The sequence below is a fragment of the Burkholderia puraquae genome (genome assembly GCF_002099195.1).
Taxonomy (GTDB): domain Bacteria; phylum Pseudomonadota; class Gammaproteobacteria; order Burkholderiales; family Burkholderiaceae; genus Burkholderia; species Burkholderia puraquae.
Genome location: NZ_NBYX01000013.1, coordinates 56346 through 114016, shown reverse-complemented (window position 1 = coordinate 114016; position 57671 = coordinate 56346). Strand labels below are relative to the sequence as shown.

49 protein-coding genes (2 of these 49 cut by a window edge) are annotated in these 57671 nt (G+C 65.7%); 11 read left to right on the top strand and 38 right to left on the bottom strand.

The genetic code is table 11. From position 1 onward, the window contains the following. A protein-coding gene (locus B7G54_RS23825) for a pyridoxal phosphate-dependent aminotransferase (RefSeq protein WP_085041299.1) crosses the window boundary here: on the bottom strand, positions 1–190 show its 5' end (the start). It extends 965 nt beyond the left edge of the window; 190 of the gene's 1155 nt are visible here — the first part of the coding sequence; it begins with the start codon at positions 188–190; the stop codon falls past the left edge of the window. A 162-nt stretch (positions 191–352) separates the two neighbouring features. Then, the gene (locus tag B7G54_RS23820) at positions 353–1057 is read right to left on the bottom strand and encodes a TetR/AcrR family transcriptional regulator (RefSeq protein ID WP_085041298.1); all 705 of its coding nucleotides are present in this window, start codon (positions 1055–1057) and stop codon (positions 353–355) included. A 121-nt stretch (positions 1058–1178) separates the two neighbouring features. On the opposite strand from B7G54_RS23820, the gene B7G54_RS23815 reads away from it, so the two are divergent. The 4 genes from B7G54_RS23815 to B7G54_RS23805 all read left to right on the top strand — a co-directional run bounded on the left by B7G54_RS23815 (position 1179) and on the right by B7G54_RS23805 (position 5744). Beyond that, the gene (locus B7G54_RS23815; RefSeq protein WP_085041297.1) at positions 1179–2831 is read left to right on the top strand and encodes an acyl-CoA dehydrogenase family protein; all 1653 of its coding nucleotides are present in this window, start codon (positions 1179–1181) and stop codon (positions 2829–2831) included. Positions 2832–2890: 59 nt separating this feature from the next. Beyond that, on the top strand, positions 2891–4402 hold the full coding sequence (locus B7G54_RS23810) for a class I adenylate-forming enzyme family protein (protein ID WP_085041296.1): 1512 nt from the start codon (positions 2891–2893) through the stop codon (positions 4400–4402). Between the two features lie 458 nt (positions 4403–4860). Continuing rightward, the gene (locus tag B7G54_RS38730) at positions 4861–5340 is read left to right on the top strand and encodes a hypothetical protein (RefSeq protein ID WP_133059205.1); all 480 of its coding nucleotides are present in this window, start codon (positions 4861–4863) and stop codon (positions 5338–5340) included. Continuing rightward, positions 5337–5744 (top strand): hypothetical protein, encoded by a 408-nt coding sequence (locus B7G54_RS23805; protein ID WP_085041295.1) that lies wholly within the window; start codon positions 5337–5339, stop codon positions 5742–5744. The genes B7G54_RS38730 and B7G54_RS23805 overlap by 4 nt, the downstream gene beginning before the upstream one ends. Positions 5745–5964: 220 nt before the next feature. Here the strand turns inward: B7G54_RS23805 and B7G54_RS23800 are convergent, their stop codons facing one another. From B7G54_RS23800 to hemE, 4 genes are all read right to left on the bottom strand, one after another. Next, complete coding sequence (locus tag B7G54_RS23800) at positions 5965–7104, bottom strand: branched-chain amino acid ABC transporter substrate-binding protein (protein ID WP_085041294.1); 1140 nt, start codon at positions 7102–7104, stop codon at positions 5965–5967. Between the two features lie 84 nt (positions 7105–7188). Then, on the bottom strand, positions 7189–11121 hold the full coding sequence (gene putA / locus B7G54_RS23795; protein WP_085041293.1) for a trifunctional transcriptional regulator/proline dehydrogenase/L-glutamate gamma-semialdehyde dehydrogenase: 3933 nt from the start codon (positions 11119–11121) through the stop codon (positions 7189–7191). 438 nt (positions 11122–11559) lie between these two features. Next, positions 11560–13821: a primosomal protein N' gene (locus B7G54_RS23785; protein WP_085041292.1), complete on the bottom strand. Its 2262-nt coding sequence runs from the start codon at positions 13819–13821 to the stop codon at positions 11560–11562. A 454-nt stretch (positions 13822–14275) separates the two neighbouring features. Next, entirely contained in the window at positions 14276–15370 is a 1095-nt protein-coding gene (gene hemE, locus B7G54_RS23780) for a uroporphyrinogen decarboxylase (protein WP_279628083.1), read from the bottom strand. A gap of 149 nt (positions 15371–15519) precedes the next feature. Between hemE and B7G54_RS23775 the strand changes: the two genes are divergently transcribed. Further along, positions 15520–16320, top strand: coding sequence for a transporter substrate-binding domain-containing protein (locus B7G54_RS23775; protein ID WP_085041290.1), 801 nt, complete (start codon positions 15520–15522; stop codon positions 16318–16320). A gap of 722 nt (positions 16321–17042) precedes the next feature. Here the strand turns inward: B7G54_RS23775 and B7G54_RS23760 are convergent. The 25 genes from B7G54_RS23760 to B7G54_RS23635 all read right to left on the bottom strand — a co-directional run bounded on the left by B7G54_RS23760 (position 17043) and on the right by B7G54_RS23635 (position 46409). Beyond that, the gene (locus tag B7G54_RS23760) at positions 17043–18770 is read right to left on the bottom strand and encodes an AMP-binding protein (protein WP_085041288.1); all 1728 of its coding nucleotides are present in this window, start codon (positions 18768–18770) and stop codon (positions 17043–17045) included. Positions 18771–19022: 252 nt separating this feature from the next. After that, positions 19023–19448, bottom strand: a complete 426-nt coding sequence (locus B7G54_RS23755; RefSeq protein ID WP_006477288.1) for a F0F1 ATP synthase subunit epsilon — start codon at positions 19446–19448, stop codon at positions 19023–19025. Between the two features lie 243 nt (positions 19449–19691). Continuing rightward, complete coding sequence (atpD, locus tag B7G54_RS23750) at positions 19692–21086, bottom strand: F0F1 ATP synthase subunit beta (protein ID WP_011350527.1); 1395 nt, start codon at positions 21084–21086, stop codon at positions 19692–19694. Between the two features lie 66 nt (positions 21087–21152). Next, positions 21153–22028 carry a F0F1 ATP synthase subunit gamma gene (atpG, locus tag B7G54_RS23745; protein WP_085041287.1) on the bottom strand — a complete coding sequence of 292 codons (876 nt, stop codon included), beginning with the start codon at positions 22026–22028 and terminating at the stop codon, positions 21153–21155. A 69-nt stretch (positions 22029–22097) separates the two neighbouring features. Then, positions 22098–23639, bottom strand: a complete 1542-nt coding sequence (gene atpA / locus B7G54_RS23740) for a F0F1 ATP synthase subunit alpha (protein WP_021160444.1) — start codon at positions 23637–23639, stop codon at positions 22098–22100. Positions 23640–23683: 44 nt separating this feature from the next. Then, on the bottom strand, positions 23684–24223 hold the full coding sequence (locus B7G54_RS23735; protein WP_085041286.1) for a F0F1 ATP synthase subunit delta: 540 nt from the start codon (positions 24221–24223) through the stop codon (positions 23684–23686). 2 nt (positions 24224–24225) lie between these two features. Continuing rightward, positions 24226–24696: a F0F1 ATP synthase subunit B gene (locus B7G54_RS23730; protein WP_006751767.1), complete on the bottom strand. Its 471-nt coding sequence runs from the start codon at positions 24694–24696 to the stop codon at positions 24226–24228. A gap of 129 nt (positions 24697–24825) precedes the next feature. After that, the gene (gene atpE / locus B7G54_RS23725; RefSeq protein WP_021160442.1) at positions 24826–25098 is read right to left on the bottom strand and encodes a F0F1 ATP synthase subunit C; all 273 of its coding nucleotides are present in this window, start codon (positions 25096–25098) and stop codon (positions 24826–24828) included. 75 nt (positions 25099–25173) lie between these two features. Continuing rightward, positions 25174–26025 carry a F0F1 ATP synthase subunit A gene (atpB, locus tag B7G54_RS23720; RefSeq protein ID WP_085041285.1) on the bottom strand — a complete coding sequence of 284 codons (852 nt, stop codon included), beginning with the start codon at positions 26023–26025 and terminating at the stop codon, positions 25174–25176. A gap of 108 nt (positions 26026–26133) precedes the next feature. Beyond that, positions 26134–26658, bottom strand: a complete 525-nt coding sequence (locus B7G54_RS23715) for an ATP synthase subunit I (RefSeq protein WP_085041284.1) — start codon at positions 26656–26658, stop codon at positions 26134–26136. A gap of 568 nt (positions 26659–27226) precedes the next feature. After that, positions 27227–28357 (bottom strand): SLC13 family permease, encoded by a 1131-nt coding sequence (locus B7G54_RS23705; RefSeq protein WP_085041283.1) that lies wholly within the window; start codon positions 28355–28357, stop codon positions 27227–27229. A gap of 10 nt (positions 28358–28367) precedes the next feature. After that, a complete protein-coding gene (locus B7G54_RS23700; protein ID WP_041492996.1) occupies positions 28368–29261 on the bottom strand; it encodes a ParB/RepB/Spo0J family partition protein in 894 nt (297 codons plus the stop codon). 31 nt (positions 29262–29292) lie between these two features. After that, a complete protein-coding gene (locus tag B7G54_RS23695) occupies positions 29293–30072 on the bottom strand; it encodes a ParA family protein (protein WP_085041282.1) in 780 nt (259 codons plus the stop codon). 56 nt (positions 30073–30128) lie between these two features. Next, positions 30129–30815: a 16S rRNA (guanine(527)-N(7))-methyltransferase RsmG gene (gene rsmG, locus B7G54_RS23690; RefSeq protein ID WP_085041281.1), complete on the bottom strand. Its 687-nt coding sequence runs from the start codon at positions 30813–30815 to the stop codon at positions 30129–30131. Beyond that, positions 30812–32782, bottom strand: coding sequence for a tRNA uridine-5-carboxymethylaminomethyl(34) synthesis enzyme MnmG (gene mnmG, locus B7G54_RS23685; RefSeq protein WP_085041280.1), 1971 nt, complete (start codon positions 32780–32782; stop codon positions 30812–30814). The genes rsmG and mnmG overlap by 4 nt, the downstream gene beginning before the upstream one ends. A gap of 600 nt (positions 32783–33382) precedes the next feature. Next, positions 33383–34138 carry an ABC transporter ATP-binding protein gene (locus B7G54_RS23680; RefSeq protein WP_085041279.1) on the bottom strand — a complete coding sequence of 252 codons (756 nt, stop codon included), beginning with the start codon at positions 34136–34138 and terminating at the stop codon, positions 33383–33385. Beyond that, entirely contained in the window at positions 34138–35922 is a 1785-nt protein-coding gene (locus B7G54_RS23675) for a branched-chain amino acid ABC transporter ATP-binding protein/permease (RefSeq protein ID WP_085041278.1), read from the bottom strand. Before B7G54_RS23675 ends, B7G54_RS23680 begins: the two co-directional genes overlap by 1 nt. Before the next feature lie 4 nt (positions 35923–35926). Beyond that, complete coding sequence (locus B7G54_RS23670; protein ID WP_085041277.1) at positions 35927–36982, bottom strand: branched-chain amino acid ABC transporter permease; 1056 nt, start codon at positions 36980–36982, stop codon at positions 35927–35929. 209 nt (positions 36983–37191) lie between these two features. Continuing rightward, positions 37192–38349 (bottom strand): ABC transporter substrate-binding protein, encoded by a 1158-nt coding sequence (locus tag B7G54_RS23665; protein WP_085041276.1) that lies wholly within the window; start codon positions 38347–38349, stop codon positions 37192–37194. Between the two features lie 1119 nt (positions 38350–39468). Further along, positions 39469–40443, bottom strand: coding sequence for a branched-chain amino acid ABC transporter permease (locus tag B7G54_RS23660; RefSeq protein ID WP_085041400.1), 975 nt, complete (start codon positions 40441–40443; stop codon positions 39469–39471). Next, on the bottom strand, positions 40443–41327 hold the full coding sequence (locus tag B7G54_RS23655; protein WP_085041275.1) for a branched-chain amino acid ABC transporter permease: 885 nt from the start codon (positions 41325–41327) through the stop codon (positions 40443–40445). Before B7G54_RS23655 ends, B7G54_RS23660 begins: the two co-directional genes overlap by 1 nt. A gap of 128 nt (positions 41328–41455) precedes the next feature. Further along, complete coding sequence (locus B7G54_RS23650) at positions 41456–42655, bottom strand: ABC transporter substrate-binding protein (protein ID WP_085041274.1); 1200 nt, start codon at positions 42653–42655, stop codon at positions 41456–41458. A gap of 76 nt (positions 42656–42731) precedes the next feature. Then, the gene (locus B7G54_RS23645; protein WP_085041273.1) at positions 42732–43487 is read right to left on the bottom strand and encodes an ABC transporter ATP-binding protein; all 756 of its coding nucleotides are present in this window, start codon (positions 43485–43487) and stop codon (positions 42732–42734) included. Continuing rightward, positions 43484–44263, bottom strand: a complete 780-nt coding sequence (locus B7G54_RS23640; RefSeq protein WP_085041272.1) for an ABC transporter ATP-binding protein — start codon at positions 44261–44263, stop codon at positions 43484–43486. The genes B7G54_RS23645 and B7G54_RS23640 overlap by 4 nt, the downstream gene beginning before the upstream one ends. 460 nt (positions 44264–44723) lie before the next feature. Next, positions 44724–46409, bottom strand: a complete 1686-nt coding sequence (locus B7G54_RS23635) for a GMC family oxidoreductase (protein WP_085041271.1) — start codon at positions 46407–46409, stop codon at positions 44724–44726. Between the two features lie 507 nt (positions 46410–46916). Here B7G54_RS23635 and B7G54_RS23630 point away from each other — a divergent pair. After that, complete coding sequence (locus B7G54_RS23630) at positions 46917–47816, top strand: LysR family transcriptional regulator (protein ID WP_085041270.1); 900 nt, start codon at positions 46917–46919, stop codon at positions 47814–47816. Positions 47817–48043: 227 nt separating this feature from the next. Next, positions 48044–48577 carry a class IV adenylate cyclase gene (locus B7G54_RS23625; protein WP_085041269.1) on the top strand — a complete coding sequence of 178 codons (534 nt, stop codon included), beginning with the start codon at positions 48044–48046 and terminating at the stop codon, positions 48575–48577. A 67-nt stretch (positions 48578–48644) separates the two neighbouring features. Here B7G54_RS23625 and B7G54_RS23620 read toward each other — a convergent pair whose 3' ends face one another. Beyond that, positions 48645–49130 (bottom strand): Lrp/AsnC family transcriptional regulator, encoded by a 486-nt coding sequence (locus tag B7G54_RS23620; RefSeq protein ID WP_006408082.1) that lies wholly within the window; start codon positions 49128–49130, stop codon positions 48645–48647. A 139-nt stretch (positions 49131–49269) separates the two neighbouring features. On the opposite strand from B7G54_RS23620, the gene phhA reads away from it, so the two are divergent. Both phhA and B7G54_RS23610 read left to right on the top strand, forming a co-directional pair. Beyond that, the gene (phhA, locus tag B7G54_RS23615) at positions 49270–50163 is read left to right on the top strand and encodes a phenylalanine 4-monooxygenase (RefSeq protein WP_217483668.1); all 894 of its coding nucleotides are present in this window, start codon (positions 49270–49272) and stop codon (positions 50161–50163) included. A 136-nt stretch (positions 50164–50299) separates the two neighbouring features. Then, positions 50300–50608: a 4a-hydroxytetrahydrobiopterin dehydratase gene (locus tag B7G54_RS23610; protein ID WP_048247945.1), complete on the top strand. Its 309-nt coding sequence runs from the start codon at positions 50300–50302 to the stop codon at positions 50606–50608. A 92-nt stretch (positions 50609–50700) separates the two neighbouring features. Here B7G54_RS23610 and B7G54_RS23605 read toward each other — a convergent pair whose 3' ends face one another. Further along, positions 50701–50931 carry a DUF3717 domain-containing protein gene (locus B7G54_RS23605; RefSeq protein ID WP_039351485.1) on the bottom strand — a complete coding sequence of 77 codons (231 nt, stop codon included), beginning with the start codon at positions 50929–50931 and terminating at the stop codon, positions 50701–50703. A gap of 123 nt (positions 50932–51054) precedes the next feature. On the opposite strand from B7G54_RS23605, the gene B7G54_RS23600 reads away from it, so the two are divergent. Together B7G54_RS23600 and B7G54_RS23595 are read left to right on the top strand one after the other, a co-directional pair. Continuing rightward, positions 51055–51747, top strand: coding sequence for a response regulator (locus B7G54_RS23600; protein WP_006401494.1), 693 nt, complete (start codon positions 51055–51057; stop codon positions 51745–51747). A gap of 118 nt (positions 51748–51865) precedes the next feature. Then, complete coding sequence (locus B7G54_RS23595; RefSeq protein WP_085041267.1) at positions 51866–53350, top strand: sensor histidine kinase; 1485 nt, start codon at positions 51866–51868, stop codon at positions 53348–53350. Positions 53351–53477: 127 nt separating this feature from the next. Here the strand turns inward: B7G54_RS23595 and B7G54_RS23590 are convergent, their stop codons facing one another. The 5 genes from B7G54_RS23590 to B7G54_RS23570 all read right to left on the bottom strand — a co-directional run. Further along, positions 53478–54008, bottom strand: a complete 531-nt coding sequence (locus tag B7G54_RS23590) for an SET domain-containing protein (protein ID WP_085041266.1) — start codon at positions 54006–54008, stop codon at positions 53478–53480. A 180-nt stretch (positions 54009–54188) separates the two neighbouring features. Beyond that, a complete protein-coding gene (locus B7G54_RS23585; RefSeq protein ID WP_085041265.1) occupies positions 54189–55301 on the bottom strand; it encodes an NADH:flavin oxidoreductase/NADH oxidase in 1113 nt (370 codons plus the stop codon). 224 nt (positions 55302–55525) lie between these two features. Next, a complete protein-coding gene (locus tag B7G54_RS23580; RefSeq protein ID WP_085041399.1) occupies positions 55526–56236 on the bottom strand; it encodes a glutamine amidotransferase in 711 nt (236 codons plus the stop codon). Between the two features lie 28 nt (positions 56237–56264). After that, positions 56265–56903 carry a MarR family winged helix-turn-helix transcriptional regulator gene (locus B7G54_RS23575; protein WP_072442632.1) on the bottom strand — a complete coding sequence of 213 codons (639 nt, stop codon included), beginning with the start codon at positions 56901–56903 and terminating at the stop codon, positions 56265–56267. A gap of 508 nt (positions 56904–57411) precedes the next feature. After that, positions 57412–57671, bottom strand: partial view of a YbdK family carboxylate-amine ligase gene (locus B7G54_RS23570; protein WP_021160413.1) — the 3' portion only. It continues 856 nt past the right edge of the window; 260 of the gene's 1116 nt are visible here — the last part of the coding sequence; its start codon lies beyond the right edge, outside the window — the gene reads right to left on this strand; the stop codon is at positions 57412–57414.

Below are 57671 nucleotides of genomic sequence, written 5' to 3'. Positions count from 1 at the left end.
GCGCGTACTGGTTGTGCCCGTCGCGCATCGCGCGCGCAACGCCTTCGACGAGCGCCGGATCGGGTGCGAAATTCGGCGCCCCCTGCGACAGGTTCAACGCATCGTGCCGGGCAGCCAGTTGGCCGATCACCGTGAAGATCGTCGTCCCGACGTCGGGCAGTTTCGAACGGGGCGCGGTGGCGCTTCGCATGACTCCTCCTTCTGATGTCCTTCGGGCGGCCCCGCGCGACGCGCGCAGCCTGTATCTGTCGCAAGATTTAGCCCGAGCCAATATCGGCGGACAATCGAAAGTTCGTCATGGCTGCCATGCATTTTTCTCATGGCGCGTGAAGAGAGGCACGCAACGGCAAGGCTAGCCTGCCGGGGCGACATGCGAATCGGGCATTTCCCCAGGGCCGGCCGCCGCCAGATAGGCGAGCAGCACGGCCCGCAGTTCGTCGCGCAGCGCGGCGACGTCGAACGCAGGCCCGAGCGTCAGCAACGCCTGCGAGAGACCGCCGTAGCAGATCGTGTGCGCCATTCGCGCGAGCCCGTCGAGCCGGGCGGCGGGCGGCGGATCGGCCGCGTGCGCGAGCGCGTCGCGCCACAGCGCGACATACGCGTCGTAATGCCGGCGGTACGCTGCGAGCGGCGACACCTGCCGCTCCAGCGCGAAGAGCGCGCCCCACAGCGCCGCGTCGGCGCCGATCGCATCGACCTGCAGGTCGACGAGCGCAGCGGCGAGTTCGGCCCGCGGCACGCCGCGCAGCCGCGCGACGGTGTCGTGCAGCCGGCCGGCCAGCGCCAGCACGTGCCGGTGGATGCAGAGCGCCGCGAGGCTCTGCTTGTCGCCGAAATACTCGTAGAAGGTGCCGACGCTCACGCCCGCGACCGCCGCAATCTCGCGGATCGTCGCTTTCGCGTAGCCGCGTTCGAGCAAAAGCTGAACGAACGCCTGCTGCAGCGCGTCGGAACTCGCCTGCGCGCGCGACTGGCGCGGCCGGCGGCGCAATGCGGGTGCGGGTTGCGCCGCCGGCTGGCCGGGCAGCGCCGGAACCTGAACATGTCGCGGCGGCATATTTGCTACTCTGGAAATCAGCAGGGAATGCGTTTTACCGGGGGCCGGAACCGGCGCCGGGGCGCCATCCGTGCCGCATGGCGCCGGCCGCCCGCGAAGCATGAGACCGGAGACAACCTCGATGACCGAATCGACTCACGCCGTCACGAACCAGTTCGACGAACTGGTCGACTATAACCTCTTCGCGACGGACATCGCGCTGCGCGACGCGCTCACCCGCGCGGGTGCCGACTGGGCCGTGCCGCAGCTCGATGCATACGGCGCGCGGCTCGGCAGCGCCGACACCGCACGGCTCGCCGATGCCGCGAACCGCCACACACCGGAACTGAGCACCTTCGACCGGCGCGGCCGGCGCATCGACCGCGTCGACTTCCACCCGGCGTGGCACGCGCTGCTCGGCCAGTACCGCCGCGAGGGCTTCGTGTCGCTCGCGTTCCGCGATTCGCGCCGCGGCCGCTGGGCCGCGACCGCGGCCGGCTTCTATCTGCATGGCCAGATCGAGGCCGGCACGCTGTGCCCGGCGACGATGACGCAGGCCGCGATCCCCGTGCTGCAGAAGGAGCCCGCACTGTGGGCGCTGCTGCGCGACAAGCTCTACAGCGACGACTACGATCCGCGCGACGTGCCGGTCGCCGACAAGCGCTCGATCTGGTTCGGCATGGGCATGACCGAGAAACAGGGCGGCTCCGACGTGCGCGCAAACACGACGCTCGCGACCGCCGTCGGCGCGGGCGGACGCGGCGGCGAATACCGGCTGCGCGGCCACAAGTGGTTTTTCTCCGCACCGATGTGCGACGCGCACCTCGTCGTCGCGCACACCGAAGCCGGCAGCCCGTCGTGCTTCTACGTGCCGCGCTGGCGGCCGGACGGCACGAAGAACGCGGTCGAGATCCAGCGGCTGAAGGACAAGGTCGGCAATCGCAGCAACTCGAGCAGCGAGATCGACCTGAACGACGCGTGGGGCATCATGCTCGGCGACGAAGGCCGCGGCATTCCGACCATCATCGAGATGGCCACCTACACGCGGCTGAACTGCGTGCTCGGCAGCGCGGCGATGCTGCGCCAGGGCGTCGTGCAGGCGATCGCGTACACGCGCCAGCGCCATGCATTCGGCCGCGCGCTCGCCGAGCAGCCGCTGATGCGCACCGTGCTCGCCGATCTCGCGCTCGAGAGCGAAGCGGCGCTTTCCCTCTCGATGCGTCTTGCCGACGCGTTCGAGCGCGACGACTCGCCGCGTGAACGCGCATGGAAGCGCATCGTCACGCCCGCCGCGAAATTCTGGGTGTGCAAGCGCGCAGTCGAGCTGACCGGCGAGGTGATGGAAGTGTTCGGCGGCAACGGTTATGTCGACGATGGCCCGATCGCACGGCTGTTCCGCGAGGCGCCCGTCAACTCGATCTGGGAAGGCTCGGGCAACGTGATGTGCCTCGACGTGCTGCGCGCGACATCGCGCGAGCCCGACGCGGCCGCCGCGCTGTTCGCCGAACTCGCCGACCTCGGTGCGGGCGAACCGCGCATCCGGGCGGCGCTCGACGCGCTGCGCGCGATGCTCGCGGTGCCGGCCGACACGCTCGAGGCGTCGGGCCGCCTGTTCGCGCAGCGGCTCGCGGTCGTCGCGCAGGCGTGCCTGCTGCGCCGCGACGCGCCGGCGGCCGTCTCCGATGCGTTCGTCGCGACGCGGCTCGCCGCGCCCGACTGGGGCCGCATCGCGGGCGGCTTCGACCCGCATGCGATCGACGTCGCCGCGCTGCTGCAGCGCGCGTATCCGGCCTGACGCCGTTCGTCCGGCCTGGTACAACCCAGTTCACCTTCGATCGCCCGCCCGGAGCCCCGATGAACCTCGTCGCCGCCCTCGACCGCGCCGCCCGTGCGACGCCCGACAAGCCGTTCCTCGTCAGCGAATCCGAGACGATCACCTATGCCGCCGCGCGCGAGCGCTCGCACCGTGCGGCGGCCGTGCTGAGCGCGCTCGGCGTCGCGGCCGGCGACCGCGTCGCCGCGATGTGCTTCAACACGCCGGCCTTCGTCGACCTGATGTTCGGCGCGTGGCGGCTCGGCGCGACGTTCGTGCCGATCAACCACAAGCTGCAGGCGCCGGAAGTCGACTACGTGCTCGAACACAGCCGCAGCAAGGCGCTGCTGTTCGACGTGGCGCTCGCGCCGGTGGTCGAACGCATCGTGCATCCCGCGCGGCGGCTCGTGACCGAAGGCGAGCTCGACGGCGTGCCGTGCTTCGATACGCTGTGCGCGACGATGGACGGCCTCGCGGGCATCGAGCCGGCCGACGGCGACATCGCACAGATCCTCTATACGTCCGGCACGACCGGCCACCCGAAAGGCTGCGTGCACAGCCACCGCACCGTGACGCTCGCAGCGATGCAGGCGGCCCTCGCGACCGGCATCGGCCGCAACGAACGCACGCTGATGGCGATGCCGATCTGGCATTCGTCGCCGCTCAACAACTGGTTCGGCGGCACGCTGTACGCGGGCGGCACCGTCGTGCTGCTGCGCGAGTACCATCCACTCCGGTTCCTGCAGACCGTCGAGCGCGAACGCGTGACGCTGTATTTCGGCGCGCCGGTGTCGTACCTGCTGCCGCTCGACACGATCGACGGCTTCGCGGCGTTCGACCTGTCGAGCGTGCGCGCGTGGCTGTACGGCGGCGGCCCGATCGGCACCGCGCAGGCCGAACGGCTCGCACGCGCCTATCGCAGCGACGCGTTCTTCCAGGTGTACGGCATGACGGAAGCGGGCCCGGCCGGCACGACACTGTATCCGGACGAACAGATCGCGAAGGCCGGTTCGATCGGCCGCCACGGCGGCCCGGGCGTCGACCTGCGCGTCGTGCGGATGGACGGCATCGATGCGCAGCCGGGCGAGACCGGCGAGATCTGGCTGAAGACCGACAGCATGATGCTCGGCTATCTCGACGACGCAGCCGCGACACGCGACGCGTTCGCACCGGGCGGCTGGTATCGCACCGGCGACATCGCGCGGATCGATCAGGATGGCTACCTGTTCATCGTCGACCGGCTGAAGGACATGATCGTGACGGGCGGCGAGAACGTCTATTCGAAGGAAGTGGAGGATGTGCTCGGCGCGCATCCGGACATCGCCGAGGCCGCCGTCGTCGGCGTCCCGCATCCCGACTGGGGCGAGACGGTCGTCGCGCACGTGGTGCTGCGCGCGGGCGCGGTGCCCGACGCGGACGCGCTGCGCGCGTTCTGCGGCGAGCGGCTCGCCGCGTACAAGGTCCCGCGCGAATTCACGTTCGCGCAGGCGCTGCCGCGCACGCCGACGGGCAAGCTGCAGAAGTTCCTGCTGCGTGTGCGGCGCGGGGACTGAATACCCACGATTGCGCCACCGCACTTGCCACTCGCGCACTCATATTCCCCTCGCACCCCCTCTTTCATCGAAGCGAGATACGTCACCATTCCTTGTCCGCGCCTCACTCGGACTGCCACGTAACGGGAGCATGCGTAACGCCCTCCAGGAAATCGCACGGCCGCGTCAGCTGACCAACGCATTCCCGCACGCACGGTCGATGCAATAGGTGGAATGGAACAAGTAATAGAAGTTATGGATGCCGAATCATACTCGCCCGATTGATCGACGTTTCTTATCTGGAATAGCGTCTCTAGGCAGGACATTCCATTTACTGAGACAGGGAAGCCGGATGAAAAACGAACACAAAGCATCGACCCATCTTTTCGCCACCGTTGGCGCACTCACGGAACGCGGCGGACGCGTCGCGCACTTTGATGACATAAGTGAATTCTTAAAAAAGAATATTTGGTTATTGAATGATAAAAATTCTGATTCCTGTTGCTGCACTTGCTGGTGCCGTTTTTATTCAACACGCGAGCGCCTGCACGATATCGGAACACATGCTCGAAAGCGTGCCTCTGAATTATCCCGGCATTCCAAATGCATATCGAATAAAGATAGTGGATATGGTTTTGGCTGCGCGGCAATGGCCCGATGTTGAAGTGCAGGCGCAAATCATCGCCAGCGCATATGTCGGCGAACGCAACTCCTTGAATCTGGCAAAGTCGAGAGGTGAACAGCTGAAAGACTTCCTGATACAGCTTGGCATCAAGCCTCAATATATCTATGTTGACACGCACGTCAATCGAATTACATACCCAATCGATAGCACCGGCCATGGAGGATACTTGCAGCTCGGCGTGAGTCTTCTGCCTTTCTGCAAAAATGGATGTGGAAATTTATGCGACGCCCCAGCGTCTCGCCAACAACAAGACTCACCAAATAATAAACTATGAAATTAATTGCTGGCCTATGCGTCGTCGCGTCCAGTCATGCATCTGCGTGTGTCGCAAGCGAAAATTTCGATATCCATTTTCCGAAAAACAGTTCATATGTATCGAATTCTGAAATCGTCCGCACTGCAAACTGGACAGCAGACCAGAAAATCGCCTACGCCCGTCACGTAACCAAGGAAACAACGCTGATTAGCGGCCATGCCGAGGAAAGCGAACAGAACGCACTGCCCCTTGCACAATCGCGAATGCAAGCCGCGTATGCGCTGCTGAAGCAATTCGGTTTTCTACGCGGAACCGTCAAGACGAGCGCCCGCGTCTATTCGCATGGGGACGTGGATAATGGGCGGCGTGTGGAAATTTCCTTCCTGCCCGATTGCCCCAACAAGTGCTGTGAAGATAAGTAACCTCGTACTGCCGCCAGTCGCATCGATGAAGCATTGACGTACACACGCGGCGCACCCGTCGGAACATACCCAAACCGTTGAATCATCGCCGGCAAGAGCCGTATGTACTACCTGGCCGTGCACCGCCAAAGAAAAAGCCACCTGACTCAACGGCCCGGTGGCTTTTTCGCATGAGGTGCGGGACAGCGCGTTGCGCCACCGCCCGCAGCTCACGTGCTGCTTACTTCCCGCCGATGCTCTTCAGCGGCTTCCACTCGCCCTTCTCGACCTTGTACATCGTGATGCCACCGTTCTTCAGGTCGCCCTTCGCGTCGTACGCGACGTGCGTCGACGTCACGCCGGCCATGTCGGTCTTCGCGAGCACCGGCAGGTACTTCGCCGGATCGGTCGAATCGGCCTTCTTCATCGCGTTGAACAACGCCATCGCGCCGTCGTACGCGTACGGCGAGTACGTCTGCACGTCTTCGCCGAAGCGCTTCTTGTACTTGTCGGCGTACGTCTTGCCGCCCGGCATTTCTTCGAGCGGCAGGCCGGCCAGCGAGGCGATCGTGCCGTCGGCCGCGTTGCCCGCGATCTTCAGGAACGTCGGCGTCTTCACCATTTCGCCACTCATCAGCGGGGCGGTGATGCCGAGCGTCTTCATCTGCTTGACCATCGGTGCAGCCTGCGAATCCGCGCCGCCGTAGTAGACGAGGTCCGGCTTCGCCGCCTTCAGCTTGGTCAGAATCGCCTTGAAGTCGACCGCCTTGTCGTTCGTGAATTCACGGTCGACGATCGACGCGCCGCCAGCCTTCGCGGCCTTCTCGAACTGGTCGGCGAGACCCTGGCCGTAGGCCGTGCGGTCGTCGACGATCGCGATCTTCTTCATGCCGAGATCCTTCGACGCGAACGTGCCGGCCACCGAACCTTGCTGCGTGTCGGACGTCATCATGCGGAAGGTCGTCTTGTAGCCCTGCTGCGTGTATTCCGGTGCGGTCGCCATCGCGATCTGCGGAATGCCCGCGTTCGCGTAGATGCGCGAAGCCGGAATCGTCGTGCCCGAGTTGAAGTGGCCGAGCATGCCCTTGATGCCGTCGTCGACGAGCTTCTGCGCGACCGTCGTGCCGGTGCGCGGGTCAGCCTGGTCGTCCTGCGTGTCGAGTGCGAACTTCACCGGCTTGCCGCCGATCTTCGGGCTCGTCGCGTTGAAATCCTCGATCGCGAGCACGATCCCGTTCTGCATATCCTTGCCGTAGTGCGCCTGCGCGCCCGTCATCGGCCCTGCGTAACCGATCTTCACGTCATCCGCATGGGCCGTCCCCGCCAGCGACATGACCGCGACGAACGTCGCGCCTGCCAGCTTTTTCATCGTGTGCTGCATAGCATCTCCTTGGTACCAGGGTAAATGGAGCGGCTTCGGGATCGCCTTGCCGCTTCCTTTGTTTGATCCGAACGGCAAGGATGATCAGCCGATCGTCATCAAATTCGCATTGCCACCCGCTGCGGCCGTGTTCACGCTCACCGAGCGCTCCGTCAACAGCCGTTCCAGCGCGTAATCTTCCGCATCGCCGTTCTCGAACGCGCCCACCGACACGCCCTGCACCGACACGATCGGGCCCGGCCGCTGCGCGACGTCCTTCACGAGCGTCTGCAGTTCGTCGCTGTCGCCTTCGAACAGCACCGCGTCGAACGGCGCGTCGGCCTGCTTGCGCACCGCCGCATGTGCCTTCAGCGACGCCGGCAGCGCGGCGACCAGCGCCTCGCCGGCCGCGCCGGCGAACAGCGCACGGTTACCGGTCGCCAGCACCGCCGCGAACTGCGCGCGCGCACCGCCCGGCGTTGCCGCGACACACAACACCGTGCCGCGCGGGCCGAGTGTATACGTGTTTCGCTCGCCCGTCGGACCGGTCAGCACCGCGGTCGCACCGGCCGGCACCTGGGCCAGATAGCCGTCGCAACGTGCAGCCAGCGCCGGCTCGCGCTGCTCGATCAGCCAGTCGCGCAGCGTCGTGAGCGCCGCCGCCGGGTTGCCACGTGCGTCGCCCTCCACCGCGCCGTCCGACACCAGCGCCTGCGCGAGCGAACGCGGCAGGCCCGACGGACGCGTCGCGAGCAGGCGCTGCAGGTACAGCGCGCCGCCGGCCTTCGGGCCCGTGCCCGACAGCCCTTCGCCGCCGAACGGCTGCACGCCGACCACCGCGCCGATCACGTTGCGGTTCACGTAGATGTTGCCGACGTGCGCATTCGAGATCACGTGCGCGATCGTCTCGTCGATCCGCGTGTGGATGCCGAGCGTCAGCCCGTAGCCGGTCGCGCGGATCTGCTCCAGCAGCTTGTCGAGCTGGCTGCGGCGGTAACGCACCACGTGCAGCACGGGGCCGAACACTTCGCGCTTCAGCTCGTCGATGCTGCCGATCTCGATCAGCGTCGGCGGCACGAACGTGCCGTGCGCGCACGCCTCGGGCGCCGGCAGCTGCGTGACCTCATGGCCCTTGTCCTTCATCGCCGCGACGTGCGTGTCGATCGTCTGCTTCGCTTCGCCGTCGATCACCGGGCCGACGTCCGTCGACAGCCGGTCGGGGTTGCCGAGCGCCAGCTCGTGCATCGCGCCCTTGAGCATCGTCAGCGTGCGGTCCGCGACATCGTCCTGCAGACACAGAACGCGCAGCGCCGAACACCGTTGACCGGCCGAGTCGAACGACGACTGCATCACGTCCGCGACGACCTGTTCCGCGAGCGCCGACGAGTCGACGATCATCGCGTTCTGGCCGCCCGTTTCGGCGATCAGCGGGATCGGCTTGCCGTCCGGGTCGAGGCGCGCGGACAGCGTCTTGTTGATCAGGCGCGCGACTTCGGTCGAACCGGTGAACATCACCGCACGCGTACGCGGATCCGCCACCAGCGCCGCGCCGACGGTCTCGCCGGTGCCCGGCAGCAACTGCACCGCGCCGGCCGGCACGCCGGCCTCGCGCAGCAGGCGCACCGCCTGGGCGGCGATCAGCGGCGTCTGTTCGGCCGGCTTCGCGAGCACCGTGTTGCCGGCGGCGAGTGCCGCGGCGACCTGGCCCATGAAGATCGCGAGCGGGAAGTTCCACGGGCTGATACAGACCACGGGACCGAGCGGACGGTGCGTGTCGTTCGAGAATTCGCCGCGGATCTGCGCGGCGTAGTAGCGCAGGAAGTCGACCGCTTCGCGGATCTCGGCGATCGCGTTCGGCAGCGATTTGCCGGCTTCGCGCACGATCAGGCCCATCAGCGTGTGCATCTGCGCTTCGAGCAGGTCGGCTGCACGCACCAGGCAATCGGCACGCGCATCGACCGGCGTCGCCTGCCAGATCGGCGCGGCAGCCACCGCGTGCGCAAGCGCCGCGCTCACGTGTTCGGCCGTCGCTTCGCTGACCGTGCCGACCAGGTCGCGCTGGTCGGCCGGGTTGCGCACGTCGCGGGCCGGCGCGTCGGCGAGCGTGTCGTCGGCGAGCATTGGCGCCGCGCGCCACGGGAAGTGCGCGCTCGCGAGCAGCGCGGACGACAGCGACGCGAGACGGTGTTCGTTCGACAGGTCGAGGCCCATCGAGTTGGGGCGCTCGTCGCCGTACAGGTTGCGCGGCAGCGGGATCTTCGTGTGCGGCGCGCCGAGCGGCACGACCTTCGACGCCTCGTCGACCGGATCGGCGACCAGCTCCTTCACCGCCACGGTCTTATCTGCGATGCGGTTCACGAACGACGTGTTCGCGCCGTTCTCGAGCAGGCGGCGCACCAGGTACGCGAGCAGCGTCTCGTGCGTGCCGACCGGCGCGTACACGCGGCACGGACGGTTCAGCTTGTCGCGGCCGGTGACTTCCTCGTACAGCGGCTCGCCCATCCCGTGCAGGCACTGGAATTCGTACTGGCCCGGGTAGTAGTTCTGGCCCGCGAGCTGGTAGATCGCGGCCAGCGTGTGCGCGTTGTGCGTCGCGAACTGCGGGTAGACGGCATCCGGCGCCGCGAGCAGCTTCTTCGCGCACGCGAGGTACGACACGTCCGTGTAGATCTTGCGCGTGTACACCGGATAGCCTTCGAGGCCGTCGACCTGCGCACGCTTGATCTCGGTATCCCAGTACGCGCCCTTCACCAGGCGGATCATCAGGCGGTGACGGCTGCGGCGTGCGAGGTCGATCAGGTAGTCGATCACGAACGGGCAGCGCTTCTGGTAGCCCTGCACAACGAAGCCGATGCCGTTCCAGCCCGCGAGATCCGGGTCGAAGCACAGCGCCTCGAGCAGGTCGAGCGACAGTTCGAGGCGGTCGGCTTCTTCCGCGTCGATGTTCAGGCCGATGTCGTAGCGGCGTGCGAGCAGCGCGAGTGCGCGCACGCGCGGCAGCAGCTCGCTCATCGTGCGGTCCTGCTGCGAGCGCGAGTAGCGCGCGTGCAGCGCCGACAGCTTGATCGAGATGCCCGGGCCTTCGTAGATGCCGCGGCCGCCGGCCGCCTTGCCGATCGCGTGGATCGCCTGTTCGTACGATGCGTAGTAGCGCTGCGCGTCCTCTTCGGTCGTTGCCGCTTCGCCGAGCATGTCGTACGAGTAGCGGAAGCCGCGCGCTTCGTACTTGCGGCTGTTCGCGAGCGCTTCGGAAATCGTCTCGCCGGTGACGAACTGCTCGCCCATCAGGCGCATCGCCATGTCGACGCCCTTGCGGATCAGCGGCTCGCCGCCGCGGCCGATCAGGCGCGTCAGCGCTGACGACAGCCCCGCCTCGCTGTTGGTCGTCACGAGCTTGCCGGTGATCATCAGCCCCCAGGTCGCCGCGTTCACGAACAACGACGGCGCGTGGCCGACGTGCGAGCGCCAGTCGCCCTTGCTGATCTTGTCGCGGATCAGCGCATCGCGCGTCGCGCGATCGGGAATGCGCAGCAGCGCTTCGGCGAGGCACATCAGCGCGACGCCTTCCTGGCTCGACAGCGAGAACTCGTGGATCAGCCCTTCGACACCGCCACCCGAGCTCTTCTCGCGCAGCGCCTCGACGAGCTTCGTCGCGAGCGCCTGCACGTCCGCCTGCATGTTCGCGGGCAGGCGCGCCTGCCCGAGCAGGAACGGCACGCATTCCGGCTCGGGGCGGCGGTACGCGGCCGTGATCGCCGCGCGCAGCACCGATTGCGGCTGCACGTTCTGCGCGAACTCGAGAAACGGATGCGGCGAGTTGTCGTCGTCGCCGTCCGCGGCCTGGCCGTCGGCAAGCTCCGTGACGCCGCTGTGGCCCGACAGTTCAGGCGGCAACTGGCCGTGCTCGATCCGCTCGAGATACGCGAAGATCGCCTGCTTGATCAGCCAGTGGGGAGTGCGCTCGAGACGCGCGGCGGCGTCCTTGAGGCGCGAGCGGAGAATGTCGTCGACTTTGACGCCGAGAGTCGTGCTTGCCATGGTGGGTTCGTGCGCCGGTGCGAGCCCGGCAATGTGGTGTGAGAGGATGCGCGAAATCCTACGGCACGCAATAAAAAGGTGCAACCAAATTGAGAGACAGGTTGCACCCTCAAGTTAGCCAATATAATCAGCCACTTATGCGGTTGCAACCTAGGAGTTGCCCGTGGTCGGAGGATCGGTGTTTTCCCTGAGCGGGCCGGTTTGACATGCGTGCGCAACCTGCCGCGCGCGGGGCGGCGGGCGAAAACGGGTTGCACTGGGTGTGGCGGCGGGTGTGGCGGCGGGTGTGGCGGCGGGTGTGGCGGCGGGTGTGGCGGCGGGTGTGGCGGGAGGGGTGGCGCCCGGCTGCGGTCGAGCGGCAAGAGACGGCTCAGGGGTGCCCGGCGGCCCGGGCTTCGACGCAGCGCCACGCAGCGCGCCGGCCGCATGGCGCGCCGCTCAGATATCCAGCGGATCGACCTCGACGCTCCACCGCAGCACGCCCTTCAGCGCGCGCAGCTCCGGCTGCCACGCGCGCAGCGCATGCTGCAGCGCCGCCCGCGATGCGCTTTCGAGCAGCAACTGCGCGCGGTGGACGTTCGCGACCTTGACGATCGTCATCGGCACCGCGTCGTACACGGTCACACGATCGGCGCCCGGCAGCCCCGGCAAGGCGGCCGCGGCTTGCAGCAGGAACGCGAGCGCCGCGTCGAGCGTGCGCCCTTCGGCGCGCAGCAGCGCCTGGTAGACGAACGGCGGCAGGTGCGCGTCGCGGCGCTCGCCGAGCGTCGAATTCGCGAAGCCGACGTAGTCCTGCCGCCCGAGCGCGTGGTACAGCGCATGACGCGGGTAACGCGTCTGCACGAGCACCTCGCCCGGCAGCCCGGCGCGCCCCGCACGGCCGCTCACCTGCATCAGCTGCGCAAACAGCCGTTCGCTTGCGCGGAAGTCGTGCGAGAACAGCGCGGTGTCGGCATTGAGCACACCGACGAGCGACACGCGCTGGAAGTCGTGCCCCTTCGCGATCATCTGCGTGCCGACGAGGATATCGACCTCGCCCGCGTGCACATCGGAAAAGAGCGCCTGCGCGCTGCCCTTGCGGCGCGTGCTGTCCGCGTCGATCCGCAGCACACGCGCGCCCGGCACGGCCTCGGCGAGCGCCTCCTCGATGCGTTGCGTACCGCGCCCGAGCGGCGCGATGTCGACGTTCCCGCACTCGGGGCACGACCGCGGAATGCGCGCTTCCCAGCCGCAGTGATGGCAGCGCAGCGCGTGCTCGGGCTTGTGCAGCACGACGTACGCGCTGCAGCGCGGGCAGCCTGCGACCCAGCCGCATGCGTCGCACGCGAGCTGCGGGGCGTAGCCGCGTCGGTTCAGGAACACGAGGCTTTGCTCACCGCGCTCGAGCCGCGCCTTCAGTGCCGCGACGAGCGGCCCCGACAGCCCGCCCATCGACGCGCGCCCGCGCCGCCGCTCCTCTTCGAGGTCGATCAGCCGTACGGTCGGCAGCGTCGCGTCGGCCACCGCGCGGCGCGACAGCGTGAGCCGCGTGTAGCGGCCCTGCTCGGCCTGCCACCAGCTTTCGAGCGACGGCGTCGCCGAGCCGAGCACGACCGTGATGTCGAGCTGCTTCGCGCGCCACACGGCGAGATCGCGTGCCGAATAGCGCAGCCCTTCCTGCTGCTTGTACGCCGGCTCGTGCTCCTCGTCGACGACGATCAGCGCGAGCGTCGGCATCGACGCGAGCACCGCGAGACGCGTGCCGAGCACGATCCGCGCGCGGCCCGTATGCGCGGCGAGCCAGTTGCGCGCACGCTCGCCTTCGGCAAGCCCGCTGTGCAGCGTGACGATCGCATCGTCGGCGAGCGCACCCGCGAAGCGCGCGCGAAATGCGGCCTCGAACTGCGGCGTCAGATTGATTTCGGGGACGAGCACGAGCGCCTGCGCGTCCGGCCGCGCGTCGAGCAGCGACGCGAGCGCATGCAGATAGACCTCGGTCTTGCCGCTGCCCGTCACGCCGTGCAGCAGGAACGGTGCGAAGCCCTGCGCGGCGCGAATCGCGTCGAGCGCCTCGGCCTGCTGGTCCGTGAGCGCCGGCGGCACAGTTCGTCCACCGGCTGCCAACAGGTTATCCACAGCTTTGGGCACAGGCGCATCGGCCCAGCCGATCTCCTCGACGTCGACCCAGCCGCGCGCCGCCCAGTCGTCGAGCGTCGCCGCCGCCTTCGGGTGCAGCGCGCGCGCATCGGGCAGCCCCAGCGAACCGGTGTCGACCAGCGCCTGCGCGAGCCGCCGCAGCGCGGCCCCCCGCGCCGGCAACGCATCGGGCAGCGCCGCGCGGCCGGCTTCAGTCGGCCGGTAGCGCACCTCGGGCGCGAGCAGTCGGCCCCAGCGCCCGGCATCGCGCAGCGCCTGCGGCAGCGCCGGCAGCGCGACTTCGCCACGCCCGCGCTGGTAGTAGTCGGCCGCGAAGGACACGAGCGCGAGCCAGTCCGGCGACAGCGGCGGCAGGTCGGTGCAGATCGCGTCGATCGCGCGCAGCCGGGACGGCGGCACATCGGTGTGAGTCGTCACTTCGCAGACGAGCCCGACGGCCTGCCGCTTGCCGAACGGCACCTGCACGAGCGTGCCGGGCCCGGGCGCCGGTTGCGCGTCGCAGCGGTAGTCGAACAGGGTGGCGAGCGGATGGTCGAGCGCGACGCGCAGGTAGGTACCGCTCATCACGGCGCTCCGGCGGCGGCATGCGCCACTTGGTCATGGGCGGCCAGCATCCGCGCCCGCATCGTGGCAGCGAACTTAAAGTAAAACTTCAGATTCGGCGCTAAGTTTTGGATTCGCATTAGGAATCGCCGTATACCCTGCCCAGCCTGTGGATAACTTTGTTGAGAACTCGCCGCTCGACGGCCGCAACGCGCGCGGGGCCGCGCTTTGCGCTGATTTTCGCGGTTTGTTGCGGCGCCCCGCGGAGCCTTATTCCATAAGGCTGCTATTCAAATTACCGAACCATAGCGAGACAAATTGACCGATACAGGGCTCTACCGCGCTGCAACGTGGAAAATGTGTATAAGTCAAGTCTTGACAAGCACTGAATCGGCAACCGGTGCGGGGTTGCGCCCTGTTTAGTGCCGGTAGCGAAACGCTGTCATCCCGCAGTGCAGCATGACAGCGCTTGCGTTCAGCCGGCGGCTCCGCTACGGATCGCGCGGCTGTGGCTATGCACCTCGTCGACGAGTTCGGCGACATGATCGGGCGACGTGAATTGCGAAATGCCGTGGCCGAGATTGAATACATGGCCCGGATGGTTGCCGTAGCTGTCTAGCACCGCACGCGCCTGCTCGCGCACCGCGGCGGGCGGCGCAAACAGGATCGTCGGGTCGAGGTTGCCCTGCAGCGCGACACGCCCCCCGACGCGCTCGCGCGCGGCGCCGAGGTTGACCGTCCAGTCGAGCCCGACTGCGTCGACGCCGGTCGCTGCGATCTCCTCGAGCCACAGCCCGCCACCCTTCGTGAACGTGATCACCGGCACGCGCTCGCCGTCGTGCTCGCGCTTGAGCTGCGCGACCACGCGGCGGATGTAGTCCAGCGAGAAGCGCTGGTACGCGCCGTCCGCCAGCGCGCCGCCCCACGTATCGAAGATCATCACGGCCTGGGCGCCCGCTTCGATCTGCGCGTTCAGGTACGCGGCCACCGCCTGCGCGTTCACGTCGAGGATCCGGTGCATCAGGTCGGGGCGCGAATACGCCATCGACTTCACCGTGCGGAAATCGTCCGACCCGCCGCCTTCGACCATGTAGCACGCGAGCGTCCACGGGCTGCCCGAAAAGCCGATCAGCGGCACGCGCTGGCGGCCCTGGCCGTCGGTGAGCGCGCGGCGGATCTCGCGCACCGCGCCCGTCACGTAGCCGAGCGTCTCTTCGATGTCCGGCACCGCGAGCTTCGCGACGTCGGCCTCGGTACGCACCGGATGCGCGAACTTCGGCCCTTCGCCGACCTGGAAGTCGAGGCCGAGCCCCATCGCGTCCGGAATCGTCAGGATGTCCGAGAACAGGATCGCGGCGTCGAGCGGAAAGCGCTCGAGCGGCTGCAGCGTCACTTCGGTCGCGTAATCGGGATTCTTCGCGAGACCGAGGAAGCTGCCGGCGCGCGCGCGCGTCGCGTTGTATTCGGGCAGGTAGCGGCCGGCCTGGCGCATCAGCCAGATCGGCGTGTAGTCGGTCGGCTCGCGCAGAAGCGCACGCAGGAAAGTGTCGTTGAGCAGGGTATGGGCCACGGTAGGAGCGACGATGCGAGGGCAAAGCGGCATTTTACCGGACAGCCGCCGCGAGGCTGCGCTTGCCGACGCGATGGCGGCCATATGACGCGCGCGATGGCTCCGTTATGATCGAACGCTCATATCGAACGAAACGAAGGAGGAGACCGATGAAGACATTCGCCACGCTCGCCGCGGCCGCATGGCTTTGCTGCGCCGCCGCGCACGCACAGACCGGCACGGGCGCAACCGCCGCCGCACCGGGCGCCGGCTCGCGGCTCGACGATGTGCTCGCGCGCGGCACGCTGCGCGTGTGTACGACGGGCGACTACAAGCCGTATTCGTACTACCGCGCGGACGGCCGCTTCGAGGGCATCGACATCGACATGGCCGAATCGCTCGCGAAGTCGCTCGGCGTGAAGACCGACTACGTGAAGACGAGCTGGCCGAACCTGACCGGCGACTTCGTCGCGAAATGCGACATCGCAGTGGGCGGCGTGTCGACGACGCTCGAGCGCCAGAAGCGCGCGTTCTTCACGCAGCCGTACGTCGTCGACGGCAAGACGCCGATCGTGCGCTGCGCGGACGCAGACAAATACCAGACCGTCGCGCAGATCGACCGGCCCGAAACGCGCGTGATCGTGAACCCGGGCGGCACCAACGAGCGTTTCGCAAAGCAGTATTTCACGCATGCGAACCTCACGGTCTATCCGGACAACGTAACGATCTTCAAGCAAATCCTCGCGGGCAAGGCAGACGTGATGGTGACGGATGCGTCCGAGACGCTGCTGCAGCAAAAGCTGAATCCGGGCCTGTGCTCGGTGCATCCGGACAAGCCGTTCCAGTTCGGCGAGAAGGCATACATGGTGCCGCGCGGCGACGTCGCGTTCCAGCAATACGTCGACCAGTGGCTGCATCTCGCCCTGTCGACCGGCGAATACCAGGCCATTTCGGACAAATGGCTGAAGTAAGCGGGTTCGCGCGCGGCGGCCGATAGCGGGCACCGACCCCGCGGCCGTCACCCGCGAAAGTCGCTGCGCGGCGGCGGCCGAATCGCCGCCGTTACACTTCGACGCCGCGTGCCGGCGCCGGCAAAATCGGCCCGAAGCCACCGAATTGGCCGAACGGCCGACTTCCGCGCCTGCCAATCACGTTTCAAAATCTTTCTGACGAATGAATCGTCATGCGCGGTATCGGCCGAATTGCGCATTTTCTCGCGTGCAAATCGGCAGTTCGTCGAGCCTGATACGCATGAAAAACGCATCGTGCGCATGCGCTGAAAACGCTGCGGAAAATATGGGTAAAAATGACCTTTCCCGCCCCCTCAAAAACAGAAAAAAATCCCGGAAAGCCTTATCTGGCGGGCGTTACAACCTGAAACACTTTGTTACCGCGAGGGGTCATTAATTCGCCCACAATGGCCTCAACGGTTTCAACACGGATGCGGTCTCGTGTGCCAAGTGTGAGCGGACGCGAAGCGCTGCGAGCCAGTCGGTCACGTACCGAAGCCCTTCCGAGGGGCATCCCTGTTGAAGTCGTTTCCGGCCCCCCGCCGGACTCGGTTTCATCTTTGGTCTCCTCGCGCTAACCCCGTAGCGTGTGGTTTTTAGCGGGCTAATAAGCCCGCTTTTTTTCGTCCATCGAAAGCGCAACGGCCCGCAGGCCGCCGCGTTTCTCCCGCCTTCATGCCGCGCTACGCGGTCTTCTGTACGTCGAGCTTCAGCTCCTCGATCATCCGGTCGCGCATCACGAACTTCTGCACCTTGCCCGTCACCGTCATCGGCAACTCGTCGACGAAGCGGATGTAGCGCGGGATCTTGTAGTGCGCGATCTGCCCGCTGCAAAATGCACGCACGTCGTCCTCGGTCATCTGCTCATCCGCGCGCAGCACGATCCACGCACACAGCTCCTCGCCGTACTTCGCATCGGGCACGCCGAATACCTGCGCGCTCTGGATCTTCGGATGCCTAAACAGGAATTCCTCGATCTCGCGCGGATAGACGTTCTCGCCGCCGCGAATCACCATGTCCTTCAGCCGGCCGACGATGTTGCAGTAGCCGTCCGCATCGAGCGTCGCGAGGTCGCCCGTATGCATCCAGCCATCCACCAGCACCTCGCGCGTCTTCGCGTCGTCGTCCCAGTAGCCGAGCATCACCGAATAGCCCTTCGTGCACAGCTCGCCCGTTACGCCGACCGGCACGATGCCGCCGCTCGGATCGACGATCTTCACTTCCAGATGCGGCTGGATGCGCCCGACCGTCGTCGTGCGCTTCTCGAGCGGATCGTCGGTCGAGCTCTGGAACGACACCGGGCTCGTCTCCGTCATCCCGTACGCGATCGTGATCTCCGACAGGTGCATCTGCGACACGACACGCTTCATCGTCTCGATCGGGCACGGCGAGCCGGCCATGATCCCGGTGCGCAGCGTCGACAGGTCGAATTTCGCGAACGCCGGATGATCGAGCTCCGCGATGAACATCGTCGGCACGCCGTGCAGCGCGGTGCAGCGCTCGTCGGCCACCGCCGCGAGCGTCGCGACCGGGTCGAACGCTTCGCCGGGAAACACCATCGCCGCCCCCTTCGACACGCACGCGAGCACCGCGAGCACCATCCCGAAACAGTGATACAGCGGCACCGGGATGCACAGCGTGTCCTGCTCGGTGAAGCGCATCGCCGTCGCGATCGAGCGCCCGTTGTTGACGACGTTGCGATGCGTGAGCGTCGCGCCCTTCGGGCTGCCCGTCGTGCCGCTCGTGAACTGGATGTTGATCGGCTCGTGAGCCGCGAGCGTCGCGCCGATCGCATCGAGCAACGCGGGATCGACGGCCTCGCGGCCGCGCGCCATCACGTCCGCGAAGCGGAACATGCCGGCCGGCGCGACGTCGCCCATCGACACGACCGTGCGCAGGCTCGGCACGCGCGCCGCATGCAGGTCGCCCGGCGTCGCCGTCGCGAGTTCCGGCGCGATGGTCTGCAGCATCTCGACGTACGCGGACGTCTTGAAGCGCTCGGCGGCGATCACGGCCTTGCAGCCGACCTTGTTCAGCGCGTATTCGAGCTCCGACAACCGGTAGGCCGGATTGATGTTGACGAGCACCGCACCGATTCGCGCGGTCGCGAACTGCGTGAGCAGCCATTCGCTGCGGTTCGGCGACCAGATGCCGACGCGATCGCCCTTCACGATGCCGAGCGCGGCCAGCCCGGCCGCCAGCACGTCGACCTCGTTCGCGAACTCGCGCCAGGTCCAGCGGACCTGCTGCTCGCGGAACACGACGGCCGGACGATCGGGAAAGCGGCCCGCCGTGTCGAGCAGGAACCGGCCGATCGTCGCTTCGGAGAGCGGCACGTCGGTCGTGCCGCGCACGTACGACAATCCGTTTTCGGGCGCGATCAGCGCCCCCACGCCAAGGTCTGCTGCCATGAATGTCTCCGTCCTTTTTGTCTGATCGGCCCGCGCGCTTCCGGTGCCCGCCTCCGCCGCGCAATCGCGACGGACGGCCTCAACGCGGATGATGACGCGCGCGGCTGACGACACTCTGACATCAAATCACGGCGGACGGATGAAATAGCACGACCGGACAGAATGATCCGACCCGCAAAAGAACAGACGAAAACGGCAGACGAAAAAAAGCAGCCCGAAGGCTGCTTTCTTTCGCGAGATACGCGGCGCGGCTCAGTGCCGGCTGCGAATCTTCGCCAGACGCTGGATCGCCTCGAGTTGCGCCATTGCGGTCGCGAGCTCGGATTGCGCCTTTGCGAGGTCGAGATCCGACTTCGCGTTCTGCAGCGTTTCCTCGGCACGCTTGCGTGCTTCCTCGGCTTTCGCCGCGTCGAGGTCCTTGCCGCGGATCGCGGTATCGGCGAGCACCGTCACGGCGCCCGGCTGCACTTCGAGAATGCCGCCCGCGACGAACACGAATTCGTCGTTGCCGCCCTCGACTTCGATGCGCACCGCACCCGGACGAATCCGCGTGATCAGCGGCGTGTGGCCCGGCAGAATACCCAGCTCACCCGTTTCGCCCGGCAGCGCGACGAATTTCGCCTCGCCCGAGAAGATCTGCTCTTCCGCGCTGACGACGTCTACTTTGATGGTTGCCATAACGACTCCTGTCGGCGGGAGCTAGCGCTTCAGCACTTACTCCCGTCCCATGCCGTGGTTGGCCCGCGTTAGCGCTTCAGCGCTTGCGCTGGCCCCACGGCGGCCGATCGGAGCAGGCACTTGCGCGCCTGCGCCGATCCCATGCACGGCGGGTTGAGCGTGTTGCAGTCGGCGTGGCAGCCGGAATTATCAGTCGGACCGTTAATCCCGGCCGGACCACGCCAGCACGACTCACTCGAACCCTTACGAGATCTTCTTGGCCTTTTCGAAGGCTTCGTCGATCGTGCCGACCATGTAGAACGCCTGTTCCGGCAGGTGGTCGCACTCGCCGTCGACGATCATCTTGAAGCCGCGGATCGTTTCCTTCAGCGGCACGTACTTGCCCGGCGAACCCGTGAACACTTCAGCGACGTGGAACGGCTGCGACAGGAAACGCTGGATCTTACGCGCACGTGCGACCGACAGCTTGTCTTCCGGCGACAGTTCGTCCATGCCCAGAATCGCGATGATGTCGCGCAGTTCCTTGTAGCGCTGCAGCGTCTGCTGAACGCGACGGGTGATCGAGTAGTGCTCTTCACCGATCACGTTCGGGTCGATCTGGCGCGACGTCGAGTCGAGCGGGTCGACCGCCGGGTAGATACCCAGCGAAGCGATGTCACGCGACAGAACGACGGTTGCGTCCAGGTGGCCGAAGGTCGTAGCCGGCGACGGGTCGGTCAAGTCGTCCGCAGGGACGTACACGGCCTGAACCGACGTAATCGAGCCCTTCTTGGTCGACGTGATGCGCTCTTGCAGCTTGCCCATTTCTTCAGCCAGCGTCGGCTGATAGCCCACTGCCGACGGCATACGGCCGAGCAGTGCCGACACTTCGGTACCGGCCAGCGTAAAACGGTAGATGTTGTCGACGAAGAACAGCACGTCGAGGCCTTCGTCACGGAAGTGCTCGGCCATCGTCAGGCCGGTCAGCGCGACGCGCAGACGGTTGCCCGGCGGCTCGTTCATCTGGCCGTACACCAGCGCGACCTTGTCGAGAACGTTCGAGTCCTTCATTTCGTGGTAGAAGTCGTTCCCTTCACGGGTACGCTCGCCCACGCCCGCGAACACGGAGTAACCGCCGTGTTCCTTCGCGATGTTGTTGATGAGCTCCATCATGTTGACGGTCTTGCCCACGCCAGCACCGCCGAACAGGCCAACCTTGCCGCCCTTTGCGAACGGGCAGATCAGGTCGATAACCTTGATACCCGTTTCGAGCAGTTCGGTCGACGGCGACAGTTCGTCGAACGCCGGTGCCTTCTGGTGGATCGAACGCGTCGTTTCGCTTTCGATCGGGCCCGCTTCGTCGATCGGACGGCCGAGCACGTCCATGATCCGGCCGAGGGTCGGCTTGCCGACCGGCACCGAGATCGGCTTTGCCGTGTTCTTCACGGTCAGGCCGCGGCGCAGGCCGTCGGATGCACCCAGACAAATGGTACGGACCACGCCGTCACCCAGCTGCTGCTGGACTTCGAGCGTCAGTTCCGAGCCATCGAGAATGAGCGCGTCGTAGATCTTCGGCATGCTGTCGCGCGGGAATTCCACGTCGATAACGGCGCCGATGCACTGTACGATCTTGCCTTCTACCAAAGCAGCAGTACTCATCGCATTTCCTTTAAATACCTGATTCTTTACTCGCGCAAAGGCGCAGTTGTCGTCCCGGGCGCGCGCTTAAACAGCGGCTGCGCCGCCGACGATCTCCGACAGTTCTTTCGTAATCGCGGCCTGACGGCTCTTGTTGTACACGAGCTGCAGTTCGCTGATCACCGTCTTCGCGTTGTCGGACGCGGCCTTCATCGCGACCATGCGCGCCGATTGCTCGGACGCCATGTTTTCCGCGACGGCCTGGTACACCAGCGCCTCGACGTAACGCACGAGCAGTTCGTCGACGACTGCCTGCGCGTCCGGCTCGTAGATGTAGTCCCACGACGTGGCCGGCGTACCGTCATCGGCTTCGAAGTGTTCCGACGACAGCGGCAGCAGCTGCTCGATCACGGCTTCCTGCTTCATCGTGTTGACGAAGCGCGTGTAAGCGATATAAACCGCCGACAGCTTGCCTTCCGAGTACAGATCGAGCTGCGTCTTCACGGCGCCGATCAGCTTGTCCAGATGCGGGGTGTCGCCGAGATGCACGACCTGCGACAGCACCTTCGCGCCGAAGCGGTTCAGGAACCCGAGGCCCTTGCTACCGATTGCGGTAGCTTCGACCTTCTGGCCCTTCTCTTCCAGCTCCTTGAACTTCTGCACCGTCGCACGCAGCACGTTGGTGTTCAGACCACCGCACAGACCCTTGTCCGTCGTGACGAGGATGATGCCGGCCGTCTGCGCGCCTTCGTTCGCCACCATGAACGGGTGGCGGTACTCCGGGTTCGCGCGGCTCATGTGCGCAGCGATGGCACGGACCTTGTCCGCATACGGACGAGCGGCGCGCATGCGTTCCTGCGCGCGGCGCATCTTCGATGCGGCCACCATCTCCATCGCCTTCGTGATCTTGCGCGTGTTCTGCACGCTCTTGATCTTGCCGCGAATTTCCTTCATTCCAGCCATAGCTTGCTCCTTGACCGAAGCAGCGCGGGCGCGTCAGCACCCGCGCGGCCTCAGTGTGTCACTCGCGGATCAATAGGCACCGGACTTCTTGAAGGATTCGATCGCCGAGCGCAGTGCGCCTTCGTCGTCCTTCGAGAGATCCTTGGTGTCTTCGATGCGCTTGATGAGGTCAGCGTGGCTGGTCTTCAGGTTTTCGCGCAGGCCCTTCTCGAACGACAGCACTTGCTTGACGTCGAGGTCGTCGAGGTAGCCGTTGTTTGCGGCGTACAGCGACACGGCCAGTTCCCACACCTGCAGCGGCTGGTACTGCGGCTGCTTCAGCAGTTCCGTCACGCGGCGGCCGCGCTCGAGCTGCTTGCGAGTCGCTTCGTCGAGGTCCGATGCGAACTGCGCGAATGCGGCCAGTTCACGGTACTGCGCGAGGTCGGTACGGATACCGCCCGACAGCTTCTTCACGACCTTCGTCTGAGCGGCGCCACCAACACGCGACACCGACACGCCGGCGTTGATTGCCGGGCGGATGCCTGCGTTGAACAGGTCGGTTTCCAGGAAGATCTGGCCGTCGGTAATCGAGATCACGTTCGTCGGAACGAACGCGGTCACGTCGCCAGCCTGCGTTTCGATGACCGGCAGTGCCGTCAGCGAGCCGCTCTTGCCCTTCACTTCGCCGTTCGTGAACTTCTCGACGTACTCTTCCGACACGCGAGCAGCGCGCTCGAGCAGACGCGAGTGGAGATAGAACACGTCACCCGGGTACGCTTCACGGCCCGGCGGGCGGCGCAGCAGCAGCGAGATCTGACGGTATGCCCAAGCCTGCTTGGTCAAGTCGTCATAGATGATCAGCGCGTCCTGGCCGCGGTCGCGGAAGTATTCGCCCATCGTGCAGCCGGCGTACGGTGCGAGGTACTGCATCGCTGCCGAATCCGAAGCCGAAGCGGCGACGACGATCGTGTATTCCATCGCGCCCGTTTCTTCGAGCTTGCGAACCACGTTCATGATCGACGAAGCCTTCTGGCCGATCGCGACGTAGATACAGATCAGGTCCTTGCCCTTCTGGTTGATGATCGCGTCGAGCGCCACTGCGGTCTTGCCGCACTGACGGTCGCCGATGATCAGCTCACGCTGGCCACGGCCGATCGGCACCATTGCGTCGATCGACTTGATGCCCGTCTGCACCGGCTGCGACACCGACTTACGCCAGATCACGCCCGGGGCGATCTTTTCGATCGCGTCGGTCAGCTTCGCGTTGACCGGGCCCTTGCCGTCGATCGGGTTGCCGAGCGCGTCGACCACGCGGCCGACGAGTTCCGGGCCAACCGGGACTTCGAGAATGCGGCCCGTCGTCTTGACGATGTCGCCTTCCGAGATGTGTTCGTATTCGCCGAGAATCACCGCGCCGACCGAGTCGCGCTCGAGGTTCAGCGCGAGGCCGAACGTGTTGCCCGGAAACTCGAGCATTTCGCCCTGCATCACGTCCGACAGGCCGTGGATACGCACGATACCGTCGGTCACGGAGATCACGGTGCCCTGGTTGCGAACGTCTGCGCTCGCTTCAAGGCCCTGGATCCGGCTCTTGATCAGCTCGCTGATCTCAGAGGGATTGAGTTGCATTATTCGCTCCTGATAGTCAATTCTGTTGCGTGCCGGCGTGGCGCTCAGGCGGTCAACGCAGCCTGCATCGATGCGAGGCGCGCGCGAACCGAGGTGTCGAGCACTTCGTCGCCGACCGTCACGCGTACGCCGCCGATCAGCGACGAATCGACTTCGACCGTCGGTTTCAGCTTGCGCTTGAACTTGCGTTCGAGGCCCGAGACGAGACCCTCGAGATCCGCACCGTTCAGCGGGAACGCGCTCACGATCTCGGCGTCGGCTGCACCTTCACGTTCGTTCTTGAGCGCCTCGAACTGCTCTGCGATTTCCGGCAGCAGCGCGATGCGATGATTGTCGACCAGCATCTGCACGAAGTTCTTCGCTTCGGCGCCGGCCGCGAGCGGCGACTTCACCGCAGCAAGCAGCAACTCGGCTACTTGCGTGCGCGTCACCTTCGGGCTCGACGCGACCGACAGGACTTCCGGCAGACGCGCAACCTGGGCCAGCTCTTGCACGAGCGTGGACCAGGCGGCGATGTCACCGCCCTCGGCCACGCGGAACAGCGCTTCTGCGTAAGGGCGGGCGATGGTTGCAAGTTCGGCCATGATCAGAGCTCGGCTTTCAGTTGATTCAGCAGTTGGGCGTGGGCCGTTTGATCGACTTCGCGCTTCAGGATCTGCTCGGCGCCCTTCACGGCCAGCGAGGCGACTTCGCCACGCAGCGCTTCGCGCGCCTTCACGATTTGCTGTTCGGCTTCCGCCTTCGCCTGCGCGACGATGCGGGCGGCTTCAGCCTGGGCGTTGGCCTTGATTTCCTCGGCGACCGCCTGGGCACGCTTTTCAGCGTCGGCGATGCGCTGCTGGCCGTCATTGCGGGCCTGCGCGAGTTCCTGGTCCACGCGCTTGTGCGCTGCGTCGAGTTCCGCCTTGCCCTTCTCGGCGGCGGCGAGGCCGTCGGCGATCTTCTTCGAACGTTCGTCGAGGGCGTTGATCAACGGCGGCCACACGAATTTCATCGTGAACCACGCGAGGACCAGGAACACGACCATTTGCGCAAACAGAGTTGCGTTGAGATTCACGGTGTTTCCTTATCTGCTATTCCGGAAAAATGAAACGGTAAGGCGCTCATCGAGTTGCATTCGATCAGCGCCCCAAGTCTCCGTTCCGCCCTGCGCCGGCTCACGCCGGACGCATATTTCCGAGGAACCTTAGCCTGCGACGAGCTTCGACAGGAGCGGGTTCGCGAACGCGAACAGCATTGCAACACCCACGCCGATCAGGAATGCCGCGTCGATCAGACCAGCCAGCAGGAACATCTTCGTTTGCAGCGGGTTGATGAGTTCCGGCTGACGTGCGCAGGCTTCGATGTACTTACCACCCATCAGCGCGATACCGATACAGGCGCCGATTGCACCCAGGCCGATGATGATGCCGATACCGATGGCGGTCAGACCCTGGATGTTGGCGATGTAAGCTTGCATGATCACTCCTTTGTGAAAAGACTTGGAACTGAGATTTAAAAAACTAAAACGGAAACTCTTTCTTGCACGCCGCGCTTAGTGCTTGTCGTGCGCCTGGCCGAGATACACCAGCGTCAGCATCATGAAAATGAATGCCTGCAACAGAACAATCAGGATGTGGAAGATTGCCCAGACGCTGCCCGCGATCACGTGGCCAATGAAGCCGAGGAACGTTGCGTCGCCACCGAAGCTCCACATGCTGCCGAGCAGGGCGATCAACAGGAACAACAGCTCACCCGCGTACATGTTGCCGAACAGCCGCATACCGAGGGAGACGGTCTTCGCGAGATATTCGACGATGTTGAGCGCGAGGTTCGGGATCCACAGCAGCGGGTGGGCGCCAAACGGGGCCGACAGCAGCTCATGCACAAAGCCGCCCGCGCCCTTGATCTTGATGCTGTAGTAGATCATCAGGACGAACACGCCGAGCGCGATGCCGAGCGTGCCGTTCAGGTCGGCCGTCGGGACGATGCGATGGTGGGAAATCACGTCCGACAGACCGAGCAGGCCGATCACGCGGCCCGGCAGGTCGACCGGGAGGAAGTCGAGGGAGTTCATCAGCGCGACCCACACGAACACCGTGAGCGCGAGCGGAGCGATGAAGGTACGATTGCCGTGAACGATGGCCTTCGATTGGTCTTCGACCATCTCGACGAGCATCTCGATCGCGCACTGGAAACGGCCCGGCACGCCCGACGTCGCCTTGCGGGCGGCCAGACGCAGCACGAGGATCGTCACGATGCCGCAGACGATCGACCAGAACAGCGTGTCGAGATTCCAGACGTGGATGTCGAAAATCGACGTCTGATGCGAGGTGGAGAAATTCTGCAAGTGGTGCGCAATGTACTCGGACGGATCCGGACCACGCGTGCCTTCGCTAGCTGCCATATCGTTAATGCCACCCAAATTGTCGAAAATCGTTTTGCCCGTTCCGCAACACGCTATTGCGGGAACGGCCGGTGCGGTTCGTTGTCGAAACCGCACGCTGCTTGTTCCTTACCGCCAGGCCAGCGCGATCCAGTACGTCTTCAGCACGACGAGGTACGTGACGAGGAACGGCACCCAGTGCACGCCGGACCAGCCGAACGCCACTGCTGCGAACATCCCGATCGTCAGGCCGAGCTTCAGGGCTTCGCCCATCACCCAGCTCATCACGGTGGCCGAGCCACCTGCCTTCAGTCGTGCCACGAACAACGCACTGGGCACCCAGCCAATCGCTCCGCCCAGAAACGCGGATTGCGCAGCGGCGCCCGGCGACTTCGAAAACAGCCACCACGCCAGCGTTGCAACCAGGGACAGAACCACTTGCGCGAATACCACCTTATAGGGGGTCACGCGCGAGGGCTTGCTCACGTCCGGGCCGAACAGCTTCTCGGCTTCTGCCCGTGTGAGCGGAACGATATTGTTATCTTGCTGCTCGGCATCCCAGTCATCGTCGGATTCGCGCCGCTCGCCGGCCGCTGAAGCGGTGCGTTGCGTGCGCTGATCATCGTGCCTGTTGTCCGGCGCCTGACCCGCCATCGCAATCTTCCGCAAAATCCTTGAATCCGGCCCCAAGCTTTCTGAAAGCTTTCAGGGGTGCCTAGCTAACAAATCCGGGCGATTGTAAGCGATAGTTGCAAGTGATTCAAGGCTTTAGACGCGACAAAAACCTGCGTAAAACGACGCCTCATCATGTGAAAAAACCTGCGATTCGACGACGTACGATGACAGTTGTAAGGTCGCTTTTTTGCGCCGGTATTTCTTGCTCGAAAATGTCCGGCGATGAGGGAATGGCGAGGAAACGATGCCCGGCGCGGGTGCTGGCGGGGCGGCACGATTACCACCCAGACTCCATGCTGTGACGCGGCTCCGGGCTCGCGCGCCGCACGAAGCCCGGACAGGCAAAACACTGTGACCACCCAACCGCATCGAATGCGCGAAATCCGGACCGACGCTGACGCAGCGAATCATCCAATCAGTTGTCATGCCACCACAGTCGATCGACTGTGGATTGCCGTACTTATCAACAACTCTGCAACCAGCGCGAATGCTGTGCACTCTCCCCGCCACCCGAATGGCACGCCTGTGCCACACGCACCCGCATCACTCAACCGTGAACGAGCAGCCACGCACCGAGTGCCGCACTAGCGAGCGCGAACGGAATCGAGACCAGGTGGAACGGCAGCCACATGCGCGGCTCTTTCGCGAGACGCACCGCGATCAGGTTCGCGAGCGAACCGATCGCGAAACCGAAACCGCCGACCGATACGCCGAACGCGAGCGCGCGCCAGTCACGCGTGAACTCCGATAGCAGGATCGCGGCCGGCACGTTGCTGATGCCCTGCGACAGCACGGCACCGGCTGCGAAAATGCGCAGCGGCGAATCGAGGCGCGCATGCGCAATCGCGTCATGTATGACGGGCAGCGCAGCCGCGCTGCGCAGCACGACGAACATCAACACGAAGATCAGCAGCAACAGCCAGTCGATCCTGAGGACTGCGTCACGTTTTGCGACGAGCAGCACGATTGCGACGGCAACCAGGCCCGGCAGAGCATGGTGCGCATCGGCGAGCAGCACGAAGGCAGCGAACAGCACCGCGGCGATCAGCGCGTGCATGCGCTGGACGGGAATGGCGACGACGTCGCCGGACAAGTCAAGCGGCTTCGCGCGAAATGCGCACGCAGTCAGTACGAACAGCAGCGCCATCAGCGCGATCGCGAGCGGCCCGAGCGTGACCACGAAGCGGCCGAACGACACGCCGCTCAATTGCCACAGGAATAGATTCTGAGGATTGCCGAGCGGCGTCGCGACGGATCCCGCGTTGACGGCCAGCGCGACGACGATCACGAGCCGCCGGAACGGCAGCGGCGTCAGCGCACGCAGCGACACCATCAATGGCACGACGACGAACAGCGCAACGTCGTTGGTGAGCCACATCGACAGCAGCGCGGCGAACCCGACCAGCAGCATGGCCAGGCCGCGTTCGGAATGCACGTGATGCACGATGCGGTGCGCGAGCCACATCAGGCAGCCGGACAACTCGAGTGCCTTGGTCAGCATCAGCAGGCCCGCAAGCGTCGCGACCGTCTGCCAGTCGACGCGATCGGCCAATACCGAAAATGGTTGCGGACGCACCCATTGCAGCACGATCAGGCCAACCGCAAGCACCGATAGCACGGGCTCCTGCGCAAGCCATCCAAACCACCGGCGCGGCACCGGTGCTCCCCTCTCCTCCATGTGCCGCCCGTTACTCTTCGGTTGCCACGTTGCCGCGCAGTCGCACGAGAATCCCCTCGAGCGCGTCGAGGTTGCCGAAGTCGATCGTCACCTGCCCTCGCCCGCGGCGGCCGAGCTTGATCTTCACCGTCGACGCGAGCAGGTCGGACAACTCCTCCTCGAGACGGCGCGTGTCGCGCCCGCCGTCGTCCTTCGCACGCGCCTTCACGGCCGGCACTTCCTTCGTCGTGTGCGTGACGAGCTTCTCGGTCTCGCGCACCGACATGCGCTTGTTGACGACCTGATGGGCGAGCGTGATCTGCGTGGCCGCATCGACGGCGAGCAGCGCACGCGCGTGCCCCATGTCGAGATCGCCGGCCAGCAGCATCGTCTGCACCGGCGAAGCCAGGTTCAGCAGGCGCAGCAGGTTCGACACCGCGCTGCGCGAACGGCCGACCGATTCGGCCGCCTGTTCGTGTGTGAAACCGAACTCGTCGAGCAGGCGCTGGATACCGTGCGCTTCTTCAAGCGGGTTCAGATCCTCGCGCTGAATGTTCTCGATCAGCGCCATCGCCGCGGCGGCCTGGTCCGACACATCCTTCACGAGCACCGGCACTTCATCGAGGCCCGCCAGGCGCGCCGCGCGGAAGCGGCGCTCGCCCGCGATGATCTCGTATTTGTCTGACGAAATAGGCCGTACCAGGATCGGCTGCATCACGCCCTGCGCGCGAATGCTCGCCGCGAGCTCCTGCAGGCTACCTTCGTCCATCCGCGTCCGCGGCTGGTACTTGCCGGCCTGCAGCTTGCCGAGCGCGAGCGTGTTCGGTGCCCCTTCGATCTTCACCGCTTCGGTGATATCGGCACTGCCGCCGAGCAGCGCTTCGAGGCCACGTCCCAAGCCCTTCTTCTTTGGTACCGCGTTCATGTCTTTCTTCCTCGCTTCGCTCATGTCCGGATCACGACACCTCGAACGCGCGAACGCGCTCGATCATCTCGGCACCGAACTGGAGATACGCCTGCGCACCGCGCGAGCTGCGGTCGAACACGACGCCCGGCAGCCCGTAACTCGGCGCTTCCGCCAGGCGCACGTTACGCGGAATCACCGCGTCGAACACCTTGTCGCCGAAGTGCGCTTTCAGTTGATCGGAGACTTGCTGCTGCAGCGTGATGCGCGGATCGAACATCACGCGCAACAAGCCGATGATCTTCAGGTCGCGGTTCATGTTCGCGTGAACCTGCTTGATCGTGTTGACGAGGTCCGACAACCCCTCCAGTGCGAAGTACTCGCACTGCATCGGGATCACGACGCCATGCGCCGCGCACAGCCCGTTCAGCGTCAGCAGCGACAGCGTCGGCGGGCAATCGATCAGCACGAAATCGTAGTCGTCCGCCACGCGCTCGAGCGCGGCCTTCAGCCGGCGCTCGCGATTGTCGATGCTGATCAGTTCGATCTCGGCACCGGACAGCTCGCGGTTTGCAGGCAGCACGTCGTAGGTGACGCCGTCCGGACGGATGCGCGCGTCGGTAACCGACACGCCGTCGATCAGCACCTCGTACACGGTCGCTTCGCAGGCAGCCTTGTCGATCCCGCTACCCATCGTCGCGTTACCCTGCGGGTCGAGATCGATCAGCAAGACTCGTTGCTCCTGCGCTGCAAGGCTTGCGGCGAGATTGACCGATGTCGTCGTCTTGCCGACGCCCCCCTTCTGGTTTGCAACGCAGAAGATCTTTGCCATCGTTGGTGTGTTCCCTTTACCTTCAAACAAACGGCGCGCTACCGCGCGCCTTCCCGTCAATTCGCCTCGTTGACGGCCACTTCGATCAGATGCCGTTCGGCATCGAGCATCGGCACCGCCAGCCGTATCGTCTGCTTGACGCGGCTGCCTTCCGGCAACCGCGCAATCTCGTCGTCCGGGTGGACGCCCTTCATTGCCCAGATCGATCCGCCCGGCGCGACCAGATGTCGAGCAAGTTTAACGAAGTCGGACAGATCCGCGAAAGCGCGGGATACGATCATGTCGAATTTTTCCGGCACTTCGACGCCCGGCTGCAGTGATTCGACTCGCCCGGTGACCACCGACAGGTTCGCGAGCTTCAGCTCCGCGCGCATCTGAGTCTGGAATGCAGACTTCTTCTGCACGATATCGTTCAGCGTGACCTGCCAATCCGGCTCGACGATCGCCAGCACGATACCCGGCAACCCGCCGCCCGAGCCGACGTCGAGCACGCGGGCCGAGGCACGGCCGCGCAGATGCGGGACGATGGAGAGCGAATCGAGGATGTGCTGGATCAGCATCTGCTTCGGGTCGCGGATCGCGGTCAGGTTGTAGACCGCGTTCCACTTGCCGAGCAGTTCGACGTAGTCGAGCAGCTGGTTGCGTTGTGCATCCGTCAGCGCGAGGTCGAGCGCCGTCGTGCCTTCGACGAGCATCCCTTCCAGTACGTCCCGATTAACCGCCGGCGCGCGACGCGCCGTCATTGTTGCGTCGGGACGGTGCCGTCCCCCTGCTCCGTTGCCGCTTCGGCAGTGCCATTACGGCGGCCCAGACCGCGACGCTTCAGGTGCACCATCAGCAGCGAGATCGCTGCCGGCGTGACACCCGAGATACGCGACGCCTGCCCGATCGTTTCAGGCCGGAACTCGTTGAGCTTCTGGCTCACCTCGAACGACAGCCCACGGACTTCGCGGTAATCGATACCGTCCGGCAGGCGCGTGTTCTCGTTCGCATCGTTGCGTTCGATTTCCGATGCCTGGCGCTCGATATAGCCCTGATACTTGATGCCGATCTCGACCTGCTCCTTGATCTGCTCGAGCAGCACCGAATCGTCCGCCAGCGGCTCTGCGGGGCCGCATTCGCCGCCCTTCAGGCCACACACGCCGTCGTAGCTGACACCCGGACGGCGCAGCAGCTCGGCGAGGCTGTATTCGTGGTCGATCGCCTTGCCGAGCAGCGCGGTCGCCTCTTCCGGCGGCAACGTCTTCGGCGTGACCCACGTCGACTTCAGGCGTTCGGTTTCACGTGAAACAGCGTCGCGCTTCCGGCTGAACGCGTCCCAGCGCACGTCGTCGACGAGCCCCAGTTCGCGGCCGATCTCGGTCAGGCGCATGTCGGCGTTGTCTTCACGCAAGCTGAGGCGATACTCGGCACGGCTCGTGAACATCCGGTACGGCTCGGCCACACCACGCGTCACGAGATCGTCGACCAGCACGCCAAGGTACGCCTGGTCGCGGCGCGGGCACCAGGCATCCTTCTCCTGCACGTAGCGGCCCGCGTTGAGGCCGGCCAGCAGACCCTGCGCGGCCGCTTCTTCATAGCCGGTTGTCCCGTTGATCTGGCCCGCAAAGAACAGCCCGTTGATCGCCTTCGTCTCGAGCGATGCCTTCAGTGCGCGCGGGTCGAAGTAATCGTACTCGATCGCGTAGCCGGGGCGCAGGATATGCGCGTTCTCGAGGCCGCGCATCGAATGCACGAGCTCGAGCTGGACGTCGAACGGCAGGCTCGTCGAGATTCCGTTCGGGTAGAACTCGTTGGTCGTCAGCCCTTCCGGCTCCAGGAAGATCTGGTGCGATTCCTTCGAGGCGAACCGGTGGATCTTGTCCTCGATCGACGGGCAATAGCGCGGCCCGACGCCTTCGATCACGCCTGTATACATAGGCGAACGATCGAGACCGCCACGAATGATGTCGTGCGTGCGCTCGTTCGTGTGCGTGACCCAGCACGGCAGCTGCTGCGGATGCTGCTCTGCGCGGCCCAGGAACGAGAATACGGGGACTGGATCGAAATCGCCCGGCTGTTCGTCCAACTTCGAGAAATCGATCGAACGGCCATCGATGCGCGGCGGCGTACCCGTCTTCAGGCGGCCCTGCGGCAGCTTCAGCTCCTTCAGGCGCGACGACAGCGACACGGCCGCCGGATCGCCCGCGCGGCCGCCCGTGTAGTTGTTCAGGCCGACGTGGATCTTGCCGTCGAGGAAGGTACCGGCGGTCAGCACCACCGCACGGGCGCGGAAGCGGATGCCGATCTGCGTAACGGCGCCCACCACACGGTCGCCTTCGACCATCAGGTCGTCGACAGCCTGCTGGAACAACCAGAGATTCGGCTGGTTCTCGAGCCGGTGGCGGATCGCGGCCTTGTACAGGATACGATCGGCCTGCGCACGCGTCGCGCGCACAGCCGGACCCTTCGACGAATTGAGGATCCGGAACTGAATACCGCTCTCGTCCGTCGCGGCTGCCATTGCGCCGCCCAGCGCATCGACTTCCTTGACCAGATGGCCCTTGCCAATGCCGCCGATCGACGGATTGCAGCTCATCTGCCCAAGCGTTTCGATGTTGTGGGTCAGCAGCAGTGTCTTTGCGCCCATGCGGGCGGACGCCAGCGCGGCTTCCGTGCCGGCATGACCGCCACCGACGACGATGACGTCAAATTCTGTGGGAAAAAGCATGGTGGATTCCGTACGCAGGGCTGCGCACGAACCTATCTGAGAAATGTATGGGCCGAATTATAGCGGGTTCGCTTTTCACCCGAAGGCCGTCCGAATGGTAGGGTCTGTGCATTTCGACATTTTTTCGGTGATGGACCTATGAATCTGTGGCTCAGAACCTACTCCGGCCATGCTTCCGGGTCGCCTGCCGCCATCGTTGTGTCTGTGCAGAGATCCGGTTGCCGGGAAAAACCACGTGGAACACGCGACCCATTCGACGCCTGTGGACCACGCAACACGCCGAACGAAACACCCTGTGCGATCGCACTCGCCCCCTTCCCCCACAGAATTTCCGTCGGTTCGCCCGACAGTTATCCCCTCCCGGCACGACATCGGCCTGTGGGAGCAAGCAACAACCACCCCCGAGCGGTGCACCGGATCGCCGTCTGCACTGTGAACACCTCGCGCGCCGCCACTGCACAGAACGTCCGACTGTTTTTCCCGGCACCTATCCCCTGGCTGCCAATCGTCGATGTATCGGCATCCCCTCTCACCCCGAAAACAAAAACGACGTGTTTCACGTGAAACACGCCGCTCGTTTCCCGCCGACCGCGCCACCGATCAAGCCGTCTTCTTCACCAACCCAAGGTACGTTTCGATCACGCGCGGATTCTGCGCAAGTTCAGCCGCCGGCCCTTCCAGCGCAAACTCACCCGTCTCCAGCACATAGCCGTAGTCGGAGATTTGCAGTGCCGCCCGCGCATTCTGTTCGATCAGCAGCGTCGCCACGCCCGTACCGCGCAACGCGCTGATGATATGAAAGATCTCCTTCACGATCAGCGGCGCCAGCCCGAGGCTCGGCTCGTCGAGCATCAACAGGTCGGGCTTGCCCATCAGCGCGCGGCCGACCGCGAGCATTTGCCGCTCGCCGCCGGACAGCGTGCCGGCCGCCTGCTTGCGCCGCTCCTTCAGCCGCGGAAACAGTGCAAACACATGATCGAGCTGGTCGAGGAAGTTCGCTTCACCGGCCTGCTTGCGCCGATATGCGCCCAGCACGAGGTTGTCTTCGACCGTCATCGTGCTGAACAGCTCGCGCTTTTCCGGCACGAGACACATCCCGCGTGCGACGCGCTGCTCAACCGGCAATGCGCCGACGTCGCGACCGCGATACACGACCGCGCCCGACGCATGCCCGGTCACCGGCAGCGCGCCCATGATCGCGTTCAGCAGCGTCGATTTGCCGGCACCATTCGGGCCGATCACGCTGACGATCTGTCCCGCGCCGACCTTGATCGCCGCACCGTGCAGCGCCTCCACCTTCCCGTACCGGACTGCCAGCCCGCGCACGTCGAGAATCGGCATCATCGTGTCCGTCATCACTCCACCCCGCCCAGATACGCTTCGAGCACCGCCGGATCCTGCTGCACGTCCTGCGGCAGCCCTTCCGCGATCCGCGTACCGAATTCCATCACCACCAGCCGGTCGGTGAGATTCATCACGAAATCCATGTCGTGTTCCACGAGCAACACGCTCATGCCTTCCGCCTTCAGCCGCCGCAGCAGGTCGGCGAGTTGCTGCTTCTCCTGGTAGCGCAGCCCGGCGGCCGGCTCGTCGAGCAGCAGCAAAGTCGGATCGCAGCACAGCGCCCGCGCGATTTCGAGAATCCGCTGCTGGCCGAGCGCGAGGCTGCCCGCTTCGTCGTACATGTGCTTTTCGAGCCCCACCCGGCGGATCTGGCGCGCAGCTTCGGCGAGCAGTTGTGCTTCCTCATGCGCATTGAGCCGCGCGACGCTGCGCCACACGCCCGTATGCCCGCGCAGGTGCGCACCGATCGCGACATTTTCGAGCACCGTCATCGCCGGCAACAGCTTCACGTGCTGGAACGTCCGGCCGATGCCACGGCGGACGATCTGGCGCGATGTGAGCCCGTCGATGCGCTCGCCACGGAACGTGATCGTGCCGCCGGTCGGCTTCAGGACACCCGTCACCAGGTTGAACGTGGTCGACTTGCCGGCGCCGTTCGGGCCGATCAGCCCGATGATCTGCCCCGCTTTCACGGCGAAGCTGACGTCGTTGACGGCCACGAGCCCGCCGAACTGCTTGCGCGCGCGGTCGACGACGAGCAGCGGCTCGCCGGCCGCCGGCTTCGCGCGCTGCGGCAGCGGATCGGCGTTTTCGGGCACATGCGCACGCGGCCCGCGCGGGAACAGCCTGGCGACGAACGGCCACACGCCCTGGCGCGCGTACTGCAGCAGCAGCACCATCAGCACGCCGAACACGATGATCTCGAAGTTGCCTTCCGAACCGAGCAACTTCGGCAGCAGCGTCTGCAGATAGTCCTGCAGCACGGTCAGGATCGCCGCGCCGAGCACCGCGCCCCACACGTGCGACACGCCGCCGACCACGGCCATGAACAGGAACTCGATCCCGTGGTTCAGCCCGAATGGCGTCGGGTTCACCGCGCGCTGCAGATGCGCGTACAGGAAGCCCGAGACGGCCGCGAGCACGGCCGCATAGACGAAGATCACGACGCGCATCCATGCGGTGTTCACGCCCATCGCCTCGGCCATCACCCCGCCGCCGCGCAGCGCGCGGATCGCGCGGCCCGGGCGGCTGTTCAGCAGGTTCTGCACCGACACGATCGCAGCCAGCACGACGGCCCAGATCAGGAAATACAGGCTGCGGCCGGTTCCGAGTTGGACGCCGAACAGGTTCAGCGCCGGAATCCCGTTGATCCCGTCGTACTTGCCGAGCAGTTCGAGGTTGCCGAACAGGTAGAACAGCGCGAGGCCCCATGCGATCGTGCCGAGCGGCAGGAAGTGGCCGGACAGCCGCATCGTGACCGCGCCGAGCACGAGCGCAACGAGCGCCGTCAGCACGACACCGACGATCAGCGCGAGCCACGGCGACACGCCATACCGCGTCGTCAGGAACGCGGTCGCATACGCGCCGATGCCGACGAACGCAGCCTGCCCGAAGCTCGTCATCCCGCCGACACCCGTCAGCAGCACGAGCCCGATCGCGACGATCGCGTAGAGGCCGATGTAGTTCAGCAGCGTGATCCAGTATTCGGGCACCTGCAGTGCGCCAGGCAGCACCGGCAGCGCGAACAGCACCACGAGAAACACCCAGAAGGTCTTGTTGCGTACCATCGTCTTCATCGTGTCACTCCTCTTCTTCTTCCGCGTGCGGCGTGGCGAAGCTCCGCCACAGCAGCACCGGAATGATCAGCGTGAACACGATCACCTCCTTGTAGGCGCTCGCCCAGAATGACGAATACGATTCGAGCACACCGACGAGCAGCGAGCCGGCGGCCGCGAGCGGATAGCTGACGAGCCCGCCGATGATTGCGCCGACGAAGCCCTTCAGGCCAATCAGGAAGCCCGAGTCGTAGTAGATCGTCGTCAGCGGGCCGACGAGGATCCCGGACAGCACGCCGAGCCCCGCCGCGAGCGTGAACGCGAGCCGCCCTGCCTCGGTCGTACCGATGCCGACGAGCCGCGCGCCGAGCCGGTTCACCGACGTCGCGCGCAACGCCTTGCCGGCGATCGTGCGGCCGAAGTACACGTAGAGCGCACCGATCAGCACGAGCGCCGTCACGACGACCAGGATGCTCTGCACCGACACGGTCATGCTGCCGATCGACAGCGCCGCATCCGAGAACCCGTTGGTGCGCGAGCCTTCCGCGCCGAACATCACGAGCCCGAGGCCGACCATCGCGAAATGGACGGCGACCGACACGATCAGCAGCAGCAGCGTCGTGCCTTCGGCGATCGGCTGGTACACGAGCCGGTAGACGAACGGCCCCATCGGCACGACGATCGCGAGCGTCAGCGCGATCTGCGCGAGCATCGGCAGCGGCTGCGCGGCAAAGCTGCGCGTGATCGCGAACACCGCGAGCGGCAGCAGGACGTAGCGGCTGCCGAGCGTCGCAAGCGTGCGGCCGAGCTGATGACGCCGTTCGCGATGCCGGATCAGGCCGCCGACTTCGAGCAGGAAGCATGCGATGCCCATCACGAACAGCAGCCAGCAGGTGGCGGGGAATTTCTGCGCCTGTAACGCGGCAAGCGTCAGCGCACCGTAGGCGACGAATTCGCCCTGGGGAATGAAGATCACCCGCGTGACGGAAAACACCAGTACGAGCGCCAGCGACAGCAATGCATAAATGGCGCCGGTCGTGATGCCGTCTTGCGCGAGGATCGCCGCAATCGAGAGATCCATACGTGTCGTGTATCGAGAATGCTGCGGAGCAACGAAAGACAGGAACGGCCGGGGCACACGGACGGCAAGATCGGCGCGTCGGGCGCCACGCGGCGAGCCCCCCGGTGGTTCCATACGACTTGGGCACGGGTGGGGCCCGTCGGGCCCGACACCCTGCCGACGGCATGCACGGCGCCGTTCGCGCCGCGCACGCCGGTTTCACGTGAGGCTTACTCGGCCTGCAGTTTCCACTTGCCGTCGACGATTTGCACCATCACGCGCGCACGCGTGTCGAAGCCGTTGTGGTCAGTCGGCGTCATGTTGATCACGCCGTGCGACACAGGCAGGTCCTTCACGTTCTCGATCGACGCGCGCAGCGCCTCGCGGAACGCCTCGGTACCCGGCTGGCCCTTCTTCAGCGCTTCCGGAATCGCACGCTGCAGCAGCAACCCGGCGTCCCACGCGTGGCCGCCGAACGTCGCCAGCGAGCCCGCGCCGTACGCCTTCTCGTACGCGGCCTTGTAGCCGAGCGCCGGCTTCTTTACCGGATTCGAATCGGGCAGCTGGTCGGTCACGAGCACAGGGCCGGCCGGCAGGATCTCGCCTTCGCAGTCCTTGCCGCACACGCGCAGGAAATCGTTGTTCGCGACGCCGTGCGTCTGGTACACCTTGCCCTTGTAGCCGCGCTCCTTCAGCGTCTTCGCCGGCAGCGCCGCCGGCGTACCCGAGCCGGCAATCAGCACCGCATCGGGATTCGAGCCCATCAGCTTCAGCACCTGCCCCATCACCGACGCGTCGGTGCGGTTGTAGCGCTCGTTCGACACGACCTTCAGGCCGTTCTTCGCGGCCGCCGCATTGAACGTGTTGTACCAGCTGTCGCCGTACGCATCGGCGAAGCCGATGAAGCCGACCGTCTTCACGCCGTGCTTCGCCATGTAGCCGGCGATCGCATCGGCCATCAGCTGGTCGTTCTGCGGCACCTTGAACATCCATGCACGCTTCGCATCCATCGGCGAGATGATCTGCGCGCTCGCGGCGAGCGAGATCGTCGGCGTCTTGCCCTGCGACACGGGATCAAGCATCGCGAGCGAGTTCGGCGTGACGGACGAACCGATGATCGCGTCGACGTGATCCTCGTCGATCAGCTTGCGCACGTTCTGCACCGCGCGGCTCGTGTCGGATGCGTCGTCGAGCACGATGTACTGCACGCTCTTGCCCGCGATTTCCTTCGGCAGCAGCGCGATCGTGTTCTTTTCCGGAATCCCGAGCGACGCGGCCGGCCCGGTGGCCGACAGCGTCACGCCGATCTTCACCTGCGCCGACGCCGTCGCCGCCGCGCACACGAGGCCCGCGGCAAGCACGGCCTCCATCCATCGATTCATTTTCATTTACGTTGTCTCCAAACGCTGCTCGAAAAAGCCACGGGTCGCTCGGGCGGCTCCCGGCCCCCAAACAAGTTAATAATTTAACTATCTCGCCTTGCCACGCCTACGCTCGTTTTCCCGTGAAACACCGCCCCCACGACGGCGCCCGGATGGCACCGCGCACGGACGCACCCGCCTGCCGGTCGAAACGGTCGTTCGACCGTCACGATGCGCAACAGCGGTGTCGTCAGGATGAAGAAAGCGGAGAAATGCGGAAACGTGCGGGCAATCGATGCATGCGCAACGAACAAGGAGAGGCACGCCGATCCGGCCTGATGCGGCCAGGTCAGCGAGCGGCGCACGATCGGAAAGCCGGCCGCTCATGCGGATGCGGATGCGAATACAGATACGGATGCGCACGCAACGACCCGCGATGGCGCCGGAACGCGCCTACAGGCCGCAGAACGGCTTGGGAAGGCCGCGGCGACAACCGGCCCACCCCACGACGAACGAGCGGCACCCGCCGCCCCTCCTGCCCCGATCCATCGTCCTGCGCTGCTCATCCAACCGTACTCCCTCTTCTGCATTCTGCTTGTAGGAGAACTGCCGACCGATTTTCCCGACCGTGCGGTCGGCGAAAGCCGAGTGTAACGGACGCGTTTTGCGCACGCCAACCGGGTTAGCCCGAACGGCTGGCGCACGGTTGCGCATCGTCTGCGAACGGATGGCGGGAAATGGAAAAACGGGGGGACGCGGCGAAGCGCGGAAGAAGTGCGGTGCGAACGTGAGCGCAGAATACGGCAATCGCGCAGGCCGATGCACCATCGATGGAAATCCGTGCACGCAAATGAAAAAGCGCTGTTGGATTCCGTCCAACAGCGCTTTGGGGTCCGGGCACTTTGTGCCTCGATTGTCTCCTCGTTCTCCACCTGCAAATTCGTTTCGCGGTGCATCAGAACTAGGGTGAATCTTAAAGAGGCTTAAGCACCACGGCAACTTAGCATTTACCCCTATGGTGCATCGCCGCACGAAAATGGGGCACCAGCCTGCCGCGCGGTGCCGGCCCGAGCCCGCTGCGACGCCCTTCCGGCGCATGCCGGATGGTGCTTCGCATCAACCCGGGGCGACGAGCGCGGCACGCGCTCAGGAGGCCCTGAGCGGCTTGATCCGCGCGACCATCTCGCCGACGATACCGCGCCGGAAGGCGAGCACGCATGCGATGAAGATCAGCCCCGTGACGATCGTCGCCGATTCGCCGAGCGAATGGAACCACGCGATGCCCGTCGTCGATGCGAGCCATTCGCCGATGTCGCCGAGCCGGTCTTCCAGCGCGACGATCAGTGCCGCGCCCAGCAGCGGCCCGAACAGCGTCCCCATCCCGCCGACGAGCGTCATCAGCACGACGAGGCCCGACATCGTCCAGTACGCGTCCGACAGCGTCTCGAAGCCGAGCACGAGCACCTTCAGCGAGCCGGCCAGCCCCGCGAGGCCCGCCGACAGGATGAACGCGAGCAGCTTGAAGCGGTCGGTGTCGTAGCCGAGCGAGATCGCGCGCGCTTCGTTCTCCTTGATCGCGACGAGCACCTGGCCGAACGGCGAATGAACGACCCGCACGATGAACGCGCATGCGGCGACGACCACTGCCACCACGACGTAGTAGAGCGCGACGTCGTTCGACAGGTCGAGCAGCCCGAACAGATGGCCGCGCGGCACGCCCTGCAGCCCGTCCTCGCCGTGCGTGAACGGCGCCTGCAGGTAGATGAAGTAGACCATCTGCGCGAACGCGAGCGTGATCATCGCGAAGTAGATGCCCTGCCGCCGGATCGCGAACAGCCCGACGACGAGCCCGAGCAGCGTCGCGGCAACGGTGCCGACGAGCACGCCGAGCTCCGGCGTGAAACCGAGCGTCTGCATCGAATAACCGGTCGCATAGCCGGCGGTCGCGAGGAACATCGCATGGCCGAACGACAGCAGCCCCGTATAGCCGATCAGCAGGTTGAACGCGGCCGCGAACAGCGCGAACGTGAGCACCTTCATCACGAACACCGGGTACGCGCCGATGAACGGCGCGGCGAGCAATGCGACGAGCAGCACGCCGTAGAGCACTTTTCTCTGCATCATTTTTCCTTGCCGAAGAGGCCCGCCGGGCGGAACAGCAGCACGATCGCCATGATCACGAACACGACGGTGGCCGATGCTTCGGGGTAGAACACGCGCGTGAAGCCCTCGATCACGCCGAGCAGCAGGCCGGTGACGATCGAGCCGAGGATCGAGCCCATCCCGCCGATCACGACCACCGCGAACACGGTGATGATCATCGGCTGGCCCATCAGCGGCGACACCTGGATCACCGGCGCGGCCAGCACGCCCGCGAACGCGGCGAGCGCGACGCCGAAGCCGTAGGTGAGCGTGATCATCATCGGCACGTTCACGCCGAATGCCTCGACGAGCTTCGGGTTCTCGGTGCCCGCGCGCAGGTAGGCGCCGAGGCGCGTCTTCTCGATCACGAACCATGTCGCGAGACACACCGCGAGCGACGCGATGACCACCCACGCGCGGTAGTTCGGCAGGAACATGAAGCCGAGGTTGGTGGCGCCGGACAACTGCGACGGCACGTCGTACGGCTGGCCGGACGATCCGTAGATCGAACGGAACACGCCTTCGACGACCAGCGTGAGCCCGAACGTGAGCAACAGCCCGTACAGGTGATCGAGCTTGTACAGCCAGCGCAGCATCGAGCGCTCGATCAGGATCCCGAACGCGCCGACGACCAGCGGCGCGATCACGAGCATCGCCCAGTACGGCAGCCCGAAATACGACAGGCCCATCCACGCAAGCATCGCGCCCAGCATGAACAGCGCGCCGTGCGCGAAGTTGATCACGTTGAGCAACCCGAAGATCACCGCGAGCCCGAGGCTCAGGATCGCGTAGAACGAGCCGTTGACGAGCCCGAGCAGCAACTGGCTCAGCATCGCCGGCAACGGAATGCCAAAGATTTCCATCGACTTAGCCGTCAGAATGAGTTTCGTTGCGCGCGCAACCTTCACGCGTTGCGTACGCGGGCGGCGCAGCGGGCACATCGCTGCCGCCGCCACCGAGCGGCGCGCCCGTGCGCGCCGCTACGCCCTGCTTACTTCCACAACGCGCAGCGCGATTCCTGCTTGGTCGCGAACGCCTGTTCGCCCGGAATCGTCGCGAGCACCTTGTAGTAATCCCACGGCTCCTTCGATTCCGCCGGCTTCTTCACTTCCATCAGGTACATGTCGTGGATCATGCTGCCGTCGGTGCGGATGTAGCCCTTCGCGTAGAAGTCGTTGATCTTGATCTTCTTCAGCTCGGCCATCACCTTGTCGGAGTCGGTCGTGCCGGCGGCCTGGACGGCCTTCAGGTAGGTCGTCACCGACGAGTAGTCGGCTGCCTGGAGGCTCGACGGCATCTTCTTCATCTTGCCGAAGTAACGCTGCGCCCACTGGCGCGACGCCGCATCGCGGTTCCAGTACCAGCTGTCGGTCAGCACGAGGCCCTGCGTCGTCTCGAGGCCGAGGCTGTGCACGTCGTCGATGAACATCAGCAGCGCGGCGAGCTTCATCGTCTTCGTGATGCCGAACTCCTTCGCGGCCTTGATCGCGTTGATCGTGTCGCCGCCCGCGTTCGCGAGGCCGAGGATCTGCGCCTTCGACGATTGCGCCTGCAGCAGGAACGACGAGAAATCCGACGCGGACAGCGGGTGGCGCACCGCGCCGAGCACCTGGCCGCCGTTCGCCTTCACGACATCCGACGTGTTCTTCTCGAGCGCCTTGCCGAATGCGTAGTCGGCGGTCAGGAAGAACCACGTCTTGCCGCCCTGCTTCACTACGGCCGAACCGGTGCCCTTCGCGAGCGCCATCGTGTCGTACGCGTAGTGGACCGTGTACGGCGTGCACTGCTCGTTGGTCAGCGTGTCGGCGCCCGCGCCGATGTTGATGTAGACCTTCTTCTTCTCGGCCGCGACCTGGTTCATCGACAGCGCGGTGGCGGAATTCGTGCCGCCGACCAGCAGGTCGAGCCCGCCGCGGTCCATCCATTCGCGCGCCTTCGACGCGGCGATGTCGGCCTTGTTCTGGTGATCGGCATAGACGACCTCGATCGGCTTGCCGAGCACCTTGCCGCCGAAGTCGGCAACCGCCATGCGGATCGCTTCGAGGCCGCCCTGCCCGTCGATATCCGCGTAAAGCCCCGACATGTCGGTGATGAAGCCGATCTTCACGGTATCCGCGGCCTGCGCGGCGCCGGCGGTGAACGCGGCAGTCGCGAGCGCGAGACAGGCGTGTGCGAGGGTCTTCATTTTCATTGACGTCTCCTGTTGTTCTGATGCGTTGTGGTTGTTCGAAGCCGCCACGGCTAGCGGCGAGAGAGACGGGGCGGCGTCACACCCCGAGCAGGTCGTGCAGGGTCGGCATCTTGCTTTCCAGTTCGGCCGCCTGGAAATGTTCGACGATGCTGCCGTGCTCCATCACGTAGAACCGGTCGGCGAGCGGCGCGGCGAAGCGGAAATTCTGTTCGACCATCACGATCGTGTAGCCGCGTGCCTTCAGTGCGACGATCATCCGCGCCAGCGCCTGCACGATCACCGGCGCGAGGCCTTCGGAAATCTCGTCGAGCAGCAGCAGGTTCGCACCGGTGCGCAGGATCCGCGCGACCGCGAGCATCTGCTGCTCGCCGCCGGACAGCCGCGTGCCCTGGCTCTGCCGACGCGACGCGAGGTTCGGGAACATCGTGTAGATCTCGTCGATCGACATCGCGTGGTCGCGCGGCCCGATCGGCGGCGGCAGCATCAGGTTCTCCTCGCACGACAGGCTCGAGAAGATCCCGCGCTCCTCCGGGCAGTAGCCGACGCCGAAATGTGCGATGCGGTGCGTCGCGAGGCCGATCGTCTCGTTGCCCGCGACCTTGATCGACCCGCTGCGGCGGCCCGTGAGGCCCATGATCGCGCGCAGCGTCGTGGTGCGGCCCGCGCCGTTGCGGCCGAGCAGCGTGACGACTTCGCCGCGATGCACCGTCAGGTCGACACCGTGCAATATGTGGGATTCCCCGTACCAGGCCTCCAGGCCCGTGATCTCCAGCGCGGGCGTACCGCTTTCGACGCCGCTCAATTCGCGTTCCTCCCGTTCGCTGTGCTTCATGCGTGCGCCCCCGCGAGCGCCGCATCGGCGCTGCCCATGTAGGCCTCGATGACGAGCGGATTCTTCGACACTTCCGCATACGAGCCTTCGGCCAGCACCTCGCCGCGTTGCAGGACGGTGATCGTGTCGGAGATGCCCGCGATCACGTTCATGTTGTGCTCGACCATCAGGATCGTGCGGCCGCTCGCGACCTTCTTGATCAGCGCCGTCACGCGATCGACGTCCTCGTGGCCCATCCCCTGCGTGGGCTCGTCGAGCAGCATCAGTTCGGGCTCCATCGCGAGCGTGGTCGCGATCTCCAGCGCGCGCTTGCGGCCGTATGCGAGCTCGACGGTCGGCACCTGCGCGAAATCGGTGAGGCCGACCTGCGTGAGCAGGTCCATCGCGCGGTCGTCGAGCCGCTTCAGCGTGCTTTCGCTGCGCCAGAAATGGAATTCGGTGCCGAGCGCGCGCTGCAGGCCGATGCGCACGTTCTGCAGCGCGGTCAGGTGCGGGAACACGGCCGATATCTGGAACGAGCGGATGATGCCGCGCCGCGCAACCTGTGCGGGCCGCTCGTCGGTGATGTCGATCCCGTTGAAGACGATCTGGCCGGCCGTCGGCGTCAGGAATTTGGTGAGGAGGTTGAAGCAGGTCGTCTTGCCTGCGCCGTTCGGTCCGATCAACGCATGGATCGCACCGCGACGCACACGCAGGTTCACGCCGTTGACGGCCGTGAAACCCCTGAATTCCTTGGTCAGTCCGCGTGTTTCCAGAATCGTGTCGCCGAGAATCATGTTCCCTTCCGTACGAAGTCAGGCGAAGCACCGGGAAGATTCGCGAGAAGCGTCCGCGAAACAGGTCAGCGGATGAGCAGGCTGCCCCGGGCGCCGTGTTACGCCTCGAGGGTGGTCTCCCGCGCCGACGCGTATGCACACTGCGCCACATTGTCTCGCCGTTGGTGCAGTGCAATCATCGGGATTTGCACTTATAGGGCTGGCCGCCATATCGCGCGCGACTGTGCACGATGTTTCGCCACGTTTTTTTTGACACGTGCATCATCGACCGTTGCCTATCCGCACGGCCCGTGCAAGCTCGCAACTAAATCGCCGTGCGGCCGCACGGCTTGCATGGATCGTGCCGGCGAACCGGCACAATCGGCGCCATCGGCACCGGCACTGCAACGACAGCTTGTTTCGCATAGCGAATCAGCGGGCGTCATCATGACGGCCCGCTGTCGCGCGTGTCAGCGTTCCGTCACGCGGCTGTCACCGCGGGCTCCGTGTGCACCGGCGTCGCTTCGCGTGCCGCGCGGCGATCGGCACGGATCATGTCGCTCGCGCGTTCGGCGATCATCAGTGTCGGCGAATTGGTATTGCCCGATGTGATGAACGGCATCACCGACGCATCGACGATCCGCAGCCCGGCGATGCCGCGCACGCGAAGCCGGCTGTCGACCACCGCACGCTCATCGTCGGCACGCCCCATCCGGCAGGTGCCGACCGGATGGAAGATCGTCGTGCCGACCGCGCCCGCCGCCTCGATCAGCTCGGCTTCGCTCCGGTACTGCGTGCCCGGCAGGATTTCCTCGGGACGATAGCGCGCGAGCGCCGGTGCGGACGCGATCCGGCGCGTGAGGCGCAACGCGTTCGCGGCGACATGGCGATCATGGTCGGTCGACAGATAGTTCGGCGCGATTGCGGGTGCGCTGCCCGGATCGGCGCTCGCGATATGCACGCTGCCGCGTGACGTCGGCCGCAGATGGCACACGGACGCCGTAAACGCGTTGAAGCTGTGCAGCGGCTCGCCGAAGCGTTCGAGCGACAGCGGTTGCACGTGGTATTCGAGATCGGGGCGCGTGAGCGCGGGATCGTCCGGGTCGGATTTGGCGAACGCGCCGAGCTGCGACGGCGCCATCGACATCGGCCCGCGCTGCAGCAACGCATATTCGGCGCCGATCATCAGCTTGCCCCACCAGTGTGCGGACAGCGTGTTGAGCGTGCGCACACCTTCGACGCGAAACGCCATCCGCAATTGCAGGTGATCCTGCAGGTTTTCGCCGACGCCCGGCAGATCCTGCACGACGTCGATGCCGAGCGCCTGCAGCCGCCGGCCATCGCCGATACCCGACAGCTCGAGCAGCTGCGGCGAATTCACGGCGCCGGACGTCAGCAGCACCTCCGAGCGCGCCCGTGCAACGTAATCGGTGCCGCCGCCGTGATATTCGACGCCGACTGCGCGCCGCCCATCGAAGATCACGCGCTGCGCCTGTGCGCCGGTGATCACGGTCAGGTTCGGGCGCGCCATCGCGGGCCGCAGGAACGCCTTCGACGTATTCCAGCGCACGCCGCGCTTCTGGTTCACCTCGAAATAGCCGACCCCGGCATTGTCGCCGCGATTGAAGTCGTCGGTTGCCGGGATGCCCGTCTGCTGCGCGGCCTGCGCGAACGATTCGAGGATCTCCCAGCGCAGCCGTTGCTTCTCGACGCGCCAGTAACCGCCCGCGCCATGCGCGTCGCTTGCGCCCGCATGGTGATCCTCGCTGCGCTTGAAGATCGGCAGCACGCTGTCCCATGACCAGCCGGCGTCGCCGGTTTCCTGCGCCCAGCTGTCGTAATCCTCGCGCTGGCCGCGCATGTAGATCATCCCGTTGATCGACGAGCAGCCGCCGAGAACGCGGCCGCGCGGATACGACAGCGCCCGGCCGTTGAGCGCCGCTTCGGGTTGCGTTTTGTACAGCCAGTCGGTGCGCGGGTTGCCGATGCAATATAGATAGCCGACCGGAATGTGGATCCAGTGATAGTCGTCCTTGCCGCCCGCTTCGAGCAGCAGCACGCGGATGTCGGGGTCTTCAGTCAGGCGGTTCGCGAGCACGCAGCCCGCGGTGCCCGCGCCGACGATCACGTAATCGAATTCGCCTTCTAGCGTGCGTCGAGTAGTCACGGTGTGTCTCCTGTCGACCAGAGTTAGCGCTTTAGCGCTTACTCTGGTCCCATGGCGTGGTTGGCTGGAGTTAGCGCTTCAGCGCTTACTCCAGCCCCACGGCGGTCGACCAGAGTTAGCGCTTTAGCGCTTACTCCAGCCCCACGGCGGTCGACCAGAGTTGGCGCTTTAGCGCTTACTCTGGTTCCATGGCGTGGTTGGCTGGAGTTGGCACTTCAGCGCTTACTCTGGCCCCATCGCGTGGCCGGCTGGAGCTGGCACTTCAGCACCCACTCCATCCCCACGGCGGTCGACCCGAGTGAGCGCCTCAACGCCGGCACTGGCCCCATCCAAATCTCATTGTTGTCCGCCACGCGGCGCAATACCGCGCGTCATTTCCAGCATAGTGCGTCGCGCGCCGCGCTTGCTGCCCTGCGCGCCACGACCGATGAAGCGTACTCCGGCTGCCGGCCGCCGATCCAATGAGTTATGCTGAACTGCGTTATAAGCCGCGCTCATATCACGACGATGGATCTCACCCTGCTCCGCGCGTTCGCGACGGTCGCGCGCGAAGGCAACCTGACGCGCGCCGCCGTGCAACTGCACCTGACGCAGCCGGCCGTCAGCCTGCAGATCAAGCATCTGCAGGAAACGCTCGGCGTCACGCTGTTTACGCGCACGTCGCGCGGGCTCGCGCTCACGCGCGACGGCCAGACGCTGCTGCCGCATGCGGAACGCGCGCTCGCCGCCGCCGCCGACGTGCAGCGCGCCGCTGCTGCGCTGCGGCACGAGGTGCGCGGCCGGTTGCGGATCGGCACGATCCTCGATCCGGGCTTCCTGCGGCTCGGCGGCTTCCTGCGCGCGCTCGTCGAAACCCATCCGCAGATCGAAACCGCACTGCGGCACGGGATGTCGGGCTGGGTGATCGAACAGGTGCGCACGCAAGCGCTCGACGTCGGCTATTACATCGGCCGGCCGGGCGAGGACGATCCGCTCGACAGCGCACTGTTCCACACCGTCACGCTCACGCATTTCCAGTACCGTGTGCTCGCGCCGGCCGGCTGGAAGGAGCGCGTGCAGCGCGCACACGACTGGCGCTCGCTTGCCACGCTGCCGTGGATCTGGACGCCGCCTGCGTCCGCACACCACCGGCTGCTGTCGCGGCGCTTCGCGGATGCCGGCACGCAGCCGGTCAAGGTTGCCGAGGTCGACCAGGAGCAGTCGATGCTCGATCTCGTCAAATCGGGCATCGGGTTGACGCTCGCGCGCGCCTCGACCGCGCTGGCCGAGGCGCACGCGCATGCGCTGACGATCGTCGAACACGTGACGGTGCCGACCGAACTGACCTTCGTGACGCTCGCCGAGCGGTGCGACGAACCGGCGATCGCTGCCGCGCTGCGGCTGATCGAGGCGCAGTGGGCGATATGAGTGCTGCTGATGTCGCTGCGGCTGGCCGCGCACCGGGCGTCAACGCCTGACACGTCGGCAGCCGGTGCCCGCGCGGGCCGTTGCGTGTGCGTGAACGGTGGAATCAGGACGCCGAACTCCCGGCCGCGTCGTGTCGCCGCGTCCCGCCGCTCGTCACGCCACCTTCGCGGGCTTTTTGCTAGATTGTGCATTCGCACACCGCGAGACCCCGATTGAAGGAGACCCGCATGGCCCGCAACATCGAGATCAAAGCCCGCGCCCGCGAATTCGACCAGCTGCGTGAACAGGCGGCCAGGCTCGCGACCGAAGCGCCGCTGTTCTATCGCCAGCAGGATTTCTTCTATGACGTGCCTCGCGGCCGGCTGAAGCTGCGCCGCTTCGAGGACGGCACGCCGGCCGAACTGATCTTCTACCAGCGCGACGACCGCGACGGCCCGAAGGCGTCGTACTACACCCGCAGCCCGGTGACGAACCCCGACGCGATGCATGCGCTGCTCGCCACCGCGCTGACCACGCGCGGGATCGTGACGAAGGAACGGCACGTGTACCTCGCGGGCCGCACGCGCATCCACCTCGACCGCGTCGACGGCCTCGGCGATTTCATCGAACTGGAAGTCGTGCTCGGACCCGACGACGACGAAGCCGGCGGCGAAGCCGAAGCGCACGACGTGTTCGCGAAGCTCGGCGTGTCGCAGGACGATCTCGTCGCGGTCGCGTACGTCGACCTGTTGAACGCCGATACGCAGCACGAAGCGGCCTGATCCGGCCCTGCCCCGCGGCGGCGCAACGGCGCACCGCCTTCAACCCTGCCGCCGCCCTGTCGCCGCGTTATGCGGCGCCAGGTGCCAGGTGTGCGAGCGGCAGCGCGCCGTTGCGCTTGAAGGTCGTCAGCACGATGTTCGAGCGCACGCTGTCGACACCCGGCACGCGCATCAGCTTCTTCATCACGAACTGCGACAGCGCGTTCAGGTCGGGCGCGACGATCCGCAGCAGGTAGTCGGCATCGCCCACCACCGCATGGCATTCGAGCACTTCCGGCAGCACGTCGATCTGCTGCTGGAACTGCTCGATGATCGAATCGCCGTGATGCTTGAGCTTCAGGCTCGTGAACGCGGTGACGCCGAGCCCGAGCTTTTCGGGGCGCAGCATCACGCGGTAGCCTTCGATCACGCCGGCCGCCTCGAGCCGCTGCAGCCGCCGGCCGATCTGCGACGGCGACAGCGGCACCTCCTCGCCGAGCTGCTGATGCGTCGCGCGACCGAAGCGCTGCAGCACGTCCAGCAGCGCGAGATCGAAGTGATCGAGTTCCAGCATGATTATTCTCCGCATTGATTCATGATTTTGTGCGCGATTATCGCATCACATGGCGAATCAGCGCCAATATTGCGCCCATTCCGCGTGCAGCCCGCTCTACACTTGCATGGTTACCCACCGCCACGTGCAGAGCCAGATCATGTCCACCGTCGTCACCGCGAAACTGCAGGAGCAGTTCGATGCGGGCCTCGAAACCCGCGCCGATTTCACCATCGACCAGCCGCTCGCGCGTTACGGCCAGGTCGACCACGCGGTGTGGAAGCAGCTCTATGCACGCCAGTCGGCGCTGCTGCGCGGGCGCGCGTGCGATGCGTTCGTCGCGGGGCTCGGGAAGATCGACCTGCCGGCTGATCGCGTGCCGTCGTTCGCCGACGTGAACCGCCAGCTGAAGCCGGCAACGGGCTGGGAGATCGTCGCGGTGCCGGGCCTCGTGCCCGACCGCGTGTTCTTCGAGCATCTCGCGAACCGGCGCTTCCCGGTTACCTGGTGGATGCGCCGTCCCGACCAGCTCGACTACCTGCAGGAACCCGACTGCTTCCACGACCTGTTCGGCCACGTGCCGCTGCTGATCGACCCGGTGTTCGCCGACTACATGCAGGCGTACGGCCGCACCGCGCTCGCGGTCGCCGACGACGAAGCAGCGCTCGCGCGCCTCGCGCGACTCTACTGGTATACGGTGGAATTCGGGCTGATCCGCGACCCGCGCGGCACGAACGGGCTGTCGATCTACGGCGCCGGGATCGTGTCGAGCAAGGGCGAAAGCCTGTACAGCCTCGAGAGCGCGGCGCCGAACCGGCTCGGCTTCGACCTCGAGCGCGTGATGCGCACGAAGTACCGGATCGACACGTTCCAGAAGACCTACTTCGTGATCGACGATTTCGCGCAACTGTTCGCGCTCGCCGACGTCGATGGCCGCGCGCTGGCCGACCGGCTGGCCCCGCTGCCCGAATTCGCGGCCGGCGCGGTGCTCGATACCGATCGCGTGCTGCATTGCGGCACGGGCGAAGGCTGGCTCGACGACGACGACGCGTGACGCGCGAGCGCGAGCACGCGAAAGCGCGCCGATGGTCGCCGGATGGCCTTCCCGCAACTATGAAACAATGACCGGTGCCGGCTTCGCCGCGCGGCGCAACCGCGCGCGAGTGCCGTTACCGACCGAGAGGTGCAAGATGATCCACAAGCTCACATCAGAAGAACGCAAGACCCGGCTCGAAGGCCTGCCGCTCTGGACGGCCGTGCCGGGCCGCGACGCGATCCAGCGCAGCCTGCGCTTCGCCGATTTCAACGAAGCGTTCGGCTTCATGACGCGCGTCGCGATCAAGGCGCAGGAAATGAACCACCATCCGGAATGGTTCAACGTGTACAACCGCGTCGACGTCACGCTGTCGACCCACGATGCCGACGGCCTGACCGAACGCGACATCGAACTGGCGCTGTTCATCGACCGTGCCGGCGCGCACGCGCACCCGGCCGCCTGAAGCCTTCCTCTACCGCCGCGCGTCTTTCGATGCGCGGCGCGTCAACTTTTCATTTCGATGAACGTTTTCTAGGATGTAGTCAGCGAAAGCCTTCAGCTTTCCAAGCCATCCTTAAGGCGCACGTAAGTCTCGTACGCATTCCGTGCCTTGGGGTCCAAACCTTCCAGTTGTAGCGCGCTTTCGCGCTGTACAATCAGCAGCGCATACGGCTTGGAGAGCGCGCTGGCCTCTTCGCAGAGTTTGAGTTCGTCGCCGCTCGACGGCGAGCGGGCGCGCCAGAAATTGATCGCGGCTTCTAGGTCGTTGATCGAAATATCGGACATGATTGGATTTAATCGTTCGCTGGCCGCCATGCTTGATTGTCAGGTGTTGCGGCGCCCCTGTGGAAACGGCGTCGTGCTGTCCGCGTGCCTGAACCGCCAACCCATTGTACTTGAGCGAACTTCATGCGACTCCTTCTGATCGAAGACGACCGCCCCATCGCACGCGGTATCCAGAGCAGCCTCGAGCAGGCTGGCTTCACCGTCGACATGGTGCATGACGGCATCTTTGCCGAACAGGCGCTGGCACAGAACCGCCACGAACTCGTGATCCTCGACCTCGGCCTGCCGGGCATCGACGGGATGACGCTGCTCACGCGCTTCCGCCAGACCAACCGCCACACGCCCGTCATCGTGCTGACCGCACGCGACGAGCTGAACGACCGGATCCAGGGCCTGAATTCGGGTGCCGACGACTACATGCTCAAGCCGTTCGAGCCGGCCGAGCTCGAAGCGCGCATCCGCGCGGTGATGCGCCGCAGCGGCCCGCACAGCGACATGCCGCGTCCGGAAGTGTCGCTCGGCGGCGTCCGCCTGTCGGGCGTCGACCGCCGCATCTTCAACGACGACAAGCCGCTCGAGCTGTCGCCGCGCGAATTCGCGGTGCTCGAAATGCTGCTGCTGCGCCACGGCCGCGTCGTCAGCAAGGCCCAGTTGCAGGATCACCTCACGCACTTCGGCGGCGATCTCGGCGACACCGCGATCGAAGTCTACGTGCACCGCGTGCGCAAGAAACTCGAGCAGTGCCGTGTCGAAATCGTCACGGTGCGCGGCTTCGGCTACCTGCTGCAGGAAATCCGCCAGACGGCGAGCGTCTGAGCGGCGGCCGCGCGCCGGGCGGCCACGTGCCGCCCGCGTGTGGTGCTGCTCCGCGTCACCGCCCGGCGCAAGACCGCGCCGCTCCCCGTGAGCGGCGCTTATCCATTTGCCCGTCGAAATGTCTCCTGATCCGGCTGTGACCACCAGCCTGCGCCGCTCGCTGCTTCGGCGCCTCGCCGCCCCGCTGTCGATGCTCGCGCTGATGAGCGGCCTGATCGCCTACTGGCTCGCGTGGCAATACACGCAGCACGTGATCGACCGCTCGCTCGCCGATCTCGCGACCGCCATCTCCAAACAGATCCAGATCGCCGGCCCCGACGCGCCGTTCACGGTGCCGCCGCTCGCGCAGGCGATGTTCTCCGATCCCGCCGAAGCGCTGATCTACCGGATCAGCGACGGCGAACAGGAACTCGCCGGCGATCCGAAGCTGCCGCTGCAGGGCATCAACGTGCGCCGCATGCATCACGCGTACGTATTCGAGGCCGAATACGACAACCGCGCGGTGCGGGTCGCGCAGGTGCGCGTCGACGATGTCGAGGGCGGCAAGCCGATGGTCGTCGAGGTCGCGCAGCCGGTGCGGCACCGCTACCGGATCGCGGCCGAATTCCTCGTTGCCATCATGATGCCGCTGCTGCTGTTGCTGCTCGCGGGCTGGGGCATCGTGTGGCGCGTCGTGAACCAGCAGCTCGGCCCGCTCACGCACCTGGCCGATTCGCTGAACCGGCAGACCCACACGTCGCTGGAGCCGGTCGACGAAACCGAGGTGCCGCTGGAAATCCGGCCGCTGACGAGTGCGATGAACGCGCTGCTCGGCCGCCTGAAGACCGCGCTCGACGCGCAGCGCAAGTTCATCGCCGATGCCGCGCACCAGTTGCGCACGCCGCTCACGGCCGTGAAGCTGCACGCGGAGCAGGCAGCTGTTGCACGCGACCCGCACCAGACCTACGCCGCGGTGCGCGAACTGCGCGCAGCCGCCGACCGCGCGGTACGGCTGTCGAACCAGTTGCTGTCGCTCGCCCGTGCGGAACCGGGCGAACAGGCCGCGCGGTTCGTCGACGTCGACCTTGCAGCGATGGCGTTCGAGACGGGCGCCGAATGGGTGCCGCGCGCACTCGCATCGCACGTCGACCTCGGCTTCCAGCGTACCGACGATCCAGGCGACGACGAGAAGCTGGTCGTGCGCGGCAACCCCGTGCTGCTGCGCGAGGTGATCGCGAACCTGCTCGACAATGCGCTGAAGTACGTGCCCCTCGCGCGCCCGAACGGCGCGCGAATCACGGTGAACGTCGCGCGCGGCGCGCTCGAGGACGGCCACCCGGCCGCCGAGATCGTCGTCGAGGACAACGGCCCCGGCGTGCCCGCCAACCAGCAGGCCGACCTGTTCAAGCGCTTCTTCCGCGGCGACGCCCAAAGCGGCAACGGCGTCGAGACGGGCGCCGGGCTCGGCCTCGCGATCGTGCACGACATCATCGCGATGCACGGCGGCACCGTATCGTACGAGGACGCATCGGAAGGCGGCTCGCGCTTCGTGGTGAGGGTACCGCTGACCGCGCGCCCGGAGAAACCGGCCAGCGAGACGCCGGCCGCCGCGTCGACGCACTGAGCGATTCGCGGCGGGCAGCCGTTGGTCGGGCCGCGCGCCGGATGAGGAAGGCGGAAGGCACGGCTGCGCGACGCGGCAGCCATCCGCTGAAACGGCAGCGGCAGCGCACGATGCGCCGCCGCCGGCATCACTTCTTGCTTTTCTTGTCCTTCGATCGGGACTCGGACTTGCCGTCCTTCTTGTCCTTCTTCTTTTTCTTCTTCCCGCTGTCGTCGGATGTCGCGAGCAGCGTGCCGCGGCACGACGCCGCACCGCAGTGGCACGCGTATTCGCGCTTGAGCGACTTCGTCAGCTTCGCATCGATCACGAGGCCGTAGTCGTAGAACAGTTCCTCTTCCGGCCCGATGTCGCGCAGTGCGTGGATGTACACGCGACCTTTGACTTCCTCGGCTTCGCAGTTCGGCGCGCACGAGTGGTTGATCCAGCGCGCGCTGTTGCCGTCGATCTTGCCGTCGATCACCCCGCCCTCGTCCAGTGCGAAGTAGAACGTATGGTTCGGTTCACTCGGGTCGTGCGGGTGACGGCGCAGCGCTTCCTTCCACGAAATTCGTTCGCCCTTGTATTCCACTACGCGCTCGCCGGCCTTGATCGGCGCCACGGCGAACACGCCCTTGCCGTGTACTCCCGAGCGGCGCACCGCGATCCTGCGTGAACTCATCGAACGAATCCTTGTGAAAACGAATTGAATGGAAGGCGGCCGCAATCGCAACCCGGCGTCGCGCAAAACGAAAACGCGGCACCGGTCGGTGCCGCGTCAGGCCATGCGGCGAATCACCCGCATCCTACACGTTCACGATTGCTTCGTTCAACATCACGCGCAATATTGCGCGCCCTGCACTCAACGCTGGCCGAATGCGATGTCGCCGAACAACGCCTTGTGCTCGCGCGGCTGCGAACGCCAGTACTGCGGCGGCGCCGTCACCTGCGCACCGAGCTCGGCCGCCGCGTGCCACGGCCAGCGCGGGTCGTACAGCATCGCGCGCGCCATCGCGACGAAATCGGCATCGCCGGCCTCGATGAGCCGGTTCGCATGGGCGGGCTCGTTGATCAGGCCAACGGCCACCGTCGGCATGCCGACCGCACGCTTCACGGCCTGCGCGAACGGCACCTGGTAGCCGGGCGACAGCGGAATCTTCTGCAGCGGCGACACGCCGCCGGACGACACGTCGATCCAGTCGCAGCCGCGGCGCTTCAGTTCGTGCGCGAACGCGATCGTATCGTCGAGCTCCCAGCCGCCTTCGACCCAGTCGGTCGCGGACACGCGCACGCCGACCGGCAGGTCCTCCGGAAACGCCGCGCGCACGATCTCGAAGATCTCGAGCGGAAAGCGCATGCGGTTTTCGAGCGAGCCGCCGTATTCGTCGGTGCGCCGGTTCGCGAGCGGCGACAGGAACTGGTGCAGCAGGTAGCCGTGTGCCGCGTGCACCTCGATCGCGTCGATGCCGAGCCGTGCAGCCCGCTTCGCCGAGGCCGCGAACGCTTCGCGGATCCGGTTCAGGCCCGCGGCATCGAGTGCGAGCGGCGGCGTCTCGCCATCCTTGTGCGGCACGGCCGACGGCGCATGCGGCAACCAGCCGCCGTCGGCGACGGACACGAGCTGCCCGCCCTGCCACGGCACGTTGCTCGACGCCTTGCGCCCCGCATGCGACAACTGCATCGCGACGCGGATCGGCGAATGCTTGCGGATCGCGGCCAGCACGGGCTTCAGCGCGGCTTCGGTCACGTCGTCCCAGAGGCCGAGGTCGCCATGCGTGATGCGCCCGTCGGGTTCCACCGCGGTCGCCTCGATGCAGAGCAGCCCCGCGCCCGACAGCGCGAGATGGCCGAGGTGAATCATGTGCCAGTCGGTCGCTTCACCGCGTTCGGCCGAATACTGGCACATCGGGGAGATCACGATCCGGTTCGGAAGGGTCACGCCGCGCAGCGTGAACGGGGAAAACAGCGCAGTCATGGAGGCCGCTCGCCAGGAAAGGAAGGAGCGAACGAGCGTAGCACGCAGGCCGGAAGCGTGCTGGCCGTGCACGCGGCAGTAAGCGGATGGTCAGGCACGGCCCGCGGCGGGTTGCCGGCAAGGCGGGAAAGGTGAAAAACGCCGCGCATACGGCGATGCGCCGGCCCGCAACGGACGCGGGCCGGGCAATACCTTCGCGGCGAACGGCGGCGCCGCTTGCCGCGTCAGAGTCCGACGCTGTCGAGCCACTCCGCGAACATGCGTCGCGCGGCCGCCTCGAGCGCAGGGCCGTGCTGCGCGGTATCGGCGCGCAACCGGCACGCGTCGATGCCGGGCGTCGCCGCGATTTCGCCGGCGTTCGCGATCAGCCACGGTTCGAAGCGGTCGGTGCGGATTTCCGGATGGCATTGCAGCGCCAGCACGTGCTGGCCCCACGCGAATGCCTGGTGGCGGCAGGCCGGCGTCGATGCGAGATGAATCGCACCGCCCGGCAGGTCGAACGTGTCACCATGCCAGTGCAGCATCGACGTCGCCGCGCCATCGAGATGGCGCAACGGCGATGCGCGGCCGGCATCGGTGAGCGTCAGCGGCGCCCAGCCGAGTTCATGCTGCGCGGCCGGATAGACGCGCGCGCCGAGCGACCGGGCGATGAACTGCGCGCCGAGACAGATGCCGAGGATCGGCAGCCCGGCGTCGATGCGCGCACGCACGAGCGCCGCAAGCGGCGCGATCGTCGGATACTGCGCATCGTCGTACACGCTGAGCGGGCCGCCGAGCACGACGAGAAGCGACGGCTCGAGCACGTCGAGCACCTCGACCCGCGACGACCCGACGTCGACGTAGCGCACCCGCCGGCCCCGTTCGCCGAGCACCTGCTCGAAGCTCCCGAGATCCTCGAAATGCACGTGGCGGATCGCCACGACCTCAGCGTTCATCATCGGCCTCCCGGTCGATCGACGGACGTCAGCCGGCGAAAATCTTCCAGGTCTTCTTCTGCGTCGCCGCGTCGGCCTCTTCCTGCACCGAGCAGTCGAGACGCAGATCGCTGTCGGACATCGAGATGTCGAGCGCCGCACAGTAATGCACGGTCTTCTTCGACAGCTTGCCCGGCTGGAAGTGAGCGCACGTCACGCACATGCGCTGCGGCGGCGTCGCACCGGCCACCTGCAGTTCGCGCAGCGTCTTCAGCAGCGCGCGATACAGTGCGCCCTGCTCGTCCGCGCCGAGCTTGCCGACGGCCTTCGTCAGGAATTCAGGCCATTGCAGCGCCTTCTTCGCAGCTGTCCGGCCACGGGCCGACAGGCGCACAGCCAGCGCGCGACCGTCGTCCAGCGCACGGCGCTTCTCGACGAGACCCTTGGTCTCGAGCGTGCTGACGGCATCGCTCGTGGTCGCCGCGGTCAGCTGCGTCTCGCGCGCGATCTCGCCGAGCCGCATCGGGCCCTTGCGCTGCAGCAGCAGCACGAGAATCTCGCCCTGCGTCGGCGTCAGGCCCGCGCCTTCCGCCCAATCCCATGCCTGGCTTCGCATGGCCGTACTCAACCGCAGCAGGCTGTGGGTCACACGTCCCGAAGCCTGATTCCCGTAAACGCCTTCGCTCATAGTCTTTTCGCTTTGCCGCCGCCCGGTTTGCCGAGCGGCCGTAGTGTGGAGATCGAATGTCTATCTCAAAACAGACACGCTCTTGCGAGTGTGTCAGCACGGCCGTCGCGAGGGCACACGCGGCGGTCGCGTTCGCGGCGACCGGTAAGACACGCATCGTTCCGGTGTCCGCAAAGCCGACATTCTAAGCGAGAGCGGAAAATCGCACAGCTAAGTTATCCCCTTCATTCTGTGGAAAATCGTTGGATAACCAAAATTTTTCGTTGTGCCTGCAATGCCGGGCACCCGCCAAACGGCGCATACGGACATTTTCCTGTTCGGATCGGCCATCGGGCCGACTGCAATGATCCACCGGGTTATCCCGTGCACAGATCGTTGACTTTGCAGCGGAATATCAGGTTATCCACAGATTTTCAGGACAACCGGCAACGATTTCGGCCTCAATCGGGGCCGCCGGTCGTTCAGTGAATCGCGACTCGGTCGAGCCCGTAATCTGCAAAACATTTTTTCACTCGCGCCAACGTAAGCACTGCTGGCGGACCGTCTCGTTGAGCGATTTTTCCTGTTTGAAAACGGTTCTCAACCACGATGCGTCGTTCACGCGCGCCTGAGCCAGCGCACCGATCTCGTCGAGTGCCGCGCGCGAACCGAGCGCGGCCGCATGCGGCGCGATCCGGTCGAGCGTGTCGAGGATGTCTTCGGCGATCGTGCGGCGCTCACCCGTCTGAGGATTCACGCAGGTACCCTCGAGCCCGAAGCGGCACGCCT

What these genes read in the sequence shown, in the direction of transcription:
- B7G54_RS23820 (WP_085041298.1), bottom strand. Translation starts at nt 1,057, where the DNA reads ATGCCGCCGCGACATGTTCAGGTTCCGGCGCTGCCCGGCCAGCCGGCG.
- B7G54_RS23815 (WP_085041297.1), top strand. Translation starts at nt 1,179, where the DNA reads ATGACCGAATCGACTCACGCCGTCACGAACCAGTTCGACGAACTGGTC.
- B7G54_RS23810 (WP_085041296.1), top strand. Translation starts at nt 2,891, where the DNA reads ATGAACCTCGTCGCCGCCCTCGACCGCGCCGCCCGTGCGACGCCCGAC.
- B7G54_RS38730 (WP_133059205.1), top strand. Translation starts at nt 4,861, where the DNA reads ATGATAAAAATTCTGATTCCTGTTGCTGCACTTGCTGGTGCCGTTTTT.
- B7G54_RS23805 (WP_085041295.1), top strand. Translation starts at nt 5,337, where the DNA reads ATGAAATTAATTGCTGGCCTATGCGTCGTCGCGTCCAGTCATGCATCT.
- B7G54_RS23800 (WP_085041294.1), bottom strand. Translation starts at nt 7,104, where the DNA reads ATGCAGCACACGATGAAAAAGCTGGCAGGCGCGACGTTCGTCGCGGTC.
- putA (WP_085041293.1), bottom strand. Translation starts at nt 11,121, where the DNA reads ATGGCAAGCACGACTCTCGGCGTCAAAGTCGACGACATTCTCCGCTCG.
- B7G54_RS23785 (WP_085041292.1), bottom strand. Translation starts at nt 13,821, where the DNA reads ATGAGCGGTACCTACCTGCGCGTCGCGCTCGACCATCCGCTCGCCACC.
- B7G54_RS23775 (WP_085041290.1), top strand. Translation starts at nt 15,520, where the DNA reads ATGAAGACATTCGCCACGCTCGCCGCGGCCGCATGGCTTTGCTGCGCC.
- B7G54_RS23760 (WP_085041288.1), bottom strand. Translation starts at nt 18,770, where the DNA reads ATGGCAGCAGACCTTGGCGTGGGGGCGCTGATCGCGCCCGAAAACGGA.
- B7G54_RS23755 (WP_006477288.1), bottom strand. Translation starts at nt 19,448, where the DNA reads ATGGCAACCATCAAAGTAGACGTCGTCAGCGCGGAAGAGCAGATCTTC.
- atpD (WP_011350527.1), bottom strand. Translation starts at nt 21,086, where the DNA reads ATGAGTACTGCTGCTTTGGTAGAAGGCAAGATCGTACAGTGCATCGGC.
- atpG (WP_085041287.1), bottom strand. Translation starts at nt 22,028, where the DNA reads ATGGCTGGAATGAAGGAAATTCGCGGCAAGATCAAGAGCGTGCAGAAC.
- atpA (WP_021160444.1), bottom strand. Translation starts at nt 23,639, where the DNA reads ATGCAACTCAATCCCTCTGAGATCAGCGAGCTGATCAAGAGCCGGATC.
- B7G54_RS23735 (WP_085041286.1), bottom strand. Translation starts at nt 24,223, where the DNA reads ATGGCCGAACTTGCAACCATCGCCCGCCCTTACGCAGAAGCGCTGTTC.
- atpE (WP_021160442.1), bottom strand. Translation starts at nt 25,098, where the DNA reads ATGCAAGCTTACATCGCCAACATCCAGGGTCTGACCGCCATCGGTATC.
- atpB (WP_085041285.1), bottom strand. Translation starts at nt 26,025, where the DNA reads ATGGCAGCTAGCGAAGGCACGCGTGGTCCGGATCCGTCCGAGTACATT.
- B7G54_RS23715 (WP_085041284.1), bottom strand. Translation starts at nt 26,658, where the DNA reads ATGGCGGGTCAGGCGCCGGACAACAGGCACGATGATCAGCGCACGCAA.
- B7G54_RS23705 (WP_085041283.1), bottom strand. Translation starts at nt 28,357, where the DNA reads ATGGAGGAGAGGGGAGCACCGGTGCCGCGCCGGTGGTTTGGATGGCTT.
- B7G54_RS23700 (WP_041492996.1), bottom strand. Translation starts at nt 29,261, where the DNA reads ATGAACGCGGTACCAAAGAAGAAGGGCTTGGGACGTGGCCTCGAAGCG.
- B7G54_RS23695 (WP_085041282.1), bottom strand. Translation starts at nt 30,072, where the DNA reads ATGGCAAAGATCTTCTGCGTTGCAAACCAGAAGGGGGGCGTCGGCAAG.
- rsmG (WP_085041281.1), bottom strand. Translation starts at nt 30,815, where the DNA reads ATGACGGCGCGTCGCGCGCCGGCGGTTAATCGGGACGTACTGGAAGGG.
- mnmG (WP_085041280.1), bottom strand. Translation starts at nt 32,782, where the DNA reads ATGCTTTTTCCCACAGAATTTGACGTCATCGTCGTCGGTGGCGGTCAT.
- B7G54_RS23680 (WP_085041279.1), bottom strand. Translation starts at nt 34,138, where the DNA reads ATGACGGACACGATGATGCCGATTCTCGACGTGCGCGGGCTGGCAGTC.
- B7G54_RS23675 (WP_085041278.1), bottom strand. Translation starts at nt 35,922, where the DNA reads ATGAAGACGATGGTACGCAACAAGACCTTCTGGGTGTTTCTCGTGGTG.
- B7G54_RS23670 (WP_085041277.1), bottom strand. Translation starts at nt 36,982, where the DNA reads ATGGATCTCTCGATTGCGGCGATCCTCGCGCAAGACGGCATCACGACC.
- B7G54_RS23665 (WP_085041276.1), bottom strand. Translation starts at nt 38,349, where the DNA reads ATGAAAATGAATCGATGGATGGAGGCCGTGCTTGCCGCGGGCCTCGTG.
- B7G54_RS23660 (WP_085041400.1), bottom strand. Translation starts at nt 40,443, where the DNA reads ATGCAGAGAAAAGTGCTCTACGGCGTGCTGCTCGTCGCATTGCTCGCC.
- B7G54_RS23655 (WP_085041275.1), bottom strand. Translation starts at nt 41,327, where the DNA reads ATGGAAATCTTTGGCATTCCGTTGCCGGCGATGCTGAGCCAGTTGCTG.
- B7G54_RS23650 (WP_085041274.1), bottom strand. Translation starts at nt 42,655, where the DNA reads ATGAAAATGAAGACCCTCGCACACGCCTGTCTCGCGCTCGCGACTGCC.
- B7G54_RS23645 (WP_085041273.1), bottom strand. Translation starts at nt 43,487, where the DNA reads ATGAAGCACAGCGAACGGGAGGAACGCGAATTGAGCGGCGTCGAAAGC.
- B7G54_RS23640 (WP_085041272.1), bottom strand. Translation starts at nt 44,263, where the DNA reads ATGATTCTCGGCGACACGATTCTGGAAACACGCGGACTGACCAAGGAA.
- B7G54_RS23630 (WP_085041270.1), top strand. Translation starts at nt 46,917, where the DNA reads ATGGATCTCACCCTGCTCCGCGCGTTCGCGACGGTCGCGCGCGAAGGC.
- B7G54_RS23625 (WP_085041269.1), top strand. Translation starts at nt 48,044, where the DNA reads ATGGCCCGCAACATCGAGATCAAAGCCCGCGCCCGCGAATTCGACCAG.
- B7G54_RS23620 (WP_006408082.1), bottom strand. Translation starts at nt 49,130, where the DNA reads ATGCTGGAACTCGATCACTTCGATCTCGCGCTGCTGGACGTGCTGCAG.
- phhA (WP_217483668.1), top strand. Translation starts at nt 49,270, where the DNA reads ATGTCCACCGTCGTCACCGCGAAACTGCAGGAGCAGTTCGATGCGGGC.
- B7G54_RS23610 (WP_048247945.1), top strand. Translation starts at nt 50,300, where the DNA reads ATGATCCACAAGCTCACATCAGAAGAACGCAAGACCCGGCTCGAAGGC.
- B7G54_RS23605 (WP_039351485.1), bottom strand. Translation starts at nt 50,931, where the DNA reads ATGTCCGATATTTCGATCAACGACCTAGAAGCCGCGATCAATTTCTGG.
- B7G54_RS23600 (WP_006401494.1), top strand. Translation starts at nt 51,055, where the DNA reads ATGCGACTCCTTCTGATCGAAGACGACCGCCCCATCGCACGCGGTATC.
- B7G54_RS23595 (WP_085041267.1), top strand. Translation starts at nt 51,866, where the DNA reads ATGTCTCCTGATCCGGCTGTGACCACCAGCCTGCGCCGCTCGCTGCTT.
- B7G54_RS23590 (WP_085041266.1), bottom strand. Translation starts at nt 54,008, where the DNA reads ATGAGTTCACGCAGGATCGCGGTGCGCCGCTCGGGAGTACACGGCAAG.
- B7G54_RS23585 (WP_085041265.1), bottom strand. Translation starts at nt 55,301, where the DNA reads ATGACTGCGCTGTTTTCCCCGTTCACGCTGCGCGGCGTGACCCTTCCG.
- B7G54_RS23580 (WP_085041399.1), bottom strand. Translation starts at nt 56,236, where the DNA reads ATGAACGCTGAGGTCGTGGCGATCCGCCACGTGCATTTCGAGGATCTC.
- B7G54_RS23575 (WP_072442632.1), bottom strand. Translation starts at nt 56,903, where the DNA reads ATGAGCGAAGGCGTTTACGGGAATCAGGCTTCGGGACGTGTGACCCAC.